General features: G+C 39.4%; 52 protein-coding genes (1 of these 52 running past the window's edge). 27 read left to right on the forward strand and 25 right to left on the reverse strand.

The features are described 5' to 3' along the window. Nucleotides 1–294 precede the first annotated feature (294 nt). Complete coding sequence (locus tag HMPREF3020_RS00280) at nucleotides 295–672, reverse strand: hypothetical protein (protein WP_070775142.1); 378 nt, start codon at nucleotides 670–672, stop codon at nucleotides 295–297. A 252-nt stretch (nucleotides 673–924) separates the two neighbouring features. Between HMPREF3020_RS00280 and HMPREF3020_RS00285 the strand changes: the two genes are divergently transcribed. Next, entirely contained in the window at nucleotides 925–1,230 is a 306-nt protein-coding gene (locus HMPREF3020_RS00285; RefSeq protein WP_070775143.1) for a hypothetical protein, read from the forward strand. Nucleotides 1,231–1,319: 89 nt separating this feature from the next. Here HMPREF3020_RS00285 and HMPREF3020_RS00290 read toward each other — a convergent pair whose 3' ends face one another. From HMPREF3020_RS00290 to rimO, 9 genes are all read right to left on the reverse strand, one after another. Further along, nucleotides 1,320–2,774, reverse strand: a complete 1,455-nt coding sequence (locus tag HMPREF3020_RS00290; RefSeq protein WP_070775144.1) for a DASS family sodium-coupled anion symporter — start codon at nucleotides 2,772–2,774, stop codon at nucleotides 1,320–1,322. A gap of 227 nt (nucleotides 2,775–3,001) precedes the next feature. Then, entirely contained in the window at nucleotides 3,002–4,486 is a 1,485-nt protein-coding gene (locus HMPREF3020_RS00295) for an aldehyde dehydrogenase family protein (protein WP_070775145.1), read from the reverse strand. Between the two features lie 275 nt (nucleotides 4,487–4,761). Further along, nucleotides 4,762–7,239 carry a trimethylamine-N-oxide reductase TorA gene (gene torA / locus HMPREF3020_RS00300; RefSeq protein WP_070775146.1) on the reverse strand — a complete coding sequence of 826 codons (2,478 nt, stop codon included), beginning with the start codon at nucleotides 7,237–7,239 and terminating at the stop codon, nucleotides 4,762–4,764. Nucleotides 7,240–7,266: 27 nt separating this feature from the next. Beyond that, the gene (locus HMPREF3020_RS00305; protein WP_070775147.1) at nucleotides 7,267–8,367 is read right to left on the reverse strand and encodes a NapC/NirT family cytochrome c; all 1,101 of its coding nucleotides are present in this window, start codon (nucleotides 8,365–8,367) and stop codon (nucleotides 7,267–7,269) included. 185 nt (nucleotides 8,368–8,552) lie between these two features. Continuing rightward, the gene (locus tag HMPREF3020_RS00310) at nucleotides 8,553–9,488 is read right to left on the reverse strand and encodes an alpha/beta fold hydrolase (protein WP_070775148.1); all 936 of its coding nucleotides are present in this window, start codon (nucleotides 9,486–9,488) and stop codon (nucleotides 8,553–8,555) included. Continuing rightward, a complete protein-coding gene (locus HMPREF3020_RS00315; RefSeq protein ID WP_257281267.1) occupies nucleotides 9,485–9,862 on the reverse strand; it encodes a hypothetical protein in 378 nt (125 codons plus the stop codon). Before HMPREF3020_RS00315 ends, HMPREF3020_RS00310 begins: the two co-directional genes overlap by 4 nt. 111 nt (nucleotides 9,863–9,973) lie before the next feature. Next, complete coding sequence (gene asd / locus HMPREF3020_RS00320; RefSeq protein WP_070775149.1) at nucleotides 9,974–11,089, reverse strand: aspartate-semialdehyde dehydrogenase; 1,116 nt, start codon at nucleotides 11,087–11,089, stop codon at nucleotides 9,974–9,976. Nucleotides 11,090–11,227: 138 nt separating this feature from the next. Continuing rightward, nucleotides 11,228–13,246: a UDP-glucose:protein N-beta-glucosyltransferase gene (locus HMPREF3020_RS00325; protein WP_070775150.1), complete on the reverse strand. Its 2,019-nt coding sequence runs from the start codon at nucleotides 13,244–13,246 to the stop codon at nucleotides 11,228–11,230. Nucleotides 13,247–13,285: 39 nt separating this feature from the next. Then, entirely contained in the window at nucleotides 13,286–14,623 is a 1,338-nt protein-coding gene (gene rimO / locus HMPREF3020_RS00330) for a 30S ribosomal protein S12 methylthiotransferase RimO (protein WP_070775257.1), read from the reverse strand. A gap of 165 nt (nucleotides 14,624–14,788) precedes the next feature. Here rimO and HMPREF3020_RS00335 point away from each other — a divergent pair, with 165 nt between their 5' ends. Both HMPREF3020_RS00335 and mutS read left to right on the forward strand, forming a co-directional pair. After that, the gene (locus HMPREF3020_RS00335; protein WP_014064479.1) at nucleotides 14,789–15,505 is read left to right on the forward strand and encodes an MgtC/SapB family protein; all 717 of its coding nucleotides are present in this window, start codon (nucleotides 14,789–14,791) and stop codon (nucleotides 15,503–15,505) included. A gap of 84 nt (nucleotides 15,506–15,589) precedes the next feature. Next, on the forward strand, nucleotides 15,590–18,172 hold the full coding sequence (mutS, locus tag HMPREF3020_RS00340) for a DNA mismatch repair protein MutS (protein WP_070775151.1): 2,583 nt from the start codon (nucleotides 15,590–15,592) through the stop codon (nucleotides 18,170–18,172). Between the two features lie 58 nt (nucleotides 18,173–18,230). Here the strand turns inward: mutS and glpX are convergent, their stop codons facing one another. Then, on the reverse strand, nucleotides 18,231–19,244 hold the full coding sequence (gene glpX / locus HMPREF3020_RS00345; protein ID WP_070775152.1) for a class II fructose-bisphosphatase: 1,014 nt from the start codon (nucleotides 19,242–19,244) through the stop codon (nucleotides 18,231–18,233). A 143-nt stretch (nucleotides 19,245–19,387) separates the two neighbouring features. On the opposite strand from glpX, the gene HMPREF3020_RS00350 reads away from it, so the two are divergent. The 13 genes from HMPREF3020_RS00350 (at nucleotide 19,388) to HMPREF3020_RS00410 (ending at nucleotide 30,202) form a co-directional block, all read left to right on the forward strand. Then, nucleotides 19,388–19,606, forward strand: a complete 219-nt coding sequence (locus tag HMPREF3020_RS00350) for a cell division protein ZapB (protein ID WP_014064476.1) — start codon at nucleotides 19,388–19,390, stop codon at nucleotides 19,604–19,606. A 51-nt stretch (nucleotides 19,607–19,657) separates the two neighbouring features. Next, the gene (mioC, locus tag HMPREF3020_RS00355) at nucleotides 19,658–20,095 is read left to right on the forward strand and encodes an FMN-binding protein MioC (RefSeq protein ID WP_049370029.1); all 438 of its coding nucleotides are present in this window, start codon (nucleotides 19,658–19,660) and stop codon (nucleotides 20,093–20,095) included. 429 nt (nucleotides 20,096–20,524) lie between these two features. After that, nucleotides 20,525–22,414 carry a tRNA uridine-5-carboxymethylaminomethyl(34) synthesis enzyme MnmG gene (gene mnmG, locus HMPREF3020_RS00360; protein WP_070775153.1) on the forward strand — a complete coding sequence of 630 codons (1,890 nt, stop codon included), beginning with the start codon at nucleotides 20,525–20,527 and terminating at the stop codon, nucleotides 22,412–22,414. A gap of 172 nt (nucleotides 22,415–22,586) precedes the next feature. Then, nucleotides 22,587–23,198 (forward strand): 16S rRNA (guanine(527)-N(7))-methyltransferase RsmG, encoded by a 612-nt coding sequence (gene rsmG, locus HMPREF3020_RS00365; protein WP_070775154.1) that lies wholly within the window; start codon nucleotides 22,587–22,589, stop codon nucleotides 23,196–23,198. 140 nt (nucleotides 23,199–23,338) lie between these two features. After that, a complete protein-coding gene (locus HMPREF3020_RS00370) occupies nucleotides 23,339–23,707 on the forward strand; it encodes an ATP synthase subunit I (protein ID WP_005699282.1) in 369 nt (122 codons plus the stop codon). A gap of 41 nt (nucleotides 23,708–23,748) precedes the next feature. Then, nucleotides 23,749–24,546: a F0F1 ATP synthase subunit A gene (gene atpB, locus HMPREF3020_RS00375; RefSeq protein WP_005699269.1), complete on the forward strand. Its 798-nt coding sequence runs from the start codon at nucleotides 23,749–23,751 to the stop codon at nucleotides 24,544–24,546. Between the two features lie 56 nt (nucleotides 24,547–24,602). Beyond that, nucleotides 24,603–24,857 carry a F0F1 ATP synthase subunit C gene (gene atpE, locus HMPREF3020_RS00380; RefSeq protein ID WP_005699353.1) on the forward strand — a complete coding sequence of 85 codons (255 nt, stop codon included), beginning with the start codon at nucleotides 24,603–24,605 and terminating at the stop codon, nucleotides 24,855–24,857. 37 nt (nucleotides 24,858–24,894) lie between these two features. Beyond that, on the forward strand, nucleotides 24,895–25,365 hold the full coding sequence (atpF, locus tag HMPREF3020_RS00385; protein WP_005699345.1) for a F0F1 ATP synthase subunit B: 471 nt from the start codon (nucleotides 24,895–24,897) through the stop codon (nucleotides 25,363–25,365). Nucleotides 25,366–25,377: 12 nt separating this feature from the next. Next, a complete protein-coding gene (gene atpH, locus HMPREF3020_RS00390) occupies nucleotides 25,378–25,911 on the forward strand; it encodes a F0F1 ATP synthase subunit delta (RefSeq protein ID WP_070775155.1) in 534 nt (177 codons plus the stop codon). A gap of 12 nt (nucleotides 25,912–25,923) precedes the next feature. Beyond that, nucleotides 25,924–27,465 carry a F0F1 ATP synthase subunit alpha gene (gene atpA, locus HMPREF3020_RS00395; protein ID WP_070713322.1) on the forward strand — a complete coding sequence of 514 codons (1,542 nt, stop codon included), beginning with the start codon at nucleotides 25,924–25,926 and terminating at the stop codon, nucleotides 27,463–27,465. Between the two features lie 18 nt (nucleotides 27,466–27,483). Beyond that, complete coding sequence (gene atpG / locus HMPREF3020_RS00400) at nucleotides 27,484–28,353, forward strand: F0F1 ATP synthase subunit gamma (protein WP_014064466.1); 870 nt, start codon at nucleotides 27,484–27,486, stop codon at nucleotides 28,351–28,353. 16 nt (nucleotides 28,354–28,369) lie between these two features. Then, nucleotides 28,370–29,743 carry a F0F1 ATP synthase subunit beta gene (gene atpD, locus HMPREF3020_RS00405; RefSeq protein ID WP_070775156.1) on the forward strand — a complete coding sequence of 458 codons (1,374 nt, stop codon included), beginning with the start codon at nucleotides 28,370–28,372 and terminating at the stop codon, nucleotides 29,741–29,743. Between the two features lie 30 nt (nucleotides 29,744–29,773). Further along, nucleotides 29,774–30,202 (forward strand): F0F1 ATP synthase subunit epsilon, encoded by a 429-nt coding sequence (locus tag HMPREF3020_RS00410; protein WP_065244476.1) that lies wholly within the window; start codon nucleotides 29,774–29,776, stop codon nucleotides 30,200–30,202. A gap of 50 nt (nucleotides 30,203–30,252) precedes the next feature. Here HMPREF3020_RS00410 and ilvA read toward each other — a convergent pair whose 3' ends face one another. The 6 genes from ilvA to HMPREF3020_RS00440 all read right to left on the reverse strand — a co-directional run bounded on the left by ilvA (nucleotide 30,253) and on the right by HMPREF3020_RS00440 (nucleotide 37,006). Beyond that, the gene (ilvA, locus tag HMPREF3020_RS00415; RefSeq protein ID WP_070775157.1) at nucleotides 30,253–31,794 is read right to left on the reverse strand and encodes a threonine ammonia-lyase, biosynthetic; all 1,542 of its coding nucleotides are present in this window, start codon (nucleotides 31,792–31,794) and stop codon (nucleotides 30,253–30,255) included. An 86-nt stretch (nucleotides 31,795–31,880) separates the two neighbouring features. Continuing rightward, on the reverse strand, nucleotides 31,881–33,719 hold the full coding sequence (gene ilvD / locus HMPREF3020_RS00420) for a dihydroxy-acid dehydratase (protein ID WP_070775158.1): 1,839 nt from the start codon (nucleotides 33,717–33,719) through the stop codon (nucleotides 31,881–31,883). A gap of 331 nt (nucleotides 33,720–34,050) precedes the next feature. Further along, nucleotides 34,051–34,293, reverse strand: coding sequence for a hypothetical protein (locus HMPREF3020_RS00425; protein ID WP_070775159.1), 243 nt, complete (start codon nucleotides 34,291–34,293; stop codon nucleotides 34,051–34,053). A 13-nt stretch (nucleotides 34,294–34,306) separates the two neighbouring features. Beyond that, a complete protein-coding gene (ilvM, locus tag HMPREF3020_RS00430; protein ID WP_070775160.1) occupies nucleotides 34,307–34,525 on the reverse strand; it encodes an acetolactate synthase 2 small subunit in 219 nt (72 codons plus the stop codon). 1 nt (nucleotide 34,526) lies between these two features. Continuing rightward, entirely contained in the window at nucleotides 34,527–36,182 is a 1,656-nt protein-coding gene (gene ilvG, locus HMPREF3020_RS00435; RefSeq protein ID WP_070775161.1) for an acetolactate synthase 2 catalytic subunit, read from the reverse strand. 185 nt (nucleotides 36,183–36,367) lie between these two features. Then, complete coding sequence (locus HMPREF3020_RS00440; protein ID WP_070775162.1) at nucleotides 36,368–37,006, reverse strand: tellurite resistance TerB family protein; 639 nt, start codon at nucleotides 37,004–37,006, stop codon at nucleotides 36,368–36,370. Between the two features lie 159 nt (nucleotides 37,007–37,165). On the opposite strand from HMPREF3020_RS00440, the gene HMPREF3020_RS00445 reads away from it, so the two are divergent. Together HMPREF3020_RS00445 and HMPREF3020_RS09395 are read left to right on the forward strand one after the other, a co-directional pair. Beyond that, entirely contained in the window at nucleotides 37,166–38,680 is a 1,515-nt protein-coding gene (locus HMPREF3020_RS00445) for a sodium-dependent transporter (protein WP_070775163.1), read from the forward strand. Between the two features lie 2 nt (nucleotides 38,681–38,682). Then, complete coding sequence (locus HMPREF3020_RS09395) at nucleotides 38,683–38,781, forward strand: methionine/alanine import family NSS transporter small subunit (RefSeq protein WP_111327440.1); 99 nt, start codon at nucleotides 38,683–38,685, stop codon at nucleotides 38,779–38,781. Between the two features lie 58 nt (nucleotides 38,782–38,839). On the opposite strand, the gene cpdB is transcribed toward HMPREF3020_RS09395, so the two are convergent. Then, the gene (gene cpdB / locus HMPREF3020_RS00450; protein ID WP_070775164.1) at nucleotides 38,840–40,813 is read right to left on the reverse strand and encodes a 2',3'-cyclic-nucleotide 2'-phosphodiesterase; all 1,974 of its coding nucleotides are present in this window, start codon (nucleotides 40,811–40,813) and stop codon (nucleotides 38,840–38,842) included. Nucleotides 40,814–41,042: 229 nt separating this feature from the next. Here cpdB and HMPREF3020_RS00455 point away from each other — a divergent pair, with 229 nt between their 5' ends. The 4 genes from HMPREF3020_RS00455 (at nucleotide 41,043) to potE (ending at nucleotide 46,296) form a co-directional block, all read left to right on the forward strand. After that, nucleotides 41,043–42,047 (forward strand): ornithine carbamoyltransferase, encoded by a 1,005-nt coding sequence (locus HMPREF3020_RS00455; RefSeq protein ID WP_070775165.1) that lies wholly within the window; start codon nucleotides 41,043–41,045, stop codon nucleotides 42,045–42,047. Nucleotides 42,048–42,263: 216 nt separating this feature from the next. Continuing rightward, complete coding sequence (gene speFL / locus HMPREF3020_RS09500; protein WP_197534114.1) at nucleotides 42,264–42,458, forward strand: leader peptide SpeFL; 195 nt, start codon at nucleotides 42,264–42,266, stop codon at nucleotides 42,456–42,458. A gap of 253 nt (nucleotides 42,459–42,711) precedes the next feature. Next, nucleotides 42,712–44,874: an ornithine decarboxylase SpeF gene (gene speF / locus HMPREF3020_RS00460; RefSeq protein WP_070775166.1), complete on the forward strand. Its 2,163-nt coding sequence runs from the start codon at nucleotides 42,712–42,714 to the stop codon at nucleotides 44,872–44,874. A gap of 105 nt (nucleotides 44,875–44,979) precedes the next feature. Then, nucleotides 44,980–46,296, forward strand: coding sequence for a putrescine-ornithine antiporter (gene potE / locus HMPREF3020_RS00465; RefSeq protein WP_070775167.1), 1,317 nt, complete (start codon nucleotides 44,980–44,982; stop codon nucleotides 46,294–46,296). Between the two features lie 107 nt (nucleotides 46,297–46,403). Here the strand turns inward: potE and HMPREF3020_RS00470 are convergent, their stop codons facing one another. The 6 genes from HMPREF3020_RS00470 to HMPREF3020_RS00495 form a co-directional block, all read right to left on the reverse strand. Then, nucleotides 46,404–46,844: a SoxR reducing system RseC family protein gene (locus HMPREF3020_RS00470; RefSeq protein WP_070775168.1), complete on the reverse strand. Its 441-nt coding sequence runs from the start codon at nucleotides 46,842–46,844 to the stop codon at nucleotides 46,404–46,406. After that, on the reverse strand, nucleotides 46,838–47,605 hold the full coding sequence (locus tag HMPREF3020_RS00475; RefSeq protein ID WP_070775169.1) for a class I SAM-dependent methyltransferase: 768 nt from the start codon (nucleotides 47,603–47,605) through the stop codon (nucleotides 46,838–46,840). Before HMPREF3020_RS00475 ends, HMPREF3020_RS00470 begins: the two co-directional genes overlap by 7 nt. Beyond that, the gene (gene trmA, locus HMPREF3020_RS00480; protein ID WP_070775170.1) at nucleotides 47,587–48,678 is read right to left on the reverse strand and encodes a tRNA (uridine(54)-C5)-methyltransferase TrmA; all 1,092 of its coding nucleotides are present in this window, start codon (nucleotides 48,676–48,678) and stop codon (nucleotides 47,587–47,589) included. The genes HMPREF3020_RS00475 and trmA overlap by 19 nt, the downstream gene beginning before the upstream one ends. Before the next feature lie 101 nt (nucleotides 48,679–48,779). After that, nucleotides 48,780–49,115 carry a MaoP family protein gene (locus HMPREF3020_RS00485; RefSeq protein ID WP_032804166.1) on the reverse strand — a complete coding sequence of 112 codons (336 nt, stop codon included), beginning with the start codon at nucleotides 49,113–49,115 and terminating at the stop codon, nucleotides 48,780–48,782. Nucleotides 49,116–49,168: 53 nt separating this feature from the next. Beyond that, a complete protein-coding gene (locus tag HMPREF3020_RS00490) occupies nucleotides 49,169–49,774 on the reverse strand; it encodes a thiol:disulfide interchange protein DsbA (RefSeq protein ID WP_049364231.1) in 606 nt (201 codons plus the stop codon). Nucleotides 49,775–49,783: 9 nt separating this feature from the next. Continuing rightward, nucleotides 49,784–50,050, reverse strand: a complete 267-nt coding sequence (locus tag HMPREF3020_RS00495; RefSeq protein ID WP_005694923.1) for a YihD family protein — start codon at nucleotides 50,048–50,050, stop codon at nucleotides 49,784–49,786. A gap of 66 nt (nucleotides 50,051–50,116) precedes the next feature. Here HMPREF3020_RS00495 and mobA point away from each other — a divergent pair, with 66 nt between their 5' ends. Continuing rightward, the gene (gene mobA, locus HMPREF3020_RS00500) at nucleotides 50,117–50,683 is read left to right on the forward strand and encodes a molybdenum cofactor guanylyltransferase MobA (protein ID WP_070775171.1); all 567 of its coding nucleotides are present in this window, start codon (nucleotides 50,117–50,119) and stop codon (nucleotides 50,681–50,683) included. A gap of 78 nt (nucleotides 50,684–50,761) precedes the next feature. Beyond that, entirely contained in the window at nucleotides 50,762–51,613 is an 852-nt protein-coding gene (htpX, locus tag HMPREF3020_RS00505; RefSeq protein WP_180363109.1) for a protease HtpX, read from the forward strand. A 52-nt stretch (nucleotides 51,614–51,665) separates the two neighbouring features. Here the strand turns inward: htpX and HMPREF3020_RS00510 are convergent, their stop codons facing one another. Further along, entirely contained in the window at nucleotides 51,666–53,114 is a 1,449-nt protein-coding gene (locus HMPREF3020_RS00510; RefSeq protein ID WP_070775173.1) for an aminoacyl-histidine dipeptidase, read from the reverse strand. 111 nt (nucleotides 53,115–53,225) lie between these two features. Between HMPREF3020_RS00510 and gpt the strand changes: the two genes are divergently transcribed. The 3 genes from gpt to dnaE all read left to right on the forward strand — a co-directional run. Then, nucleotides 53,226–53,684 (forward strand): xanthine phosphoribosyltransferase, encoded by a 459-nt coding sequence (gpt, locus tag HMPREF3020_RS00515; protein ID WP_049364228.1) that lies wholly within the window; start codon nucleotides 53,226–53,228, stop codon nucleotides 53,682–53,684. Between the two features lie 79 nt (nucleotides 53,685–53,763). Then, on the forward strand, nucleotides 53,764–54,993 hold the full coding sequence (locus tag HMPREF3020_RS00520; RefSeq protein ID WP_070775174.1) for a hypothetical protein: 1,230 nt from the start codon (nucleotides 53,764–53,766) through the stop codon (nucleotides 54,991–54,993). A 35-nt stretch (nucleotides 54,994–55,028) separates the two neighbouring features. Next, nucleotides 55,029–57,671 carry the 5' portion of a DNA polymerase III subunit alpha gene (dnaE, locus tag HMPREF3020_RS00525; protein ID WP_070775175.1) on the forward strand. It continues 837 nt past the right edge of the window, so 2,643 of the gene's 3,480 nt are visible here — the first part of the coding sequence; its start codon is at nucleotides 55,029–55,031; its stop codon lies off the right edge, out of view.

Here is a 57,671-nt window from a genome sequence, read left to right on the forward strand (position 1 = left end):
TTCATATTCTTCTAATAAATAAAACATTGTCACACCTTAATTATCTCATTTTTGCATCATCAGTAAGTCATTAATATTTATTATTACCCAAAGAATATATTAATAAAAATAAAACAAATAGAGAAAGCCATATCTTTAAACTAAAGAATAAATGCTCTTTACTTACAAAAAAATCAATCTGATCAACATTACCCGTAATAAACCATGCATTTATATAAAAAATAAGTTGCAGAATGATAGTCATCAAAAAAGATCTTTTTAAAATAAGTAATAAATATCTCATTCCTCACCTCGTTATTTTACTCTTACATCCTCATTAGTAAGCCATTCATACTTTTTAGGAAAATCTTTATATAAAGGCGTTCCATTTACTCTCATACAATGAACAAAAATATCACTCATATTAACTCTATAAGTATCACCATATTTATGTTTTTTCTCATAAAACAATGATTTATTTATTTTGTTGCAGTGTTGTTCATTTTTAACCCTCAATAACTTTGTTTCTTGAGGTTCGTTTTCATAAAATATTCGTCTTTCTTTATCAAACTCAGCGGCATTATTCCTTACAGAATAATCCCCATTCCAAAATCTTTCAATAGGGTCATCAAATAACACTCCACAGCTAGATAAAGTAAGAATATTTATAATGATTAATATGGCTTTTTTCATTTTAGTGCTCATTTCATTCATTAAAATTTAACTTCAATTAGTGAAAATAGATTTTACAACATCTGACTGAATCACCAATTAAACCTCTCAACAATCATACCAAAAATTGTTCATTCTTAAATCAATTGAACAAGCCATTTGAACTAACTAATTTTCCACATAGTCAAAGCAATCGTAAAAGGAATGCTTTTACATGCAGGGTTGCATAAGTGCTTTAGCAAGCAATCCCGACAAAAATAGAGGAGTAGATTTATGAAATCTAAATTAATGCAAGGGTTAGTGATTGTTGCATTAGCTGGAAGCTTAACCGCTTGTGAAATGGACAGACAACAACGTCATACTGCAACAGGTGCAGCAATCGGCGGTGTAGCCGGTGGTTTATTAGGTGGTGATATTGCCACCACACTCGGTGGCGCAGCATTAGGTGGCGTAATCGGTAGTCAAGTGAACAAGGGCGGAGACTACGATGACAGAGAATATCACCATCATAAAAAACATAAAAAACACCATCATCACCACAGAAAACACCGTGATTGGGATGATGACTGGGATGATTAAGCCAAAATACAGATAAAAATGACCGCACTTTTGAGATACAAATCAAAGTGCGGTCATTTTTTTAGGGATTATTTATGAATTAATAAGGATTACCACCAGCCAAGTAGTTTCATCCATAATCCACCCACACCGAACCAAATCACTAATGAAAGGATGGAAACAATAAAGCTCACGCCCCACCATTGACCGGTTGAGTTATAACCTGAACCGTATAGTGCTGGACCAGGACCACCTGCGTATTGCGTTAAACTCATGGATAATGTTGAGGTGTAACCTAAACCAATTGCAGCAACGATTGGTGGTGTACCCACAGCAATAGCCGCAGCCACGAAAGCGAGATACATTGCGGAAATATGCGCCATGGCTGAAGCAAAGAAATAGCGGGTATAGAAATACACCAACACTAAAATAATAAAGGCAACTGGCCAGCTGAAACCGCCCACAGATGAGGAAATGTGGGTGGAAATCCAAGTGATTGCACCATATTTATTAAGTGCATTTGCCATCATCACCAATACCGCAAACCAGAACATGGTATCCCATGCGGTGGTTTCTGCCACGATATTTTTCCAGCTCATAATGTTAGTTAATAATAAAATCACTAAACCGATAAACGCTGAAATTGTTGCAGGGATATGGAAGACTAAATCACCCACCGTCCAAAGGAATAAAAGAAGGATAAAGTCTAGGGCAAGAATCCATTCTGCTTTGCTCATTGGGCCCATGCTTTTTAATTCTTCACGTGCCATTTCTGCCATTTTAGGCGTATCTTTTAATTCTGGCGGATAAATTAAATACACGAAATAAGGCAAGACGATTAGGCTCATAATACCTGGTACGATCGCCCCTAAGAACCATGTCATCCAAGTGATTTCTACACCTTGGCTTTTCGCGAGTTCTGCAATTAACGGGTTACCCGCCATGGCGGTTAAGAACATGGTACAAATAATGGTATCGATTTGAGAGACAGCAATCGCTAAGAAAGCACCTGCACGACGAGCTGTTGGACCCGGTTTGGACTCATATGCATCAGCAATAGATTGCATAATAGGGTACATAATACCGCCCCCACGCGCAGAAGCCGAAGGAATACCCGGACCGATAACAACATCAGCCAACGCCATACCATAGGCCACTCCCATCATTTTTTTACCAAAACGACCAACGAAGTACAGCGCGATACGTTTACCTAAACCGGTTTTAATCACCGCGCGAGATAAAAACATAGCAATAGCAATCAACCAAATTGTGCCGTTCGCAAAGCCGGATAACATACCAACATCACCTTGTTTTGGCGAAATTGGCGTAAGCCCAGTCAAGCCACTAATCACTAAGGCAACGAGCGTTGCAGCTCCCATAGGCATTGCTTTAGCGATAATAGCCACAATGGTTGCCACAAACAGTGCTAGCATTCCCCATGCTTTTGCGGATAAGCCTTCTGGCGTTGGGATTAACCAAATCCCTAAACCAACGATGACGGCAATCAGCAGCCCTTGCCATTTAAAGCCTAGTTTGACTTCTACTGGTGGAATTTTACTTTCCATAGGATAACTCCTAGATAAATGAACAAAAAATAATTCATCACGTATAACGGCAGTGACACAATCGATTAAATAAGCGGGTATAAAGATACCACTTATTTAGTACGAGTAAAGATTTAAGCGCATTTTTTTAATAGAATTGAGTAAAAATTTGATATAAATAAAAAAATAACCGCACTTTGATAGATAAAATCAAAGTGCGGTCGTTTTTTAGGTTAGAAAGTGAATGATTAATACATGCCTTCGCGCTCTTCACGGGTGCTGATGAAAATATTTTTCACCTGTGTATAAGCGTCAAGCATCATTTTATGGGTTTCACGACCTATACCAGAGGTTTTATAACCACCGAAAGGAGCTCCAGCTGGTAAACGGTTATAACAGTTCACCCAAACACGACCAGTTTCAAGTGCGCGTGCAACTCGTAGCACACGGTTAATGTTATATGTCCACACCGCACCACCTAGGCCATAATCACTGTCATTTGCCATTTTAATTACATCTTCTTCATCCTTGAATTTGATTACCACAGCAACCGGACCAAAAATTTCTTCTTGTGCCACGCGTTTTTTGTTATCTGGCGCTAAAATTAAGGTTGGTTGGAAAAATTCGCCTCGAGCCAATGCCGGGTCGGTTGATTTACCTCCACCAACGATGATTTGACACCCTTCTTCTTTAGCAATATCAACATACTTGCTAATAACCTTAATTTGATTTCCGTTTACTTGCGCCCCCATTTGCGTATCATCTTCCCAAGGTAAGCCGACTTTAACTTTCTTAAATTCTTCTTTTAGTGCCGCGATAAATTTATCGTAAACGCTTTCTTGTACGAAGATGCGTGAACCGGCACTACACACTTGCCCTTGGTTGAAGAGAATTCCTTTTTGTGCGCCCTCCAATGCTTTATCAAATGGCATATCGTCAAAGAAAATATTGGCTGATTTACCACCCAATTCCAAGGTGGATGGAATCAACATTTCAGCAGCAGCTATACCAATTTTTCTACCAATTTCGGTAGAACCGGTGAATGCCAGTTTGTTAAATCCAGTATGGTGCAACATGTATTCGCCAGATTTAGAACCCTTACCAGTAATGACATTGAAGACACCTTTCGGTAATAAATGATTAATTTTTTGAGCTAAGGAAAGTAAGCTCAATGAAGTAGAGGAAGATGGGTGAATCACGACGGTACAACCTGCTGCCAATGCAGGTGCTATTTTCCATGCAGCCATTAAGAACGGAAAGTTCCATGGAATAATTTGACCAACAACGCCAATAGGCTCGCGTAAAATCAACGACAAATCTTCGCTATCCAGTTGGTTTGCGACACCTTCTTCGGCGCGAATAACACTGGCAAAATAACGGAAATGATCTGATGCCAACGGAATATCTGCTGCACGTGTTTCGCGAATCGGTTTACCGTTATCCAACGTTTCTTGTAAGGCAAATAATTCGGTATTTTCGTCAATAATATCTGCAATTTTATTCAAAATCGCAGCTCGTTCCGTTGCGCTGGTATTTTTCCAGGTTTTAAAGGCCTCTTTCGCAGCATTCACTGCAGCATCGACATCTGCATCCGTAGCGTCAATAAAGGTGGCTAATGCTTCACCATTTGCAGGGTTATATGCTGTTAAGGTATTACCCTCAGAGCCATTTGTCCATTCGCCGTTGATCAATAAACCATAGTGTTTATCAAAGACATTAAGATCTTTTGTCATCTGTTTTCTCCTTTTTTCTGCGTTGTGAATCAAAGTAATACCTGATCTTTTTACACCATCAGGTCTTTAATATTTTGTCCGTAAAAGAGGACTATGGGTTGATTTTAGTACAAAACAAGACTTAAAACTGGGAGACAGATCACATTTTGATGGTGAGAAGGAAAGGTAGAGAAAATTGATTTGATAGGTGAAAAAAAACAAAGTACAGAAAAACTTATTGAAAAAAGACCGCACATGAATGGATAAAATCAAAGTGCGGTCGTTTTTTATTGGTTTTACACTGCGTGTTTAGGTTGTTTAAACACCGTGACTTCTGGTGCATTACCAGTAAATTTTTCAACCTGAACAATACAGGTATTCGGTGAGTTACCTTGTGCAAGTTTTGATGTGCCTTCATCGCGTGTTAATACGTTCGGGCAACCATTTTTACACAATGGTTTTTCACTTTCACCTAAGTCCATTGGGTCATACCATGCGCCTTCATGTAGGGCGACAGTACCTTTGATGATATTTTCTGTCACAACGGCACCCGCAAGGACTTGACCGCGTTTGCTATAAATGCGAACAATATCACCGTCTTTAATACCGCGAGCAGCGGCATCTTCAGGGTGAATCATCACTGGCTCACGATCATTTACCGCATATTTTTGACGTAATGAAGTATGCGCCAATTGGCTGTGTAAACGATAGTAAGGATGTGGCGTCACTAAAGCTAACGGATATTCTTCTGTCACATTACCCGCAAATTCTTCTGGCTCCATCCAGCTTGGGTAACCTTTACAGTCGTTATAATGCATTTTCTCGATAACATCAGAGAAAATCTCAATTTTACCTGATGGCGTGCCGAGCGGATTGAGTAATGGATCTTCACGGAATTCACCATAACGTACCCATTTCTTCGCGGCTTCTCCCGCTTCAAAGCTTAACGGTTTATTTTCTGCCCAGAATTTATCAAAACGAGGCATTGCAACACGGTTTGCTCGAGCGGCAGTAAAGGCTGCATTGTAGAATTCTTCCAGCCATTCCATTTCCGTTTTACCTTCGGTGTATTGTTCTTCTACACCTGCTCGTTTAGCGAGCTCAACGAAAATATCATAGTCATTTTTCGCTTCAAATTGTGGTGGAACCACTTGTTTCATCGGGTAAACGCTCATCATGGAGTAGTCGCCTGCCATGGTTAAGTCATTACGTTCATAACTGGTGGTTGCTGGCAAGACAATATCTGCCATGCGCGCAGTTGGTGTCCAGTTCACTTCATTCACAATCACCACTTCCGGTTGCTGGAAGGCCTTCACTAAGGTATTGGTATCTTGATGGTGAACAAATGGGTTACCGCCTGCCCAATACACCGCTTTGATGTCAGGGTAAGTAATTTCAGTACCGTTATAGTGAATTTTTTTACCTGGATTGAGCAATACATCGGCAATACGCGCCAATGGGAAAGCGGATTTAGACGTATCATCCAACCAGGTTTTTGCACCAGCTTTGCCTGATGGACTTGCGGTAATGGAGCCGATAATACCCCCTGTCGCCGTTGGCACCCCACCATTTGAATAGTGATAACTTAAACCGAAACCACCACCTGGCAAGCCAATTTGTCCTAACATAGAAGCGAGCGTGACTAACATCCAATGAGTTTGTTCCCCATGGCGTTGACGCTGCATTCCCCAGCCGCCCATTAACATGGTGCGTTTGCCGGAGAAGTCGTTTGCCAGTTGTTTAATCGTGTCTGCCGGAATGCCGCAAATCTTGCTTGCCCATTCTGCAGTTTTTGGTTGGCCATCGGTTTTACCTAATAAATATTCCTCGAATTTAGCATAACCCGACGTGTATTTTTTCAAGAAATCTTTATCGTGCTTACCTTGTTCAACTAAAGTATGAGCAATACCAAGCATTAACGGCACATCCGTTGCGGTATTCACCGGAATCCATTCTGCGTTCAGCATTTGGCAAGTTTCACTTTTTTGTGGGTCGATACAAATAATGCGTTTTCCACTCGCTTGGAATTTTTTGAAATATTCAATCCCTTTTTGGTCGGTAGACATCCAAGCAATACGCATGGTTGTGAGTGGGTTTGCAGACCAAAGCACAATAATATCGCTGTTTTCTAACACAGATTCCCAGCTGGTTTGTTGTTCATAGACTTCAATAGTACCAAGCACATGCGGCATGATTACTTGCGCAGCACCCGTAGAGTAGTCCCCTTTGTGGCCCACAAAACCACCGGTAGCGTTCATGTAGCGCTGTAATAACGTACGAGAAGCATGTAATGAACCACAACTAAACCAACCATAAGAACCGGCAAAAATGCCTGTTGGACCATGTTCGTCACGAACACGTTTAAGCTGATTGTGTACTAAATCTAACGCTTCATCCCAAGAAACTCGCACCCATTCATCACGACCACGCATTGTGGTATCACTTTTTCCTGGGTTAGCTAAAAAGCCTTTACGCACCATTGGATATTTCACGCGAGTTTCGCTGTATAGCTGATCGGCAACAACTGTTTGTAATTCGTTTGGTACAGCAGGTTCAATGGCAGGGCCAGATTTCACAACTTTACCATCTTCCACAACCACACCAAGCGGTCCCCAGTGAGCTGCAGTAACTACTGTTTTTATTTCAGCTTCTTTTGCGACCGCACTTTTTGATACAACGCCCACCATACCACCAGAAAGGGCACTACCTGCCACGCCTAAAGATGTTTTTTTCAGAAAATCACGACGTTGTTCATTTACGTTATTCTTTTTCATTTCAGCCTCGTTTTAGATAGTTGGTTATTATTGTTTTGCCATATCTTTGGCATTGCGTTGCAGATAAATAGTTAATGCACGTACTTCATCTTTGTTCATTGATGTTCGGTCTTTCATAGAGTTCACCACACCAATCCATTGGTTAGCCGTGTAATGATCCGCACCAATTGCCGCGTGACAACCACTACATTGAGTTTGATTTAACTGATTGCCATATTGATTAAGTGCGGTCAGATCTGATGACATTTTTTCTTTTGCGACATTCACCACAACATTGATTTCTTTCCAGTCAGAATCCGTTACTGCATCATGTACTGTTTTTACGACTTGAACATGGTTACGTGCATCTTCATCCAGTAAAGCAAGCGTGATACGTTTGCCTAATTCTTGATAAACAACCGCTTCAGCTCCTACTTGTTGCCAACCATGTAAAGTACCTTGAATTTGATCACCATTTACTTTCCATTGCATTAATTCTGCATAAGGCATGAGGCGAACCTCATTTCCTTTATCATTGGTCGCTTTCACCATTTCAGTAGCGAAAATAGTAGAACCATCTGATATTGCACCACCTTTTGCTTCAGAGGATTTTTGCGCATTTTGATCGCCATGCACTTCAGGAAGGAAGTGAACAATGCCTTTATGGCAATCAATACAGGTTTGGCCGTTTGTTTGGGCATCTGTATGGGTTTGTTTTGCTAATTTAGTTTGTTGTGAAAGCTCCATTGCATCAAAACTGTGGCAGCTACGACAGGTTTCTGAATCGTTGGCTTTCATATCATTCCATACCATTTGAGCAAGCTCTGCACGGTGGGCTTCATATTTTTCTTTATTTTCAATCTTACCTTGTGCTTCATACCACAAGTCTTTTAAAGCAATAAATTTAGCTTTGATATAATGCCAACCTTCTTTTGGAATATGACAGTCTGAACATTGTGCTCGCACGCCTTTTGCATTAGCAAAGTGACTCGAACCTTCCCATTCCTCCTTTGGATAGCTCATTGAATGACAACTGACGCAAAACTCCGGTGAACTTGTTTTATGCATAACCCACTGTGTTCCCCATAATGCCACAGCGCCGACACCCGCCAAGCAAAGTGTGGTGACGATTTTCTTCATTTTTGACATAGGCACTCCAACTATACAAACGACAAAAAAACATAACTACAAATAAGTATTATGGATTGTAGGCATATAGTGAGGAAGAAACTATGATCTTGCTCAATAAAAGGTTAAACACTCATGAGATAAAAATAAAAAAACATTATATAAATCAATATATAATATTTTATATTTAATCTAATTAGTAAAATTTAAGAATGAAGAAATTGATTCACGCGTTCAAGCACGGCTTTTCTTATGTTATCCTTTTCAAAAAGAATTTCATGTTTTGCTTGAGGTACAAGCATGGATTCTGCATGCGGAAAAAGTGCAGTCAATTTTTCAAGATTTTTGTTATCTACAATTTTTTCCTTTTCCGCTTGTAAAATAAGTACAGGTGTTTCCACTCTTGGAATGATTTTAGGGAGCGCTTTGATTGCATTTAAACACAAATGTACCCAACGGAAAGTCGGGCCACCTAAGTGAATAGCAGCGCGTTTTCGATTAACTCGGTTCATCCATTTCATTCGCGTTTTAGAATGGCTAAGTTCATTAAGGTTTAAATCTGCCGGTTTGTAATGTCCTTTGCCAAAAACATAACGATGACCTTGACCAAATGCCATCATCGTTGCAATGATCACTTCATCTCGTAACGGATGTTTCATAGGAACGCCAAAGAAAGGCGAAGAAAGTACGGCCTTTTTAATATGATGATCGTAATTGGCCAGATAATAGGTGGAAATTAAAGCGCCGAGGGAATGTGCGAGAATATATTGTGCTTGATAAGCATAAAGTGCGGTCGTTTTTTCAATGATTTTTGCCATATCATCGGTATAAAAACGAAACTCATCTAAATGCCCTTTTTGAGGAATAATACGCTGTGAATAACCTTGTCCTCGGTGATCGAAAAGCAATACATCATAACCTTGTTGATAAAAATCATAAGCCAACTCAGTCCATTTCATCATATTTTCTGCTCGACCATTCACCAAAATCATCAATTTTCTGACCGCACTTTCAGGCTGAACCAAATGGCGATAAGCTAATTTGATATTTTGTTCACCAGAAAGATATTGCGTCGGAAATTGCTCAAAAAAAGGCAATAACTCTGCAAGAGCAAATTGATGAAAATGAGGTTCTCTGATCATAATTTTTTAACAAAAAATAGTGTAGGGATAGTAATAACAGATATGACGATATAAGGTATTTTTAATTCGATCCAAGCATAGTGAAATAAGCTTGAAAGCTCAAGTGTATTTCCTAAATCAGTACTATCAAAGGTGATAAAAACTGAACCCAACAGCCATAAAAGCCCAAGCCACAAACAACCGATAATAAAGTAAGATAATTTCTGAGAAATAATAAAAGGAAACAATGCTAAAAACGCAACAGTTATCGTTGTAAATAATATATTAAACGTATATTCACAACGTGCTTCATACAAAAATTCACCCGTGTAATTTTGGCATGTTGTTGCAAAGGTTTCAGGATAACCAAGGCGTGAGACAAACCAATATTGCAAAAGAAATGCCATTAAAGAAATTGTAATAAAAACAAAGATAGATCGTAGCATATTATCTTTTTTAGTAATGAAAAGGGCGTAGTAAATACGCCCTTTGTAGTGAAAGTAAACTTATGCCACCAATTGTTTTAAGATACGACGAACTGGCTCTGCAGCACCCCATAATAATTGGTCACCTACAGTGAATGCCGCTAAGTATTCCGGACCCATTGCCAATTTACGTAAACGACCAACTGGTACACTTAATGTACCTGTTACTTTAGCTGGAGTTAATTCACGTAATGTGGTTTCTTTGTCATTTGGAATCACTTTCACCCATTCGTTGTGAGACGCTAAAATTTGTTCAATTTCTTCTAATGGTAAGTCTTTTTTCAGTTTGATAGTGAATGCTTGGCTGTGGCAACGTAATGCACCGATACGTACGCATAAACCATCCACAGGAATTGGATTGTCGCTTAAACCTAAGATTTTGTTGGTTTCTGCATAGCCTTTCCATTCTTCTTTAGTTTGTCCTGTTTCTGGGAGAAGTTTATCAATCCAAGGGATTAAGCTACCACCTAATGCCGCACCGAAGTTATCCGTTGGGAAACTATCAGAACGCATTTCTGCAGTCACTTTACGTTCAATATCTAAAATTGACGAAGCAGGGTCTTTTAATTCACTTGAAACCGCTTGTTCTAATAAACCCATTTGTGAAAGTAATTCACGCATATTTTTTGCGCCTGCACCTGAAGCCGCTTGGTAAGTTGCGACAGATACCCATTCCACTAAATCTTTTTCAAATAAACCACCGATAGCCATAAGCATTAAGCTCACGGTACAGTTACCACCCACGAAAGTTTTAATGCCTTTTTTCAAGCCTTCAGAAATCACGTGTTGGTTTACTGGATCAAGCACGATAATTGCATCATCTTTCATACGTAGTGCAGATGCTGCATCAACCCAATAACCATCCCAACCTGTTGCTTTTAATTTTGGATAAACTTCATTGGTATAGTCGCCACCTTGGCAGGTCACGATAATGTCTAATTTTTTAAGTTCTTCAATGTCGAATGCACTTTTAAGTTCACCCGCCTCTTTTCCTGCGAATACAGGGGCTTTTTGACCTGCTTGAGAGGTGGTGAAGAAAACTGGATTAATATTGGCAAAATCTTGCTCTTGCACCATACGATCCATTAATACGGAACCGACCATTCCGCGCCAACCGATAAAACCGACGTTTTTCATGAGTTTTTCCTTATTTTATGTTGTGTTGAATGGGTCTATTAATTACAGGCTTTATGCTACAAAATCAAGTTTTTTTAAAAAAAATGAGACTTTGTTTAATTTTTCTCAATAAAAAATCCCCTTTCGGGGATTTATTGATTATTTATCTGCTTTTTTCGTGGTTTTCTTTACCGTTTTTTTCGACTCAGATTTACCTTCAGATTTGACCGCACTTTTCTTTGTCGTAGTAGACTTTGTAGTCTTCTCTTTTGTCGTTGCGGATTTAGTCACTTTTTTCTTTGGCTTTTCAGCTAAATTTGCCGCTTTCCATTCCTCAAATTTTTCAAGTAACACTTTACCCATTGGGCTTGGATCACCTGTAAATAAGGTTTGTAAGCCATTATTTTCAATGATATGACGGCGAAGTTCTAAACGTTCTTGATGGTTTTCTGCTAAACGAATTGCACGTTCAACATATTCATCTACTGTATTTGCAATTAACCATTCCGGTAAACCTAAACGTTTGAATAAACCTTCATCAATATGTTCATGAACTTCTGCACCGGTTTTACATACGCCCACTAAACCTAATGTCACCATATCAATAATGCCATTAGTATTACCGAATGGGAATGGGTTTACCATCATATCGCAGTTATGCAAAATACGAAGATATTGATCATAAGGTGCATGTGGATAAGCTGTCGCATCATTGCCTAAATAAGATTTAATAAAACGCTCAACATAAGGATGAGTCACACCACTAGATTGACCTAATGCAAAGTGGAAATGCACTTTCACATTCGCACGATCACGAATAGCCTTTAATGCTGCCAAGAAATAGGGATTAAGCTTCATTGTAGTAGAAGCAATACCAATATTCACCACTTCAGGATTTTCACGTAAGCGATATTCTACGTGTTGCGGTGCAAGCGCTGAAGGCACATAAGGTAAGGCATCTTTTGGTAAACGCAATAATTGCTCGCTGAAGCATTTTTCAGAACCAACATAATCATCTTCTACGATCACATATTCAATAAAATCAGAATATGTCGTCGCTGGATGGCCTAAAGCAATCACTTGAACCGGTGCAAGACGCGTATTACTTGCAAAAATAGTGGTTAAATCCATCCCAATACTTGGCATATAAAGAACGGCTGCACCATTTTTTTCACAAATCTCTTTTAATTCATTCAATTTACTAAAAATATTATCGCCTTTTAATAAATGGAATTCATCAAACACCGCTTGGCCTGCTGCATCTACAGCTTCATTACCCACACCAATTAAATGAAAACGCTCACGTGCAGCAATCATTGAAGTGGAATGTGTACGATAAATTGAATGGGATGAATGGAAATGCTCCAATAATACGACCATGACAGGTTTGCCATTACGTTCACCTAATTTAGTGACATCGCGATCCGTCCATCCACCTTGCAATAAATGACGACGAATAACTTGGTTTAATGCTTTTTTCACCCAGTGTTTATTTTCAGCAATATCGTAGCTGCAATGCATATACACATCATGTGAAATTGCACTCGGCACATTATTTAAGTTTTTAATCGTCGCTAATTTTTCAGGGAACCATTGTAAAAGCGTACCACGTTTAGAGAACGCTTGATCAGTACCGATAAAACGGGGTGATTGCAATGCAAAACAAAGGGATGCACATAATTCAGGGTCTAAATTCCATAAAGCATCAAGATTAACATTCACATTAGATTCTGGCAGATAGAAAATACAGAATTTAATTAATGATGATCTCGCATTATCTAAATGGAAATCAGATAAATTAGTTTTATCTGGATTGCGGTTATAAGTTTGCAACACATGATCAGCATTCACAAAAGGTGATGATGCAAAAATCATATTAATCCAACGTTGTAAGGTAAAGAAACGTTGTGCCCCGCCTTCAGAAATATCTAATTTAGGATCAGAAAATAGCTCGCTCATTGCTACCGCTACACGGGTACAAAAATGCTTAATTTTATCTTGTACTAATTCATCATTTAATTGGCTAGGATAATCAATTTCAATGCCTTCAACGCCACCAAAATTAGTATCAATTTTGCTTAAAATATCGAGCAATTCTACGCAAGCTGCTTCATAATTTTTTGCCGCAACTTCTTGTTCAAAACGGATAACACTTGGTTGTTTTTGTGTTTCTGCCATTTTTTAATTCCTTCGGTAAAAAATAAATAAGATTAATAATTAACAGGTTCCCCACAGATCGTATTCATCTGAATGAGTAATGGTTACTTTAATAAATTCGCCCACTTTCACAGGCGTGCCACTTAGATTTTCAATATAAACTAAGCCATCAACTTCGGGTGCATCGGCTTTTGTACGGCCGATAATACCTTCGTTATCAATTTCATCCACGATTACATCAAGCGTTTGGCCAATTTTTTGTTTTAATCGTTCAGCCGAAATTTCTTGTTGTAACTGCATAAAGCGGTGGAAACGTTCTTCTTTTACATCTTCAGGTACTTGGTCGGCCATTTCGGTTGCTGGTGCGCCTTCTACCGGGCTAAACTTGAAACAGCCCACGCGATCAAGTTGCGCTTCTTTTAAGAAATCCAATAACATTTGGAAATCTTCTTCTGTTTCACCAGGGAAACCTACAATGAAAGTTGAACGTAGGGTTAAATCTGGACAAATCTCACGCCATTGTTTGATACGCTCTAAAGTGCGGTCAATTTTTCCTGGTCTTTTCATCGCTTTTAAAATTTTTGGACTCGCATGTTGCAATGGAATATCCAAATAAGGCAATAATAAACCTTCCGCCATTAATGGAATTAAATCATCCACATGAGGATAAGGATAAACGTAGTGTAAACGTACCCAAATGCCTAATTTACCAATCTGTTTACACAAGGTCATTAAGTCATTTTTAATTGGCATACCATTCCAGAAAGCGGTTTTCACGCCACCTTCTTTGCGTTGTGTATCCATCGAATAAGCTGAAGTATCTTGTGAAACAACCAACAATTCCTTCACACCCGCATCAGCAAGGCGTTTTGCTTCATCCAATACTTGAGTGATAGAACGGCTTTCTAAATCCCCACGTAATGAAGGGATTATACAGAATGTACAACGATGATCACAGCCTTCTGAGATTTTCAAATAAGCATAGTGTTTTGGTGTTAATTTCACCCCTTGTTTTGGTACAAGGCTGGTGTATGGATTATGTTCTGGTTTTGGTACATATTTATGTACTTGTGCCATGACTGTTTCATAACTGTGCGGACCGCTCACTTCCAATACTTTCGGGTGAACTTGGCGAATTTGATCTTCTTTCGCCCCTAAACAGCCGGTTACAATAACACGTCCGTTTTCTTCCAACGCTTCTCCAATGGCTTCTAGGGATTCCTGCACGGCACTATCAATAAAGCCGCAAGTATTCACAATAACCAAGTCCACATTTTCATAACTTGGCACAATGTTATACCCGTCAGTACGTAATTCAGTCAGAATACGTTCAGAATCCACTAAATTTTTAGGACAACCTAAACTTACAAAGCCAATATTCGGCGTTGATTTTTGCATAAATTTATTCTCAGCTATCATCATCTTTCAAAACTTTAGATTTTACTCAATTTCAAGCCGAAAGGCGATAAATTAAAGGTAAATTGATTGTAAATTTGCCCATTAAAGTCCTTTTTTCAGGTAGAATAATGCCCGTTTTTTTATTTACTCATATTCATTATTAACATGGAAAATTCTTTTCTTTTTTCGACCGCTCTTGAACAGACGGCTTATTTACTTATCCTAGGGAAAATGCTACTCGCACTTGTACTTGGCGGGATTATTGGCTTAGAACGTGAACTTAAACACAAACCGGTTGGGGTCAAAACCTGTGCCATTATTGCGGTGACGACTTGTGTACTGACGATTGTCTCCATTCAAGCCGCAGAACATTATGCGCAAGTTTCAGATAATATCCGAACTGACCCTATGCGACTTGCCGCACAAGTAATCAGTGGCATCGGTTTCTTAGGTGCAGGGGTAATTTTGCACAAGAAAAATGATGCGATTTCAGGCTTAACCACAGCTGCCATTATTTGGGCAGCAGCGGCTATCGGTGTGGCAACAGGTGCAGGCTTTATTTTTGATGCGATTATTGCCACTTTAATGATTTTAATCGCTATCCGTATCAGCCCGATTGTGCAGCGTTATGTTCGTCGTAAAACCTATAAAAAACGTACTCGTTTAGCTATTCAACTGAGTTCTGCTAACGGCATCAGTAAAGTAACCGATTTATTGCTGAAACATGATTACCGCATTGAAAATATCTCAGTAAAAGACCAAGCTAGCGGCGAGGTTCGCTTGCAAGTCCGATGCTACAATATTGATAATGAAATGCTAAAAGATGTCTATACACTGTTAAAAACAGAAGATGAAGTACTGAGTGTGGATGTAGAAAATTAAAATCAGCTCAAAATAATACATTACTTCTATCGTAAAACCACTACTTGCTAGACAAAAAGTTAAATACCTAAACTGGATAACATCATGAATTTACAAGATAATTTCGAGCAGCATACGCCGATGATGCAGCAATATCTCAAGTTAAAAGCAGAAAATCCTGACATTTTGTTATTTTATCGAATGGGGGATTTTTATGAGCTTTTTTATGATGATGCAAAAAAAGCGGCAGCGTTATTAGATATTTCTTTAACGAAACGTGGACAATCAGCAGGTAATCCCATTCCTATGGCGGGCGTGCCTTATCATGCGGTAGAAGGTTATTTAGCAAAATTAGTGCAATTAGGTGAACCTGTAGCCATTTGTGAGCAAGTGGGTGATCCCGCCACATCAAAAGGGCCAGTTGAACGCAAAATTGTACGAATTGTGACACCTGGTACGGTAAGTGATGAAGCACTTTTACCAGAACGCCAAGATAACTTAATTGTGGCGGTTTATCAGGAAAAAGAAAAATTTGGTCTAGCCACATTAGACATGACATCTGGACGCTTCCAGCTTTGTGAACCTCATTCAAAAGAAGCCTTGCAAGCTGAATTACAGCGTATTAATCCCGTAGAATTACTTTATTGTGAAGATTTTGCTGAAATGGCCATTATCGAACCTTATAAAGGTCTACGTCGTCGTCCAATTTGGGAATTTGAACTCAGTACGGCTATTTCTGAACTTAATCGTCAATTTGGTACGAAAGATTTACGCGCATTTGGTGTAGAAAAGTCCCCCCTTGGCTTGGCAGCAGCAGGTTGTTTATTGCAATATGCAAAAGAAACACAACGTTCTTCGCTTCCACATATTCAAAGCATCAGTGTTATTCAAAATAACGATAATATTCAATTAGATGCTGCAACACGCCGCAATTTAGAACTCACTCAAAATCTTGCAGGTGGTACAGAAAACACGCTGGCTTCGGTATTAGATAAATGTGTGACACCAATGGGTAGTCGTTTGTTAAAACGTTGGATTCATCAACCTATCCGTCAAACAGACATTCTATTAAAACGCCAAAAAACCATTAGGGAAATTATTGAGCAAGATTTATATCACGAATTGCAGCCTTATTTGCAACAAGTGGGGGATATGGAACGTATTCTTGCTCGTATAGCACTGCGTTCCGCACGTCCTCGAGATCTCACGCGTTTACGTACTGCATTAGAACAAATTGAACCGATAAAATCGCTAATTCATACAAAAACATCGTCAAATTTGACCGCACTTTCTGCACAAATTAGTGATTTTTCCGCGCAAATCGAGCTACTTCAAAAAGCAATTATTGAAACCCCTCCGTTATTAATTCGCGATGGTGGCGTTATTGCTGAAGGCTATAATGCAGAATTAGATGAATGGCGAACCCTTTCCGCTGGCGCAACGCAATATTTAGAAAATTTAGAACAACGCGAACGAGAAAGCACGGGTATTGATACCTTAAAAATTGGCTTTAATGCGGTGCATGGTTATTACATTCAAATTAGCCAAGGACAATCCCATAAAGCACCTATTCATTATGTTCGCCGTCAAACATTAAAAAATGCCGAGCGCTATATTATTCCTGAATTAAAAGAATACGAAGATAAGGTTTTAAAATCAAAAGGGGCGGCGCTTGCTTTAGAAAAGCAACTTTATGATGAATTGTTTGATTTATTATTGCCACATTTAGGTCAATTACAATTAGCCAGCTTGGCATTGTCTGAATTGGATGTGTTAGTTAACTTAGCAGAGAGAGCAGAAACCTTAAATTATGTTGCACCACAATTTAGCGATGAAATTGGCGTAAAAATTGAAAATGGTCGCCATCCTGTGGTGGAACAAGTCTTAAAAGACCCCTTTATTGCCAACCCTGTTAATCTCAATCAACAGCGTCATTTGCTGATTATTACCGGCCCAAATATGGGCGGTAAAAGTACCTATATGCGTCAAACGGCTTTAATTACGTTAATGGCGTATATAGGCAGTTTTGTGCCGGCTGATAGCGCGGTTATCGGGCAAATTGATCGCATTTTCACTCGAATTGGCGCCTCTGATGATTTAGCCTCCGGTCGTTCTACATTTATGGTAGAAATGACCGAAATGGCCAATATTCTTCATCAAGCCACTTCGCAAAGTTTGGTTCTGATTGATGAAATTGGACGAGGCACTTCTACTTATGATGGGCTTTCTTTAGCTTGGGCTTGTGCTGAATGGTTGGCGAAGAAAACTCGTTCACTTACATTATTTGCGACCCATTATTTTGAACTCACTGCGCTGCCAGAACAAATTGAAGGCATTGCTAATATTCATTTAGATGCATTAGAACATAACAATACCATCGCCTTTATGCACGCTGTTCAAGACGGTTCGGCAAGTAAAAGTTATGGTCTTGCTGTTGCAGCACTGGCTGGTGTGCCTCAATCCGTCATTAAACTGGCGAAGCAAAAATTGCATCAATTAGAAAAATTATCGGCACAAAATGGTGATCAACAAATTCAACATTTAAGAGCATTAAATCAACATCAAGGTGAATTGGCTTTTGAAGCAGAACCTGATGCTTTACGCGAAGCCATTGAGCAACTTGATCCAGATGAGTTAAGTCCAAAACAAGCCTTAGCTTATCTGTATCAATTGAAGAAAATGCTGTAAGAAATAAAAAGAGCGGTCAAAAAATTCATTGTTTTTTATGACCGCTCTTTTATTTTCACTAATTTCTTAAAATCTCATAGATTTCAGAATCTTTTCTATCGAGATAATGGATGGATTGGATTTTACGAATGGTGCGTGATTTACCACGGATTAATAGGGTTTCTGTAGTTGCTAAGTTGCCACGACGAGAAATCCCTTTGAGCAATTCACCGTGCGTAATTCCCGTTGCAGCAAAAACAAGATTATCATCACGTACTAAATCTTCTAATTTTAAGATTTCATTGACCCTCACACCTAAGGCTTCACAACGTTGGACTTCTTCAGCGGCAATTTTACGGTTTTCTTCTGTATCGCCTTTCACTTCATTACGTGGAATAAGACGAGCTTGCATATCCCCACCTAATGCACGAATTGCAGCGGCAGCTGCCACACCTTCAGGTGCACCACCAATGCCATAAACCATATCCACTTCAGCATCCGGTAAACAACATAAAACCGAAGCGGCCACATCACCATCTGGAATAGCCATCACACGAATACCTAAATTATGCATTTGCTTAATCACTTCATCATGGCGTGGTTTAGCAAGTACCATCACGGTTAAATCCGATAATGATTTACCTAAACGAGAAGCTACACGGCGAAGATTTTGCTCAATCGGTAAACTTAAATCAATCATGCCTTTCACTTCAGGGCCGACAACCAATTTTTCCATATACATATCAGGCGCTTTTAAGAAGGTACGTTTACCACCAGCAGCCAATACTGAAATAGCATTTGATTGTCCCATTGCAGTCATTCTTGTGCCATCAATCGGATCAACCGCAATAGAAACAAGTTCACCATTACCTGACCCCACTTTTTCGCCAATATAAAGCATTGGTGCTTCATCAATTTCCCCTTCACCAATCACAATTTCACCGTCCATATGGATTAAATTCAGCATATAACGCATGGCTTTGACTGCCGCGTCATCTGCCGCATTTTTATTACCACGTCCAAGCCAAGTATAAGCCGCTAATGCAGCTGCTTCGGTTACTCTTGAAAATTCAATAGCTAATGCACGATTCATTTTTCTCTCCCAATGCAAAAAGTCTCGTTATTTTAGCACTAAGCAAACGTTTGCATAATAAATTTTGACAAGAGGCTTTTAAAAATAGGATTAAGTGGGTAGAATAAAGCCGTTTCGGACTTATTTTAAAAAAGGAAATCACTATGTCTTTAGAAATTTTAGATCAGCTTGAAGAAAAAATTAGACAAGCAGTAGAAACCATTCAATTACTTCAACTTGAAGTGGAAGAATTAAAAGAACAAAAAAATCAATCTCAACAAGCGGTAGAAGCGTTGCAGCATGAAAATGAGCAACTTAGAAATGAACACCGCAACTGGCAAGAACACATTCGTTCATTATTGGGTAAATTCGACAACGTATAATGACTATAAAGGCTTAGAAAATCTAAGCCTTTTTTCTTATTAGGAAACAATATGAATATTTGCGTGATTTCAGGCAGCACATTAGGCGGCGCTGAATATGTGGCAGAGCATTTAGAAGAGGTGTTAAAAACACAAAATTTTTCTACCGCACTTTTCCACGGACCAGAACTTGATGATGTGATTGATGAAAATATTTGGTTGATTGTCACTTCAACACATGGTGCAGGTGAATTGCCTGATAATTTGAAACCACTCTTTGAACAAATTGCGGCATCAGATAAAGATTTCTCTTCTCTCCGCTTTGCCGTTGTAGGCTTAGGCAATTCAGATTACGATACATTCTGTCATGCCGTGAATAAAGTTGAAACACAATTAAGTGAAAAAAGTGCGGTCAAAATTTGCAACAGTTTAAAAATCGATGTCTTGCATGTTGATGATCAAGAACAATTTGCTGAAGATTGGCTACCACAATTTATAAATGCACTTTAGTCATAATAAAGCGATAATTTGAGTTATCGCTTTTTCTTTATCCATTATCTAAAAAAATCACCTGTGGATAACTTTAATAAAACCTGTCAAAAACTTGTTTTTTTCCACTGAGTAAATATGATGATTGTTTTAACTGTGGATAAAATTAAAGGTTATCCACAAGAAAAAGCCTTCAAACTGACGACATTTCAACATAGTCTAAAACGATCTAACTTCTTCATTTAAAAAAGGAAAAGGATCTTATTCACAAGGTGAAAGGATCCTAATAGTAACAATAATAAGATCTTTATATATAAATAGATCTTATCTTTATAACCTCTCGATCTTATCTCATCACAGATTGAATTCTTACTTTCAAGCACACGTAATTTTCAGTAGAATAGCGCCTATTTTTAGATCGAAGATCAAATTGAAGACGAAGAGAGAGATATGTTTTACACCGAAAATTATGATGTGATCGTTGTGGGTGGCGGTCATGCCGGTACAGAAGCCGCGTTGGCTCCGGCACGCATGGGATTAAAAACCCTATTATTGACACATAATGTTGATACCCTTGGACAAATGTCATGTAACCCTGCTATTGGTGGTATTGGTAAAGGCCATTTAGTGAAAGAAGTGGATGCCATGGGCGGGTTAATGGCGCATGCTGCAGATAAGGCGGGGATTCAATTTCGTACTTTAAACAGCAGCAAAGGACCTGCTGTACGTGCAACTCGTGCTCAAGCTGACCGTGTTTTATATCGTCAAGCGGTACGCATCGCACTAGAAAATCAACCAAATTTAGATATTTTCCAACAAGAAGTAACGGATATTTTAATTGAGCAAAATCGCGTTTGTGGTGTGGAAACCAAAATGGGACTTAAATTTCGTGCTAAATCGGTCATTTTAACTGCCGGTACTTTCTTAGCGGGTAAGATCCATATTGGTTTAGAACATTATGAAGGCGGTCGCGCAGGTGATCCAGCATCTGTTACACTTTCTCATCGTTTACGTGATCTGAATTTACGTGTAGATCGTTTAAAAACCGGTACACCACCACGTATTGATGCACGCACGATCAATTTCGATATATTGGCTAAACAACATGGTGATGCCGTATTACCGGTATTCTCTTTTATGGGATCAGTGGATGATCACCCTCAACAAATTCCTTGTTATATAACACACACTAATGAACAAACTCATGAAGTGATCCGTAATAACTTAGATCGTAGTCCAATGTATACTGGTGTGATTGAAGGAATCGGTCCACGTTATTGTCCATCCATTGAAGATAAAGTGATGCGTTTTGCGGATCGTAATTCACATCAAATCTATTTGGAACCAGAAGGCTTAACCAGTAATGAAGTGTATCCAAACGGGATTTCTACCAGTTTACCGTTTGACGTGCAAATGGGCATTGTGAATTCGATGAAAGGTTTGGAAAAAGCGCGTATTATCAAACCAGGTTATGCCATTGAATATGATTATTTTGATCCGCGTGACTTAAAACCAACGTTAGAAACTAAATCGATTTCGGGTTTATTCTTTGCGGGTCAGATTAATGGTACAACCGGTTACGAAGAAGCAGCAGCACAAGGCTTATTGGCGGGGATTAATGCAGGTCTTTATGTACAAGAGAAAGAAGCATGGTATCCACGTCGCGATCAATCCTATACTGGTGTATTGGTTGATGACCTTTGTACGCTTGGTACCAAAGAACCATATCGCGTATTTACTTCTCGTGCAGAATACCGTTTGTTATTACGTGAAGACAATGCAGACATTCGTTTAACGCCAATTGCCCATGAATTAGGTTTGATTGATGAGGCTCGCTGGGCACGCTTTAATCAAAAAATGGAAAATATTGAGCAAGAACGTCAACGCTTACGCAGCATTTGGTTGCATCCGCGTTCTGAATATTTAGAAGAAGCGAATAAAGTACTTGGCAGTCCACTTGTGCGTGAAGCCAACGGTGAAGATTTATTACGCCGTCCAGAAATGACCTACGATATTTTAACTTCTTTAACGCCATACAAACCTGCAATGGAAGATAGAGAGGCCGTAGAACAAGTGGAAATTGCCATTAAGTATCAAGGCTATATTGAGCATCAACAAGAAGAAATTGAAAAACAAAAACGCCACGAAAATACAGCTATCCCGGCTAACTTTGATTACAGCAAAGTGTCTGGTTTATCTAATGAAGTACGTGCGAAGTTAGAACAACATCGTCCTGTTTCAATTGGCCAAGCGAGCCGAATTTCAGGCATTACTCCTGCGGCAATTTCAATTATTCTGGTGAATTTGAAAAAACAAGGTATGCTAAAACGTGGGGAGTAAACTTCTCAGGTATTGAAAGTAAAAGTGCGGTGAATTTTCATCGCACTTTTTTATATTACAAATTAAAAAATATGTAATGAGTAGGCTAAATTATTTGCTTAAATAAAAACACTAAGGATTTTAACCGCACTTTCAAGTAGAATGACGACAAACAGACAAGATAGATAGAAAAATGAAAGCAAAACTCGAAAATTTACTGACTCAAGCTGAAATTCAATTAACAGATCGACAAAAAGATCAACTTATCCAGTTAGTGCAATTACTCAATAAATGGAATAAAGCCTATAACTTAACCTCTGTGCGTGATCCACAGGAAATGTTAGTGAAACATATCTTGGATAGTATTGTTGTTAGTCCTTATTTACAAGGGGATCGTTTTATTGATGTAGGAACCGGTCCAGGCTTGCCAGGTCTGCCTTTAGCCATTATTAATCCTACCAAACAATTTGTCTTGTTAGATAGTTTAGGTAAGCGTATTAGCTTTATTCGAAATGCAGTACGTGAGTTAGGACTAACAAATGTAGAACCTGTTCTTAGCCGCGTTGAGGAATACCAACCTGAACAAAAATTCGACGGTGTACTAAGTCGTGCATTTGCTTCGTTAAAAGATATGACAGATTGGTGTCATCATTTGCCAAAACAAGATGGATATTTTTATGCTTTAAAAGGTATTTATCACGAAGATGAAGTTCAAGAATTAGACGAAAAATTCGAAGTGAAAGACGTAATAACTTTGCATGTACCAGAGCTTGTAGGTGAGCGACATTTAATCGTTTTACGATAAAATACACTTTTTTTACGGCTATTTTGTTAATTATTTTTTAAAAGTGTGATTTGTTTAACATTTTTTAGTGGTTAAAAAGTTGAAACTCTTTGTAGCACGGGTATAATTAGATAGTTTTTGTATTTTAAAAAAATAAGATAATGTCTAAGGTTTTAACACAGGCTAAAAATCGATATCAAAAGGCTATAATCATTGAGTCGGTTTGTCTTGTTGTTTTTGGGGTATTCCTTGCAATTTGGCAAGGTGAAAGTGCGGTAGATTTCAGTTTAGGATTTATCAGTGCTTTTGTACCATTTTGTGCTTTTGCTTATATTGTTTTTTTTCGCAAACAAGATTTTTCAACAAAATTAAAGGCATTTTATCTTGCTGAAGTAGTTAAGTTTCTATTCACTATTTTGTTGGTTATAACCTTTTTTAAATGGTTTGAAATTACTAATTTTTTACTGTTTTTTAGCGGTTTTATGGTGGCATTATTATTGAATAATTTGCTTCCTTTTTTGTTTAGATAAAACAGCATCCATTTTATTATTTTTTATACAGGGTATTTATTATGTCAGGACAAACCTCGATTGAGTATATCCAGCACCATTTGACTTACCTAACCACAGGGGAAGGATTTTGGACCTTTAATTTAGATACATTTTTCTTTTCTATCGTTTGCGGTTTAGTTTTTATTGGTATTTTTTATAAAGTAGCTAAAAAAACGACAACCGGTGTTCCAGGAAAATTGCAGTGTGCAGTTGAAATGGCTGTAGAATGGATAGATGGTGTCGTTCGTGAAAACTATCATGGAAAACGAGGGGTTATTGCGCCATTAGCATTAACTATCTTCGTTTGGGTGTTTATCATGAATGCAATTGACCTTGTACCTGTTGATTACATCCCTCAACTTTTTGCTTTAATTAGCGGAGATCATCATATTCCTGTACGTGCCGTGCCTACTACAGATATGAACATGACCTTCGCAATGTCTATTTCTGTATTTATTCTAATTCTGTTTTATACCGTGAAATCTAAAGGTATTACAGGATTGGTTAAAGAATATACGTTACATCCTTTTAATCATTGGGCTTTTATTCCCGTAAACTTACTATTAGAGTCTGTTACTTTAATTTCAAAACCAGTCTCTCTTGCTTTACGTTTGTTCGGTAATATGTATGCTGGTGAGTTGATTTTCATTCTTATCGCAGTGATGTATTCAGCTAATGCTTTCGTTGCTGCTATGGGAGTGCCATTGCATTTAGTTTGGGCTATATTCCATATTTTGGTTATAACGTTGCAAGCCTTTGTTTTCATGATGTTAACTGTTGTTTATCTCAGTATCGCTTATAACAAAGCCGAACATTAATTAACTTTTTTATTAACAAACCGGGCGAAAGCCTTAACTCAACTTGGAGAAATCTTATGGAAACTGTAATTAGTGCAACAATTATTGCATCTGCGATTATGCTTGCTTTTGCTGCTTTAGGTACTGCAATTGGCTTCGGTCTTTTAGGTGGTAAATACCTAGAATCTGCAGCTCGCCAACCTGAATTAGCTAACTCACTACTTACAAAAATGTTTATCGTTGCAGGTCTATTGGATGCGATTGCTATGATTGCAGTTGGTATCGGCTTGTACTTTGCATTTGCAAACCCATTTGCCTCATTATTAGGTTAATAAACAACAAACAGCCTATTAAAGAAGGGGGTATGTTGTGAATATTAATGCAACATTAATTGGCCAAACTATAGCATTTATCATCTTTGTATGGTTTTGTGTTAAATATGTATGGCCACCAATTATTAAAGCAATTGAGGAACGTCAGAGCCAAATTGCGAACGCGTTAGCGTCAGCTGAAGCAGCGAAAAAAGAGCAAGCAGATACTAAAAATCTTGTGGAACAAGAACTTTTATCTGCAAAAGTACAAGCTCAAGAGATTTTAGATGCTGCGAATAAACGTCGCAATGAAGTGTTAGACGAAGTGAAGGCAGAAGCCGAAGAACTGAAAGCAAAAATTATTGCTCAAGGTTATGCTGAAGTAGAAGCAGAACGTAAACGTGTTCAAGAAGAATTACGTGTTAAAGTGGCTTCATTAGCAGTGGCTGGTGCTGAGAAAATTGTGGGTCGTTCTATTGACGAAGCGGCAAACAATGACATTATTGATAAATTAGTTGCAGAGTTATAAGAGGCTTAGCTTATGTCAGAATTAACTACAATAGCTCGCCCTTATGCAAAAGCTGCATTCGACTTTGCCATTGAACAAAGTGCGGTCGAAAAATGGACTGAAATGTTAGGTTTCGCTGCTGCCGTAGCTGAAGATGAAGCGGTAAAAGCTTACTTAAGTAGTTCTCTTTCTGCACAGAAATTAGCTAATACAGTAATTTCTATTTGTGGCGAACAATTGGATCAATATGGGCAAAATCTTATTCGGTTAATGGCTGAAAATAAGCGTTTGAGTGCGATTCCTACCGTGTTTGAAGAATTTAAACATTATGTGGAAGAACATCAAGCTATTGCAGAAGTTGAAGTAACTTCTGCACAACCATTGAATGCAACACAAATCGAAAAAATTGCAGCTGCAATGGAAAAAAGATTAGCTCGCAAAGTGAAATTAAATTGCAATGTAGATAGCTCACTGATTGCCGGTGTAGTGATTCGTACAGAAGATTTTGTGATTGACGGAAGTAGTCGTGGACAACTTGCTCGTCTCGCAAATGAGTTGCAATTATAAGAGGAATACAAGATGCAACTAAATTCAACTGAAATTAGTGAATTGATTAAAAAACGCATCGCTCAATTTGACGTGGTGAGCGAAGCCCGTAACACAGGGACAATTGTTTCTGTAAGTGACGGGATTATTCGTATTCATGGCTTAAGCGATGTGATGCAAGGCGAAATGATCGCCTTACCAGGCAACCGTTACGCAATGGCACTTAACCTTGAACGTGATTCTGTTGGTGCGGTAGTAATGGGTCCTTACGCAGATTTAGCGGAAGGTATGGAAGTACAATGTACTGGCCGTATTCTTGAAGTACCAGTTGGCCGTGGTTTATTAGGTCGTGTGGTAAATACGCTTGGTCAACCAATCGATGGTAAAGGTGAAATTGAAAACGATGGTTTCTCTCCTGTTGAAGTCATTGCACCAGGTGTTATCGATCGTAAATCGGTTGATCAGCCTGTACAAACCGGTTATAAAGCGGTTGACTCCATGGTTCCAATCGGTCGTGGTCAACGTGAGTTAATCATCGGTGACCGTCAAACTGGTAAAACAGCATTAGCAATCGACGCAATCATTAACCAACGTGATTCAGGTATTAAATGTATCTATGTAGCGATCGGCCAAAAAGCGTCGACTATTGCAAACGTAGTACGTAAATTAGAAGAGCACGGTGCGCTTGAAAACACTATCGTTGTTGCGGCATCTGCATCTGAATCAGCTGCTTTACAATATTTAGCGCCTTATGCTGGTTGTGCAATGGGTGAATATTTCCGTGATCGCGGTGAAGATGCGTTAATCGTTTACGATGACTTATCAAAACAAGCCGTTGCTTATCGTCAAATTTCATTATTATTACGTCGTCCACCAGGTCGTGAAGCATATCCAGGTGACGTATTCTATCTACACTCACGTTTACTTGAACGTGCAGCACGTGTAAATGAAGAATATGTAGAAAAATTCACTCAAGGTGCAGTAAAAGGAAAAACTGGTTCTTTAACCGCTCTTCCTATTATTGAAACTCAAGCTGGTGATGTTTCAGCATTCGTTCCAACCAACGTAATTTCGATTACCGATGGTCAGATTTTCTTAGAATCTAACTTATTTAACTCTGGTATTCGTCCAGCGGTAAACCCTGGTATTTCGGTATCTCGTGTGGGTGGTTCTGCACAAACTAAAGTAGTGAAAAAATTAGCTGGTGGTATCCGTACTGCATTAGCTCAATATCGTGAATTAGCGGCGTTTGCTCAGTTCGCATCTGACCTTGATGATGCTACCCGCAAACAACTTTCTCACGGTGAAAAAGTCACTGAATTATTGAAACAAAAACAATATGTACCGCTTAGCGTAGCAGACCAATCTGTGTTGCTTTTCGCGGTTGAGTTTGGCTATTTAGAAGATGTGGAATTGCAAAAAATTGCAAGTTTTGAAGCCGCACTTTTAGATTATGCTCGCCGTAACCACAGCGAGTTTATGGCTGAATTGACCAAAACCGGTAACTACAATGATGAAGTTAAAGCATCATTGAAAGCGATTTTGGATAACTTTAAAGCCAACAGCGCGTGGTAAAAGTAACGGAGAAATAAGATGGCAGGTGCAAAAGAGATAAAAACCAAAATTGCCAGTGTACAAAGTACACAAAAAATTACTAAGGCAATGGAAATGGTGGCAACCTCGAAAATGCGTAAAACGCAAGATCGTATGGCTGCTTCTCGTCCGTATTCTGAAACAATACGAAATGTTATCAGCCACGTCTCTAAAGCAACTGTTGGTTATAAACACCCATTTTTAATTCAACGCGAAGTAAAAAGAGTCGGGATCTTAGTGGTCTCGACTGACCGCGGAATGTGTGGCGGTTTAAACATTAACTTGTTTAAAACTGTGATGACAGAAATCAAACAATGGAAAGATAAAGGCGTTACTGTTGAATTGGGCTTAATTGGCTCAAAAGGCATTAGCTTTTTCCGCTCATTAGGATTACCTGTTCGTGCACAACTTTCCGGTTTGGGTGATAATCCGGCAATGGAAGATTTAATCGGGGTCGCAAACGACATGTTTGATGTCTATAAAGACGGCGAAGTAGATGCAGTTTATATTGCCTACAATAAATTCGTTAATACAATGGCACAAAAACCCGTTTATCAACAATTAATACCATTACCGGCATTAGAAACCGATAATTTAGAGCAAAGACAAAGCACCTGGGATTACCTTTACGAGCCAGAGCCAAAAGTCTTATTAGACAGTTTGCTTACTCGTTATTTGGAATCACAAGTGTATCAATCTGTGGTAGATAACCTTGCTTCCGAGCAAGCTGCTAGAATGGTAGCAATGAAAGCGGCAACTGATAATGCAGGTAATTTAATCAATGACTTGCGATTAGTTTACAATAAAGCCCGTCAAGCAAGTATTACAAATGAATTAAACGAAATCGTCGCCGGCGCGGCAGCGATTTAATAAAAGAGGAACGGTAATGTCAGCAGGAAAAATTGTACAAATCATCGGTGCGGTGATTGACGTTGAATTCCCACAAGATGCAGTACCAAAAGTTTACGATGCATTAAAAGTTGAATCAGGTTTAACCCTTGAAGTTCAACAACAATTAGGTGGCGGCACAGTTCGCTGTATCGCATTAGGTACATCTGATGGCTTAAAACGTGGCTTAAAAGTAGAAAGCACTGGTAACCCAATTCAAGTTCCAGTAGGTACAAAAACTTTAGGTCGTATCATGAACGTATTGGGTGAACCAATCGATGAGCAAGGTGATATTGGCGCAGAAGAAAATTGGGCTATCCATCGTCCAGCACCAAGCTATGAAGAACAATCTAACAGTACGGAATTACTAGAAACTGGTATCAAAGTTATCGACTTAATTTGTCCATTCGCAAAAGGTGGTAAAGTTGGTCTATTCGGTGGTGCGGGTGTAGGTAAAACCGTTAATATGATGGAATTAATCCGTAACATCGCGATCGAGCACTCAGGTTACTCCGTATTTGCGGGTGTAGGTGAACGTACTCGTGAAGGTAACGACTTCTATCATGAAATGAAAGATTCTAACGTATTAGATAAAGTATCATTAGTTTACGGACAAATGAATGAACCACCAGGTAACCGTTTACGTGTTGCGTTAACCGGTTTAACCATGGCTGAAAAATTCCGTGATGAAGGTCGTGATGTATTATTCTTCGTAGATAATATCTATCGTTATACCCTTGCTGGTACTGAAGTATCTGCGTTATTAGGTCGTATGCCATCTGCGGTAGGTTATCAACCGACATTAGCAGAAGAAATGGGTGTACTACAAGAACGTATCACTTCAACCAAAACAGGTTCTATCACCTCTGTACAAGCGGTATACGTACCTGCGGATGACTTAACTGACCCATCTCCGGCAACAACCTTTGCGCACTTAGACTCAACAGTTGTATTAAGTCGTCAAATTGCGTCTTTAGGTATTTACCCTGCGGTTGACCCATTAGATTCAACTTCACGTCAATTAGACCCACTCGTTGTTGGTCAAGAGCACTATGATGTAGCGCGTGGTGTACAAGGTATCTTACAACGTTATAAAGAATTAAAAGATATTATCGCAATTCTTGGAATGGACGAGTTATCTGAAGATGACAAACTTGTGGTAGCACGTGCACGTAAAATTGAACGTTTCTTATCACAACCGTTCTTCGTTGCTGAGGTATTTAACGGTACTCCAGGTAAATACGTTTCTTTAAAAGAAACTATCCGCGGCTTTAAAGGTATTTTAAACGGCGAATACGACCATATTCCAGAACAAGCGTTCTACATGGTCGGTACAATCGACGAAGCGCTAGAAAAAGCCAAAAATATGTAATCACTTCAAGTCATTTGAAGGAGAACAAAAATGGCGACATTTAACCTAATAATAGTCAGCGCAGAGCGAAAAATCTTTGAAGGTGCTGTGAAACAAATCCAAGCAACAGGTGTGGAAGGTGAACTTGGTATTTTACCAAACCACACCCCTTTGATGACGGCGATTAAGCCAGGGATTGTTAAATTCACTCTTGAAGATGGCAATGAAGAAGTTATCTATGTTTCAGGTGGCTTCTTAGAAGTTCAACCTAAAGTAGTAACAGTGCTTGCCGATGTTGCAATTCGCGGTAGCGAATTAGATGCAGATCGTATTCGTGAAGCAAAACGTAAAGCAGAAGAAAATATTGTGAATCATGCAGTTGATGTTGATCAAGATTTACTTGTGGCTAAACTTTCTAGAGAGTTAGCAAAACTTCGTGCTTACGAACTTACTGAAAGACTTGTTAAATCAAAACGATAAGTTTTTAATAATAAAAAAGAGCGGTTATTTTGACCGCTCTTTTTGTTTTTCTATCGTAAGAAATATCGATACGCTTTACTTTCAGTTACATCTTCATAAACATAACCGAGTTCTGCTAAAGCCTGTTCAAATTCTGCGTTATCTTTTTCGCCTAATTGGAAAGCGGCAAGAATATTACCGTAATCGGCTCCATGTGCACGATAATGGAATAATGAAATATTCCAACGTTTACCCAAAATTTCTAAGAATTTAAGTAACGCGCCTTTTTGTTCTGGAAATTCAAAGCTATAAAGTCGTTCATGATGATTAGAAACTCGTCCACCCATTAAATAACGCACGTGAGTTTTCGCAATATCATCATCAGACATATCTTCTACATCAAAGCCATTTTTCGTTAAATCAGCAATAATTTCCGATTTTTCAGCTTCATTAGCCGTGCGCACACCAACGAAAATACAGGCTTTTTGATTATCTGCATAACGATAACTAAATTCTGTTACTGCACGGTTTCCGATGACATGAGCAAATTTTAAGAAACTACCCGGTTTTTCAGGCATGGTTACCGCCAATAAAGCCTCACGGTTTTCACCAATTTCACAACGTTCTGAAACATAACGCAATGTATGGAAGTTAAGGTTGGCGCCAGATAGAATTGCCGCCATATTTTTGCCTTCCAAATTGTTTTGTTTCACGTATTTCTTCAAACCGGCTAATCCTAAGGCACCAGATGGTTCTGCGACAGCACGCACGTTTTCAAATAAATCTTTCATTGCCGCACAAACTTCATCGCTGTCTACCAATACCATCCCATCTAAATATTTTTGACATAAACGGAATGTTTCATCACCAATACGTTTTACTGCTACGCCATCGGCAAATAGCCCAACATGTGCTAGATCTGTAGGTTCACCTTTTTCTAAGGCGGCATTCAAACAAGCTGAATCTTTGGACTCGACACCAATGATTTTGATTTCCGGCATAAATTGCTTGAGCAAAATGGCTACGCCAGCGGCGAGACCACCACCTCCGACTTGCACAAAGACATAATCCAAATCAGCCACTTGTTGCAGCATTTCCATTGCCAATGTACCTTGACCTGCTATAACCAATGGATGATCAAAAGGCGGGATAAATGTCATATGTTTAGATTTTGAAAGTTCAATGGCTTTAGCTTTGGCTTCATCAAAATTAGCTCCATGTAACAACACTTCACCACCAAAACCACGAACGGCATCCACTTTAATGCTCGGTGTATTTTGTGGCATAACAATTAATGCTTTTAAGCCAAGTTGTTTAGCGGATAGAGCAACACCTTGTGCATGGTTACCCGCGGAAGCAGCAATGACACCAGCCTGTTTTTGTTCATCAGAAAGGCTGGAAATCATTGCATAAGCACCACGAAGCTTAAAGCTATTTACTGGCTGGCGGTCTTCACGCTTAATCCAAATATTATTATGTAGGCGATCAGACAATTTGCCCATTTTTTGTAGTGGCGTTACGGTAGCGGCTTCATATACTCTGGAGCCAAGTTTGACAATCGCGTTAATGTAATCCGATTGAGAGGGTTGAGGATTGGTGAGTAGGTTTTTCATGATATTTGTTATTTATGATGAAGTGCGGTTAATTTTTTCTTTATTTTTATCCTCCCCTCATAAAAGAGAGGAGGAATGATTAGAGATTATTTTAATAGACTTTTATCACGCACAGCACCTTTATCCGCAGAAGTTGCGAAGTGACCGAATACTTTTAATGCAAAAGACACTTCACGTTCACGGTTAGCTGGTTGCCAGCCTTTGGCATCTTGCTCGGTACGGCGTTTTGCTAATTCTTCATCGCTGATTTTGAGATTAATCGCGCGATTTGGAATATCGATTTCGATAATATCATCATCATGTACTAAGCCGATCGCACCGCCAGAAGCTGCTTCAGGAGAAGCGTGACCAATAGATAAACCAGATGTACCGCCAGAGAAACGACCATCTGTTAATAAAGCACATTTTTTACCTAAGCCCATCGATTTTAAATAGCTGGTTGGGTATAACATTTCTTGCATACCTGGGCCGCCTTTTGGACCTTCGTAGCGGATGACTACCACATGGCCTTCTTTCACTTTACCGCCTAAAATGCCGGCTACCGCATCTTCTTGGCTTTCAAATACGATTGCACGGCCAGTGAATTTCCAGATAGATTCATCCACACCTGCCGTTTTTACGATACAGCCATCTTTAGCGATGTTACCAAATAATACGGCTAGGCCACCTTCTTGAGAAATCGCATTTTCTTTATTACGAATACAACCACCTACACGGTCATCATCTACGCTATCCCAACGGCAATCTTGTGAAAAGGCTTGCGTGGTGCGAATACCTGCAGGACCTGCACGGAAGAATTTGTGTAATTCTTCATCTTTATTACGAATGATATCGTATTGATTTAATTGTTCTTCTAGTGTTGTTCCTAACACGGTTTTGGTGTTGCGATGGATTAATCCTGCGCGATCTAATTCACCTAATAAACCCATAATGCCACCTGCACGGTGTACATCTTCCATGTGGTATTTATTGGTGTTTGGTGCGATTTTGCTTAAGCAAGGCACAACGCGTGATAATCGGTCAATATCTGCCATTTTGAAATCTACACCCGCTTCTTGAGCAGCCGCTAATAAGTGTAAAACGGTATTACTTGAACCACCCATCGCAATATCTAAACTCATTGCATTTTCAAAGGCTTCAAAGGTGCCAATTGAACGTGGTAATACGCTTTCATCGTCTTGCTCGTAATAGCGTTTGCAAAGCTCAACAATTTGACGACCTGCTTGTAAGAATAATTCTTTACGGTCAGCATGGGTCGCCAACATCGAGCCATTGCCTGGTAAAGATAAACCTAAGGCTTCGGTTAAGCAGTTCATTGAGTTAGCAGTAAACATCCCTGAGCAAGAACCACAGGTTGGGCAAGCGCTACGCTCAATGGCATCAACATCTTTATCGCTGACATTCACATCGGCGCTTTGGATCATGGCATCAATTAAGTCTAATTTGATGAGCTGGTCGGAAAGTTTGGTTTTACCCGCTTCCATCGGACCGCCTGAAACGAATATGGTTGGAATGTTTAAACGCATTGCTGCCATCAACATTCCCGGGGTGATTTTGTCACAGTTGGAAATACACACCATCGCATCAGCACAGTGAGCATTAACCATATATTCTACGCTGTCTGCGATTAAATCACGGCTTGGTAAGGAATAAAGCATCCCACCGTGACCCATCGCGATACCATCATCTACTGCGATAGTATTGAATTCTTTTGCCACGCCGCCAGCTTTTTCAATTTCAGCTGCGACTAGTTGACCCATATCTTTTAAATGAACATGCCCTGGTACAAATTGAGTGAATGAGTTCACCACCGCAATAATCGGTTTACCAAAGTCATTTTCTTTCATCCCTGTTGCACGCCATAAGGCACGTGCACCCGCCATATTACGACCCTGAGTACTGGTCGCTGAACGTAGTTTTGGCATAAATAATCTCTCCAAGTAAATTTCTGTTAAAGTTCGTTATTTATTCAATTTCTTCGTTAATGAATACTGCCAAATCTCCCCTACCCCTCTTTGCTAAAGAGGGGGAAATCTTTAGTTAATGAGCAACAATTTTCTCACTTTCATTTTAGCGACACTAAATTATTAACGCTAATATCAAATTTTATCCCATTTGAATCCCCTCTTTAGCAAAGAGGGGTAGGGGAGATTTGGCAGAAGATAATACGAAGAAATTATTCGATAAAATTAAGTTTATAAATGCAATTATTTAGATAAATAGCCTACCGATTAAAAATTTTTAACCATATTTAAATTAAATTGCTCCATTAGCTATATCTACGCACTTATAAACCATTTGTTTGGTATCGTATTGTCCTTCAAATTCTTTTTGAAAATTTTCTTTGGCCTTTTCACACTGCTCTTTTGTATTATGAATTGAGAGTGTTGTCATATAGCCTGTATAGTTTTGCAAATAAGTGAGAGCATAAGCAGCTTGTGATGAAGTTGCGAATATTAATCCTGATACGGTTAAAAATGATTTAAAAAATTTAGTCATAATGTCTTCCTTTTTAAATAATATTTAAAACATCCGGCAATTTTGTTAACTGATTCACCAACAAATCAAAAGTGCGGTCAGATTTTACAGTGATTTTTAACTGCACTTGGGTGTCTACCAATGTCATTTCCATATTGGTCACAGTAAAACCACGTAAACGAATAACGCGTAATACTCGTTCTAAAACCTCTGGGCGATGTTGAGCACTCAATTCAAAAGTATATTGGTTCATCTTAAATTTCCTCCAACATATCGGCATTACACGCACCTGGTGGGACTAACGGCCATACGCACTCCTCCGGTGGAATGCATACTTGCAATAAATAGGCCGTTTCACTATTTAATAAACGATTAAGTGCCGCATCTACATCATCAGCGCGCTCAATGCGTTCAGCTGGAATATCAAAGGCTTTCGCTAACATCACGAAATCAGGGTTATCTTCTAGAATGGTTTCTGAACGGCGTTTATTCCAGAAAAGGTCTTGCCATTGACGCACCATACCAAGACGTTGGTTATCTAACAGCAAAATTTTTACTGGCAATTTACCGCGTTTGATTGAACCTAATTCTTGGATATTCATCATCAATGAACCATCGCCTGTTACCAAAATCACTTCATCATGAGGACGTGCTTTTTTCGCACCTACCGCTGCAGGTAAACCAAATCCCATGGTGCCGAAGCCCGCAGAGGTAATATAGTTTTCTGGTGCGAAATGGCGCATATGTTGCGCAGACCACATTTGGTGTTGGCCCACATCAGTACAAATCACGGCATTTTGAGGTTTACGCTGTGAAAGTGTGTTGAGCAATGACCAAGGGTCAATAGGTCGGTTGCCTGCATTGTCGATATAAGTGAAGTCGAGTTTGGCTTTCAGCGCTTGAATATGCGCACGCCAATCATCAATCGCAAGCGGGATACTTAAAGCCTCTAAAGCTTGAATTAAATCACCTTGAAGGGCAACATTTGCCACACGGAGTTTGTTGATTTCTGCCGCATCAATATCACAATGAATGACTTTAGCTTGTGGCGCAAAACTGTCTAATTTACCTGTCACGCGGTCGTCAAAACGTGCACCGCACACTAACAATAAATCACATTCGTGCACGGCAATGTTTGCTGGTCTTGTGCCGTGCATACCAATCATGCCCATATAAACGGGATCTGTCGGGTCAATTGAGCCTAAACCTTTTAATGTCGAAACAGACGGCATTTTGGTAATTTGTAGGAATTTTCTGACCGCTTGCGTTGCGTTTGCCATACCTACGCCACCACCAACATAAAGCACGGGTTTTTTCGCTTGAGACAATAACGCTTTTGCTTCCGCTAATTTTAATTCTGAAAGTACGGTCGGTTTTACGACAGGTTTTACAATGGGTTTGATATGTTCTGGTACATCGCCAACTTGGATGTTACGAGGCACATCAATTAACACAGGGCCAGGTCTGCCAGTTTGTGCAATTTGGAAAGCAGAGGCAATAATTTCGGGGAGTTCTTCAATGGATTGCACAATGTAGCTGTGTTTGGTGCAAGCAAGAGATAAACCTAAAACATCGGCTTCTTGGAAAGCATCGGTACCGATAAGAGGGGCAGCCACTTGACCAGTAAATGCCACGATTGGCACAGAATCAGCAAAGGCATCGCCTAAACCGGTAATTAAATTGGTTGCACCCGGACCAGAGGTTGCCACACAAACGCCGACTTTGCCTGTAGAGCGCGCATAACCAATCGCGGCTATTGCAGCACCTTGTTCATTACGACAAAGGAGATGGTCAAGACCTGAGTCATAGATGGCATCATAGGTTGGCATGATTGCCCCGCCTGGGTAGCCGAAAAGATCGGTTACGCCATGCGCTTTTAAACATTGGATAATGAGTTGTGCGCCTGTCATGTTGCTTCCCGTTTTTATGATTATTGAATAATTTTATAAACACTGAAGTTCAGCATTGTAGCGGAATTTTTCGCCTTTGGTTAGGTTTTCGCGAAAAAACCAATGAAAAAAACACGATAACAAACATTATCGTGTTTTTGAATGAAAAGTGCGGTCAGAAAACATGATGTTTTCTTTGCATAAAATTAGAAGCCTGCTTGTTTTTCTAATTGTTCCACAAGTGCATCGTCTAAGCCTAACGCTTTTGCTAAGTCTGCTAAGAAAATGATTTCTTTGCGAGATAAATCTTTGCTTACTAAACGAGCCGCTAAGTACACATTGCTTGCAAGTGCAGTATCGTTACCTACAAGACGTGCAATTTCATTGATAGAAATTGGATTTTGGATTTCTTGTGCAAGCCATTGTGCTAATTCAGGGTTGTTACCTGCTTCGTTTGCAATAGTTTGTTTTTCATCTTCAGTAATTTCACCATCTGCTGCCGCTGCGGCGATCATGGTGCGTAAAATTAATTCACCCGCATCAACATGGCTTGATGAATTTAATACATCAAACGCATTTTCTGAGATGTTTGGTTGGCTGCTTTGTTGGGATTTTTGATAGTTTTGGTAAGCTTGATAAGCAAGGTTACCTAAAACGGCAAGTGAGCCTAATTTTGCTAAGCTTGCACCACCGCTACGGCCTAAAATCATCGATAAGATACCGCCTAACGCTGCACCACCACCTACTTTTGTAATAGAGTCGATAGTTTGGTTGCCGGTTTCAAGTTTGCTTGCAGAGTTTTTAGCGACATTTAAAACTTGATTTAAAATGCTGTTGATATCCATAAATGTTTCCTTTTGGTTGTTAATAGAGATTAAATTTGACCTTTAGACAGTAAATTTTAAAAAAAATTCACTATTTTTAACCGCTCTTTTAACCAAGTCCTTGACTCGGTTTTAGAATTCATTATATTGAAATCTTTCTTCATTAAAAAGGAACTTAATATGACGCAGTCAAACGCAAAGCGTGAGACCTTCTCTGGTCGGAAAGCATTTATTATGGCGGCAATTGGATCCGCTGTTGGTTTAGGAAACATTTGGCGTTTCCCTTACACCACTTATGAAAACGGGGGCGGTGCATTTATTATCCCTTATCTTATTGCACTTTTAACCGCTGGTATTCCATTGCTTTTCTTAGATTACGCAATCGGTCATCGCCATCGTGGTGGTGCACCACTTTCTTATCGTCGTTTTAACCCGCACTTTGAAGTGTTTGGTTGGTGGCAGGTGATGGTGAACGTTATCATCGGTCTTTACTACGCAGTAGTATTAGGTTGGGCGGCAAGCTACACCTACTTCTCACTTAATTCTGCCTGGGGAGATAAACCAATTGATTTCTTCCTACACGAATTCTTAAAAATGGGCGATATCGCTAATGGTGTGAGCTTTGAGTTTGTTGGCATGGTGACAGGCCCGTTAATCGCAGTATGGTTAGTCGCATTAGGCGTACTTTCTTTAGGTATTAAAAAAGGGATTTCTAAATCTTCAGACATCTTAATGCCTGTTTTAGTGGTGATGTTTGTGGCGTTGGTTGTTTATTCTTTATTCCTACCGGGTGCAGAAAAAGGCTTGAATGCGTTATTTACCCCAGACTGGTCTAAATTGTCTAACCCAAGTGTGTGGATTGCGGCTTACGGTCAAATCTTCTTCTCTCTTTCTATTTGTTTCGGGATTATGATCACTTATGCGTCTTACCTGAAAAAAGATTCTGATTTAACAGGAAGTGGTTTAGTTGTTGGCTTTGCGAACTCAAGCTTTGAAGTGCTTGCAGGTATCGGTGTATTTGCAGCATTAGGCTTTATCGCAGCAGCACAAGGCGTTGAAGTGAGTGAGGTGGCAAAAGGCGGTATTGGTTTAGCCTTCTTTGCATTCCCAACCATCATTAATAAAGCACCATTTGGTGAAGTGTTAGGGGTATTGTTCTTCGGTTCATTAACCTTTGCGGCATTAACTTCATTTATCTCTGTTATTGAAGTAATCATTTCAGCTATTCAAGATAAGCTCCGTTTACGCCGAGCAAAAGCGACCTTTATTGTGGGTTTACCAATGATGGTGGTGTCAGTAATTTTATTCGGTACCACAACAGGCCTACCAATGCTTGATGTGTTGGATAAATTCGTAAACTACTTTGGTATTGTAGCGGTAGCATTTGTTTCATTAATTGTGATTGTAGCAAATGAAAAACTTGGCTTATTAGGTAAGCACTTAAATGAAAGCTCTTCATTCAAAGTCGGTTTCCTATGGCGTTTATGCATTGTAATCACCACGGGTATTCTTGCCTTTATGTTATTGAGTGAAGGTGCGAAGGTATTTACAGAAGGTTATGAAGGTTATCCAAGTTGGTTCGTAAATACCTTTGGTTGGGGTATGGCAATTTTGCTTGTAGTCGTTTCGTTCATTCTTTCTCGTTTAAAATGGAAAAATGAAGAGAACCTCAATCTTGAAGAAAAAGGAGAATAAAGATGACAGGTATTGCACTTACAATGATGATTGTGTCGCTTTTGATTATTTGGGGCGGCTTGATCTTTGCTTTAATCAGACTTCCAAAAGAAGAAAAATAAGGTCAAAATTGACCGCACTTTGAAATAAGTAGGGCGTGCTGAGCACGCCCTTTTTTTGTTATTTCGATAAATCGATTTGATATACCGCAAAGCCAACTTCATCGGTGCCGACTTTTTTCATTGGATATTGTGCATTGTCTTGAATGAATTTCGCTGCTTGTTCGCTTGGCGAGGTTTCAAAACGCACGTCTAATTTATCGTTACCTTTAATCGGTGCAAAACGCCAGTTTTTATCCGCACTTGGGTTTACATGGCCATGTTTTTCGCTTTCTGCTTTGATGTAATCCGCAAGGATTTGGCGGTTTTCATCAGGAGAAGCGTAAACAATGTGTGCATCGCCTGTGCCTGGGAATTTATTACCGTAAGCACGATAGTTATTAGTCGCAATTAAAAATTCTGCTTTTGGATCAACCGGTTTACCTTGGTAAGTTAAATTCACCACACGGTGTGAATTCGGGTTAATCAATTTGCATTCACCGTCATAACGCGCTGGTTGAGTAAGGTCGAATTCATAATTTACGCCGTCAATCACATCGTAGTTATAAGTACGGAAACCTTCCCAATCAAGTAAAGATTGTGGTTTGTCGCTTGTAGGGTCGATTTGTTTAAACATACCTGCACTACATTCTAACCATTCTTTCAATTCTTCACCGGTTGCTTTCACCACAACTAACGTATTTGGATAGAGGTATAAGTCTGCTGCGTTACGGAAGGTTAATTCACCTTTGTTCACTTCTGTATAGCCAGTAGGGTCATTTTTACGGCCACCTGCTTTAAATGGTGCGCCTGCACTTAAAATTGGTAAACCCGCCATTGCAGCAACACTTGGAGCCACTTTTTCAACGTAAGCTTTTTGTGCTTGGTTCACAATTTGAATAGTTGGGTCATCTTGCACTAAGGCTAAGTAGCTGTACATGTTATCGGTCGCTTTACCGATTGGCTGTGCCACAAATTCACGGGTGGCTTCATGCACAGGTTTTAAAAGTGCGGTTAATTCTGCATCACTTTCTGTGGTCGCTTTTTTATTTTCTGCATCGTAAATTGGGCGAAGTGCCGCTTTACCATCAGCTACTAACCATTTGCCGTTGTGTTGAGCAAGGGTTAAGTCGATTACGCTGATGTTGTTTGCCCAGTAGCCTGCCATACTTTCAGGAACGCCTTTCACAGTACCTTTAGCAATATCCGCATTTGGTGATTTAGCGAACTCTTTATTCGGGAATAAACGGTGAGAGTGACCGAAAACAATCGCATCAATGTGTGGTACATCAGCAAGGTAGAATGCTGAGTTTTCTGCACCTTCTTGATATGGCTCGTCAGATGGGCCTGTGTGCGCAAGTGCCACAATAATATCTGCACCTTTTTGTTTCATTTCTGGCACATATTTTTGTGCAGTTTTTACGATATCGCGCGTTTCAACTTTGCCTTGTAAATTTGCTTTATCCCACACCATAATTTGTGGTGGCACAAAACCGATATAACCGATGTTTAGTTTATGCGTTTTACCTTGGCTATCCACAACTTCTTTGGTTTGAATCACATAAGGTGTGAAATAGGGCTCTTCAGTACCGACTTTCACTACGTTAGCATTGATGATTGGGAATTTCGCTTGTTTGATCGCATCGGCTAAATAATCTAAGCCATAGTTAAACTCGTGGTTACCTAATGTCCCTACTTCATAGTGCATCGCATTTAAGCAATCTACAGCTGGGTTTGGTTTACCTTCTTTGTAACCTTTAGCTGCTTGATAGTCAGCAATTGGGTTACCTTGAATTAAGTCACCGTTATCAACTAAAACGCTGTTTTTCACCTCTTGACGTGCTTGACGAATCAAGCTTGCTGCACGGGTAAAACCGAATTTCTCAGTCGGTGCATCTTTGTAGTAATCGAAGTCAGTTAAAAAACTGTGAATATCGGTTGTTGCCACAATACGTAAATCGACTTGTGTGTCGCTTTTCGCAAAAGCAAAACGGCTCGCACTTAACGCTAAAATGCTGCTTGCGCCAAGTTGGATGAAATTTCTTCTGTTGATCATATGAGCTCCTGTTGTATAAGAATCGGCAAGATTTTAAAGCTCTTTTATATATAAAGAAAGCGCAATATAAAGTTATGAAATGAAGTGTGATATGCATCACAAAATAAGGGATTGAATTTGGTTGCAAAACTTCACGTTTGGGACAAAAATAGGGTATCCAATCCGCTAAAAATCACTTCATTCACAGTAAGGTAGCCATTTATTGATGGCATCCGATAAGGAGATCGCTATGGCTTTTAATCTTAAAAATAGACATCTATTGAGTCTTGTTCATCATTCAGAACGCGAAATTAATTATTTGTTAGATTTATCCCGTGATTTGAAACGAGCTAAATATGCAGGGACAGAGCAGCAACAACTTAAAGGTAAAAATATTGCACTCATTTTTGAAAAAACCTCAACTCGTACTCGTTGTGCTTTTGAAGTAGCTGCTTATGATCAAGGTGCTAGAGTGACTTACATTGATCCAAATTCATCTCAGATTGGACATAAAGAAAGCATGAAGGATACAGCTCGAGTTCTTGGGAGAATGTATGATGCGATTGAATATCGGGGCTTTAAACAAAGTACCGTGCAAGAACTTGCGGATTATGCAGGTGTGCCGGTGTTTAATGGTTTAACGGATGAGTTTCATCCTACACAAATGCTCGCGGATGTTCTCACGATGATTGAACATTGTGACAAGCCACTTCGTCAAATTAGTTATGTGTATATTGGTGATGCACGCAATAACATGGGGAATTCTCTTTTACTGATTGGAGCAAAACTGGGGATGGGTGTGCGTATTTGCGGCCCAAAAGCTTTATTACCTGAAGCAAGTTTTGTTGAGATGTGTGAAAGTTTTGCTAAAGAAAGCGGTGCGCGGATTACTGTAACGGAAGATATCGATAAAGCTGTAAGCGGTGTTGATTTTGTGCATACGGATGTTTGGGTTTCAATGGGGGAGCCATTAGAAGCTTGGGGAGAACGCATTAAGCTATTGCTTCCTTATCAAGTAACGCCTGAACTCATGATGCGTACAGGTAATCCAAAAGTAAAATTCATGCACTGTTTGCCTGCATTCCACAATAGTGAAACTAAAGTGGGTCGCCAAATTGCTGAAAAGTATCCTGAATTAGCAAACGGTATTGAAGTGACTGAAGAGGTGTTTGAATCACCGATGAATATTGCCTTTGAGCAAGCAGAAAACCGTATGCATACGATTAAAGCGGTAATAGTTTCAAGTTTAGCTTAGTATTGAACATTAGATAAAATGTGTACCGTTTTTTTAATTCTAAATTTTGAATGAATTCTTAAGTTGTTCGTTGTGATTTTTTATTATTTATGTGAAATTTTATGTTATTTTTTGATTATGATCACATTTTTTGAAAAATATTATTGACATGATATTTACACAAGCAGAGAATATACCCACCAAAGGTTAGTTTAGATAGAAAGAGGAAATTTTTCTATGCTACTTCGTACATATATACACAGATACGTCCATACGAAAGTATTGAGACTTTTACGGTTTAATCCGATAAAAGGTCGTTCTTTGATGGCGCATATCCGTCGTACACGCCATATTATGATGCCATCGCATCGCTCTTGCTTCTCATATTCAGTATTTGCTTCTCAAAACAAACCATCCAACACGGCTCTCTAAACAGAGTTGTTCTCTCTGTTTAGAGAGTCTCCACAGATTAATTTCTGAATATTTTTGTATTGTCTAGAACAGGCAAGAAATATTTTGTGAAATTAACTTAATCTTATTTAATTTAAAATAAAAAATTCTTACTTTAGTTTTTTCATATAAAAAACTAGAGCGGGTTGTTTTATTCTAAATAAATCTATTGCGTTATTAATTTTAATAACGCAGGGTAACTTTACGTCAAAAAAATAAATAAAAGGAGTTTATTATGCCAAACTTAAAAATTGCATATAGTCCAAAAGTTGAACAATATTTCTCTACAAATAGAGAATTAGTTGAAATTACCAAAACAGACTTTACTGATGTTGCCGCTATTGTGTTGACATCAGGGGATGTAGGTGAATACCTTGAACGTATTCAAGCAACAAATTTTGGTATCCCAGTATTTGTTGTTCAAACAGAAGAAGAACAAGTTGATCCGAAATTCTATGATGCTATTTATCATATTCAAGATTTAAATGGTTATGACATTAAGCTTTATAGCCGTCAAATCGAAACTGCTGCAAGATTTTATGAAGAAAAAATGTTACCTCCATTCTTCAAAATGTTAAGTGAATATGTAGAAATGGGTAATATTGCTTTTGACTGTCCGGGACATCAAGGTGGTCAATACTACCGTAAACACCCAGCAGGTCGTTTCCTTTATGACTTCTATGGTGAAAACATTTTCCGTTCAGATATTTGTAATGCTGACGTGAAATTAGGTGACTTGTTAATTCACGAAGGTGCAGCTTGTGATGCACAAAAATATGCTGCTCAAGTATTCAATGCAGATAAAACTTACTTCGTATTAAATGGTACATCTTCTTCAAATAAAGTTGCATTAAACGCAGTACTTGCTCCGGGCGATTTAGTGTTATTTGACCGTAATAACCATAAATCAAACCACCATGGTGCATTAATTCAAGCGGGTGCAACCCCAATTTACTTAGAAACTGCTCGTAACCCATTTGGTTTTATTGGTGGTATCGATAGTCACTGCTTCGAAGAAGATTATTTGAAATCATTAATTAAAGAAGTTGCACCTGAAAAATTAAACCAAAAACGTCCATTCCGTTTAGCCGTTATTCAATTAGGTACTTATGACGGTACAATTTATAACGCACGTCAAGTGGTAGATAAAATTGGTCATCTTTGTGACTACATCTTATTCGACTCTGCATGGGTAGGTTATGAACAATTCATTCCAATGATGAAAGACTGCTCTCCATTATTGCTTGAATTAAATGAAAATGACCCTGGTATTTTAGTGACTCAATCTGTTCATAAACAACAAGCAGGTTTCTCACAAACTTCACAAATTCACAAAAAAGATAAACACATTAAAGGTCAAGATCGTTATGTAAACCACAAACGTTTCAATAATGCCTTTATGTTACATGCGTCAACCAGTCCGTTCTATCCATTATTTGCGGCATTAGATGTGAATGCGAAAATTCAAGGTAGTGAAGCAGGTCGTCGTTTATGGCATGAATGTGTGAAAGTCGGTATCGAAGCACGTAAATTAGTATTAAATCACTGTGAATTAATTCGTCCATTTATTCCAACCACAATTAAAGGTAAAAAATGGCAAGATTATGACACAGAAGAAATCGCAACTAATCTCGAATTCTTCAAATTCCACCCAACAGATACATGGCATAAATTTGAAGGCTATGCTGACGAACAATATTTCGTTGACCCATGTAAATTCTTGCTTACCACTCCAGGTATTAGCTTAGAAACAGGCGAATATGAAAAATTTGGTGTACCAGCAACTATTCTTGCTAACTACTTACGTGAAAACGGTATTATTCCGGAAAAATGTGACTTGAACTCAATCTTATTCTTGCTCACTCCGGCAGAAACCCTCACCAAAATGCAAACTTTGGTTGCTCAAATCGCCTTGTTTGAAAAACACATTAAACAAGACTCTTTATTAAAAGATGTATTGCCAACTGTGTATAAAAACAATGAAGACCGTTACAAAGGCTATACCATCCGTCAATTATGCCAAGAAATGCATGACCTTTATGTAAGCCGTAATGTAAAACAACTTCAAAAAGACCTATTCCGCAAAGCAACATTACCGGAATATGCGTTAAATCCACACGATGCGAATATTGAATTCGTTCGTAACAAAGTTGAACTTGTTCCATTAACAGATATTGTTGGTCGTGTGGCTGCGGAAGGTGCGTTACCTTATCCTCCAGGTGTGTTATGTGTGGTTCCAGGAGAAAGATGGAGTTCAACTGCACAAAAATACTTCCTTGCATTAGAAGAAGGTATCAACACATTACCTGGCTTTGCACCAGAAATCCAAGGGGTTTACTTACAAAAAGACCCTGATGGACGTACTCGTGCATATGGCTATGTTTTAACTGACTATTAATAAAGTGTGGTTATGAGGTTTTCCCTCATAACCCTCTCAGCACAAACAAAAAAAGTGCGGTTAAAAACATCTGATTTTTTGACCGCACTTGTAGGAGTATAAATTATGAGTGCTAAAAGTAATAAAATTGGTGTGGTTCAACTCACCATTCTGACCATGGTTAATATGATGGGTTCAGGTATCATTATGTTACCGACCAAATTAGCCGAAATTGGGACTATTTCTATCGTTTCTTGGCTTGTAACCGCAGTTGGTTCAACAGCCTTAGCTTATGCATTCGCACAATGCGGTATGTTTAGTAGAAAATCCGGTGGTATGGGTGGCTATGCCGAATACTCTTTCGGTAAAGCTGGTAACTTCATGGCGAACTATACTTATGGTGTGTCGTTAGTTATTGCGAATACTGCGATTGCGATTTCTGCTGTAGGTTATGGTTCAGAGTTCCTCGGTGCAACCCTTTCTCCACTTTCTATCGCATTATGGACGATCTTCACTCTTTGGCTTGCGACTGTTCTTAACTTCGGTGGCGCAAGAATTACGGGTAACATCAGTTCATTCACCATTTGGGGTGTAATTATTCCTGTGGTGGGTATTTCAATCATCGGTTGGAAATGGTTTGATGGTTCAATGTATGTAAATTCTTGGAACCCACACAACGTGCCTACTTTTGAAGCGATCGGTGTATCTATTTCAATGACATTATGGGCATTCTTAGGGTTAGAGTCTGCTTGTGCGAACTCTGATGCGGTTGAAAATCCAGAGAAAAACGTACCAATCGCGGTACTTGGTGGTACTTTAGGTGCAGCGGTAATTTATATCGTTTCAACTAACGTGATCGCAGGTATTGTTCCTAACCTTGAACTTGCTAACTCAACTGCACCGTTCGGTTTAGCCTTTGCTCATATGTTTGATGAAACAATCGGTAAAGTGATCATGGGCTTAATGGTGATGTCTTGTTTCGGTTCATTATTAGGTTGGCAGTTCACTATTGCTCAAGTATTCAAATCTTCAGCGGAAGAAGGTTATTTCCCAGCATTCTTCAAAAAAGTTACTAGCAAAGATGCACCTATCGTTGGTATGGTAACCATCACTGCGTTACAAACATTACTATCATTAATGACAATCAGCCCATCATTAAATAAACAATTCAATGTGTTGGTGGACCTAGCGGTAGTAACAAACGTTATTCCATACTTGCTCTCAATGGCAGCACTTCCCGTATTGTTGAAAACTGAAAATGTTCCTTACCAAAAATACAAAAAAACTGTTCTTGTTGCCTTTATTGGTTCAGTCTATAGTATCTATGCGCTTTATGCTGCGGGTGAACAAGCGATGTTATACGGTTCAATTGTGACCTTTATCGGTTGGACATTGTATGGTTTTGTTTCTTACAAATTTGACCTTAAAAAATCTCAAGCTTAATTAAAAAAGAAAAGCCTACATCTTCATGTAGGCTCTTTCGAGTAGTAATAAGCTTAAAGTATAAAAGAGCGGTTGAAAATTTAATTGTTTTCAACCGCTCTTTTTATTTAGGACAACACTCTCAACAAAACAGGCTGAAATTCCGTTTGTTGGCCGAGTTTGTGGGTATATCGTTTAACCATCACAAAGGAAAGAGCGGTCAACATAAAGATTAAAATCGCACGGATAAGTTCATTTTCACTGATATAGCTAGAAAGTAATGTTGCAACTAATAGCGTGAAAAGTGGCGCGATATACATTAATAGTGCGGAGAGAAGCATGGATTTTTCTTCTAGACCGATTTCTACCATTTGACCTGTACGTAGTGGCGTAATGGTTTCGAGTGTGAAGATATGCTCGCCTCGCTTGCCATTGAGTTCAGAAAGAGACGCTGTTCCACAGGCTTCTCTAGCCGAACAAGCCCCACAGGCGCTTTGTGATTGACATTTCACTTTAGCAAGGCCTGTTTCCGCATCATAGCTCATCACAACGGCACTTTCTTTTAGCATTTTGCTTCTCCCATATAAATATCAAAGCGGTGATTTTTGGTTTCACGACTAACATGGGGCGATTTTTGCGCTAAAAATTCGGCATAATCAGGACGTTTTACCACCACACGTTTACGGGCTAATTGTAACGCAGGTGTCAAGAGCTCATCGGCATCCAAATCGGCACCAACCAAATGTTGGAATACACGCATTTCTTTTTTTACTAATGCGGATTTTTGCTTATGTGGATACATTGGATCCAAATACACCACATCGGCACTCTCGGTTTGCGGATTGAGTTCGGCAATATGATGAACATCTAGTAATTGCATATTTTTTTGCATTATTTCGCCTATTTCTACATCCTGATAGGCGCGGTTGAGCCCATCCTGTAACAGTAAATATACCACTGGATGACGTTCTACTAAGCGCACTTGGCAACCGATAGAAGCTAAAACAAAGGCATCTCGACCAAGTCCTGCGGTGGCATCAATCACGGAAGGTAATACAGTTCCCTTAATGCCTACAGCTTTGGCAATAGCTTCGCCACGTCCACCGCCAAATTTACGACGATGCGCCATCGCACCAGCTACGAAATCTACAAACACATCGCCCAGCTTAGGCTCGTCTAGTTTACGCAGGGCAAGATGGGTTTCTGTTCGCACCAATGCAAGTGGACTTTCAGTACAATGCTCGATACCAAGAGGGGAACAAAGTGCGGTCAATTCTGACAATGTTCCCGCTTCGGCAAGCAGTTGAATTTTTATTTTCTCACCAGCCATACGCCGCTTTCCATATGATCTGTGTAAGGGAATTGATCAAACAGCGCCGCTTTTTCAATGCGGTGAGTTTGGCTTAGGGTTTGCAAATTCTCACAAAGGGTATGAGGATTGCAGGAAATATACAAAATACGATCGTAATTCTGCACCAGTTTTACCGTGTCAGGGTCAAGCCCTGCTCGTGGTGGATCCACAAAAATTGTATTGCATTGATAGGCTTTTAAATCAATGCCTTTTAAGCGATTAAATTCACGGATGCCATTCATTGCTTGAGTAAACTCTTCTGCTGACATACGGATAATTTGTAGATTATCTATACCATTTTCCGCAATATTAAATTGTGCGGCAGCCACTGATGGCTTGGCAATTTCGGTAGCAAGGACTTTTCGGAAGTTTTGTGCAAGGGCGATGGAGAAATTACCGTTACCACAATACAGTTCCAATAAATCCCCTTGAGAACCTTGGGTGCAATCAATCGCCCATTCCAACATCTTGCAATTCACCGCGGCATTTGGCTGAGTGAAGCTGTTTTCCACTTGGCGATAAACATAATTACGCCCTTTCACTGGTAACACTTCATCGACAAAATCCTGCTCTAAACAGATTTTTTGTTTACTCGCACGACCAATCAGCTGCACATCAAAACCAAGTTGTTGTAATTCACCTTTTAGGTTTGCTGCAGCGCTTTGCCATTCTTCCGTGAGTTGTTTGTGGTAAAGCAGACTCACAATGATCTTATTGCTGAGCGTGCTCAAATAATCAATTTGAAACAGTTTTTTATGTAATACTTCCTGCGTTTTTAACAATGGCAGTAAGGTTTTCATCATGCGATTGATCAGTTCGCTGGCAATTGGGAATTCATCCACTCGATAACGTTGCAAGGTGCTTTGATCAAACATGATGTGATAAAAATCGCCTTTATCATGCCAAATACGAAATTCTGCACGCATCCGATAATGGCTAGTCGGCGAATCAAACACAGCTATTTCTGGGGCGTTAAAGGGCTGCAAAAGTGCGGTCAGCTTTTCAGTCTTTTTTTGCAGGAGTTCGGTATATTGGGAAATGGGTAGTTGCATTGATGTTCACGTTTGAATGATAAATATCCCACAGCCCTTGGCAAGCATGGGGATTGAGTAAAAAAGCAAAAGGCAAGCTTCAGCCTGCCTTTTAAAATGTATTATTCGCCAGAATAATCTTCGCCGCCAGAAGCCGCTTCGCTCACATCACCTGATAAGGTGTAAACACGTTTTGTTGTGTTAATGCGAGTACGATATTTATTCCAGGTTTTTTCGAAGAAAGTTTCTGGTGCACGTTCACCACGGCAAAATGCAACAAATTCTTTTTCTTCTTTTGTCGCTGGCTTGCGCTCGCCTGAATCTAATGCTTTAAACGCTTGACCATATTGCTCTAATACTTGGGATTCTTTGATTGTATAATCACCGTGACGGGAAAATCCGCGTGGGTAGTTTTTGTCGTCAAAAAAACGACGAGTAACACTGAAACTAGCAGCCATAATCATCTCTCTTCTTTATATTTAAAAACGGCAGGCATTAAACCAATTTTTTTTTATTTTTGCAATAAACCTTTCACGGTTTCTACATAATCTTTGACGAAATCGTCGTAATTTAAGCCTTCAGGGTTTACACGATATTTGCCATTGACATAGAAATCAGGTACGCCACGTACTTGAAACTGTTCCGCTGCATTTACTTGTTTATTCACTAAACCGTTTACAGCAAAGCTGTTGATGTTGTTATCAAATTGTTCAGCTGTAACACCGTTGTCAATGAAGATTTTGCGAATATCGTCCATTGAGCTTAATTTATCTTGTTGTGCCGCTTCAAATAAAGGCGCTTTTACTTTGCTTTCTGCACCAAGTGCCATCGCTAATGCCCATGCACGAGTGAGGTTTTCAGATTGACGACCTAAGAAGTTGACGTGATATTGTTTAAATTCAGTGCCTTGTGGCAAGCCTTCTGCAACTTGTTTTGGAATGTGGTATTCCATTTCAAAGGCATAGCAATGTGGGCAGTAGAATGAGAAAAATTCAATCACTTCCGGTTGTGCGGAAGCTGTTTGACTCACTTGAACGTATTGTTTGCCTTCTTCTAGGTTGGCTGCGAATGCATTAAATGAAAATAAAGCACCGAGTAAAAATAAAACTTTTTTCATTTGTTTTCCTTATTTAATAATTCCACGCGCTTTTAACAAGGCGGTTTTAAAGTCTTCTTCATAATCTTTTTTGATGCCAGGGATTGGCTCAAGTTTATCTGTGCCGTGCATTTTTAAATGATAAATAATCACTTCATCAGATAATTCTGCTACGGGTTTATCAAAACCTGCTTCATCAGCAATTTTTTGCAAAATTTGTAACAAGCTCAGATCTGGGTCTTTAGACCAATAAGGTTGTAAAAGTTCCAATACTTCATTTAAACGCTTACATTTCATTGCTATTTCCTTTTAAATGGAGAAAAATAAGGCTAGATCATACTTCAAATAAGGCAATAAGAAAATATGGAATACACAATAAGTGCGGTTATTTTGGCGGGAGGAAAAGCGCGGAGGATGAATGGTGCAGATAAAGGCTTACAGCTTTTACAAAATAAACCATTAATTAGCCATGTGATTGAACGCTTACAACCTCAAGTGGTTGATATTTCTATCAATGCTAATCGTCACCATACAGAATATGCACAATGGGGTTTTCCCGTATTTTCAGATGAATTGCCTGATTTTCAGGGACCGTTGAGTGGTATGTTGACGGCACTCGAAAAAGTTAAAACAGATTTTGTACTTTTTGTGCCTTGCGATAGTCCATATTTCCCTTCAAATTTATTAGAAAAACTAAAAAGTGCGGTTAAAAATGACCGCACTTTAATGGCTTATGCAAAAGATAAAGAGCGTGAACACCCGACATTTTGTTTGATGTCCGTTCAGCTTAAAGAGACGTTACGCGCTTATTTAAACGAAGGCGAACGTCGTTTATTACAATTTATGAACAAAAATGGCGCGGTTGCTGTCCAATTTGACGAACAAGAAGGACGATTTGTAAATTTTAATACCTTAGAAGATTTACAATAAATTATTTGTTAAACCTTGAATTTTGCAAAAAATTCTCCATTATTGCAGTGTTTACTTTCTATTTTATTGAGGAACTTTATTATGATGCGAATCCTTTTATTTTTAGCCACTAACTTTGCTGTGATGCTTGTGTTAGGGATTATTTTAAATGTGACCGGTATTGCAGGAAATAGTACAGGTGGCATTTTAATTATGGCGATGCTTTTCGGTTTTGCCGGATCATTGATTTCGTTATTTTTATCAAAAACCATGGCATTGCGTTCTGTGGGTGCAGAGGTGATCACCGAACCACGTAATCAAGCTGAACGTTGGTTAGTGGAAACGGTACGCCGTCAAGCACAACAAGCAGGCATCCCAATGCCAGATGTGGCGATTTATCATTCTAATGATGCGAATGCTTTTGCTACGGGTGCAACAAAAAATAATTCTTTAGTGGCGATTAGTACAGGCTTATTAAACTCTATGACGGAAGAAGAAGCAGAAGCGGTACTGGCTCATGAGATATCACACATCGCGAACGGCGATATGGTGACGATGACTTTATTACAAGGCGTATTGAATACCTTTGTAATTTTCTTATCTCGCGTGATTGCTAATGTGGTGGCAAGTTCTCGTAATGGTGATGAAGAAAGCCGCAGCTCAGGCATTTACTTCTTAGTCTCAATGGTGTTAGAAATCTTGTTTGGTATTTTAGCGAGCATTATCGCAATGTGGTTCTCACGCTATCGCGAATACCGCGCAGATGCAGGTTCTGCACAACTTGTTGGTAAAGAAAAAATGATTGCGGCATTGCAACGTTTACAACAAATTCATGAGCCACAAGAGATGGAAGGTTCACTTAATGCCTTTATGATTAACGGTAAACGTAGTGAACTCTTTATGAGCCATCCTCCGCTTGAAAAACGTATCGAAGCATTACGTAGTTTATAAAAGATAAAAAATAAAGGGCTAAATGTAATATTTAGCCCTTTTTATTTATGGATTATTTAATATCTGCTAAGACTTTGGTGAGTAATTCCCAGTAAGTTTGTACTGCTGAAATTTGGACTTTTTCATCAGGCGAATGCGCATTGCGAATAGTTGGCCCTACAGAAATCATCTCAATGTTCGGATAATGTTCTTTCAATAAGCCACATTCAAGCCCCGCATGAATCACTTTAATCTCAGGCTCTTTGCCAAGCACTTCTGCATAATGTTTTTTCATTAAGGCTAAAATTGCCGTGTCGTTTACCGGTTTCCAACCAGGGTAAGAACCTGAGAATTCAACCGTTGCGCCAGTGAGTTCAGCGAGTGAAGTTAAGGTTTCTCCTACATACTCTTTACCACTTTCAATAAGCGAGCGAATAAGAATCGTACCTTTGATTTTATCTTCAAGGTTTTTTAATATACCAATGCTCAATGAGCTCTCCACGACATTTTTGATGACATCACTGTTGCGGATTACGCCATTTGGTAAGATGTTCAGCAAATTAATCACTTTTTTAGTGGTTTCAAGCGTGAAAGTTTGTTGTGGATTTTCAACTAGCTCAGCGGTTAAGGTTAAGTTTGGTTCAGCGATAGCAAGCTCATCTTTCAATAAAACTTCAAAATTTTTGACCGCACTTTTTACGCTTTTTACATCATGATTGAAGCAAATAGTTGCGGCGGCTTCACGTGGAATCGCATTACGAATTGAGCCTCCGCGAATTTCTGCAAGGGCAAAGTGCGGTTGATTTTGTGAAAGTTTTGTTAATAAACGCGCCAATACTTTAATTGCATTCGCACGTGTGGTGTGAATATCACAACCAGAGTGACCGCCACGTAAACCTTTTAAGTTAATTTGCAAAGTATGGTTGAATGAATTGGTTTCACGGTGAATAGGTAGTTCAATATTCGCATTTACCCCACCAGCACAACCAATATAGATTTCACCAATTTCTTCAGTGTCGGTATTAATTAAGATTTCCGATTTTAACCAGTTACGACGGAGGTGTACGGCACCATCCATGCCGGTTTCTTCAGTCATGGTGAGTAACACTTCAAGTGGTGGATGTGCAATATCGGTACTTTCTAATACCGCTAAGGTCGAGGCTAAACCGATACCGTTATCCGCGCCAAGTGTGGTGCCTTGTGCTTTTACCCAATCGCCATCAATATAAGGGCGAATTGGGTCTTGAGCGAAGTTATGTGGATTGCCTTCATTCGCTTGTGGAACCATATCTAAATGTGCTTGTAACACAACAGGTTGACTGTTTTCCATACCTGCTGTGGCAGGTTTACGAATTAATACATTACCGGCTTCATCACGCTCGGCAAAAAATTGTTTTTCTTTCGCCCAGTTGACAATAAAGGTCGCGAGCGCATCTTCGTGATGAGAAGGATGTGGAATCGCACAAATTTGATCAAACCATTTCCAAAGTAATTGCGGTTGTAATGTGGTAATTTCTGACATAATGAACTCCTTTTTTCATTAAAATTTTTGCGGAAATCATAGCATAAAACGCCATTTCAGGTTAAAATTCCGCAATTTTTTTATTTAGCGACAAAGTTTAAGGTATTTGTTATGAGCGAAAAATATGTTGTGACTTGGGATATGTTCCAAATGCATGCCCGCAAATTAGCGGAACGTTTACTTCCTGCCACTCAGTGGAAAGGTATCATCGCAGTAAGCCGTGGTGGTTTATTCCCAGCAGCGGTACTTGCTCGCGAATTAAATATTCGTTTCGTAGAAACCGTGTGTATTGCCAGCTATGATCACGATGAACAAGGTGCATTAAAAGTATTACACCGCGCAGATGGTGATGGTGAAGGAATGATCGTGGTAGACGATTTGGTAGATACCGGCAATACCGCTCGTGCAATTCGTGAAATGTATCCAAAAGCAAAATTCGTCACGGTATTCGCAAAACCTGCAGGTGCTGAGTTAGTGGATGATTACGTGATTGATATTCCACAAAATACTTGGATTGAACAACCTTGGGATTTAGGTTTAACTTTCGTGCCACCATTGGCAAGAAAATAATAAAACTTGAATATAAAATTTCGTTACGCCGGTGCTTTTATAGTTCCGGCGTAATAATTATGACCAATTTATTTTGATTATGAATAGTATCGACGCACAAAAAGCGCTAGAGCGATCTTACGTTTCCTCAATTGAAAATACAGAATATGATGAAGCATTAAAGCTGGCTGAAATGCTTTATTTACTTGATCCCAGTAATCCTGAATATTCCCATAAAATTGCTTATGTTTATTTGAAAGAATTAAAATGGGAAGAAGCCATTGAGGCGGAATTAAAAACATTAGAATTAGATGCTCAATATATTCCGGCTTTAGATTTGTTAGCACATGCTTATGGCGGAATAGGTAATTGGGAACGTTCAGGCTTTTATGGCAGTTTAGCTCTTGAGTTGAAAGATAAAGCTATTCCCGTTCCGACACAGGAAATGCTCCCTGCTCCTGCACCTAAAAATGGCAAACGAATTATTGCATTTTCTTTATTTGGTAATAACTCTAAATATATTGAGCCGGCTGTATTAAATACACAGGTTTCTCCGATGTTATTCCCTGGTTGGGTATGCCGTTTTTATGTAGATGATTCAGTTTCTACTGAAGCAATTCAGCGATTAAAAAATAATGGTGCAGAAGTGGTTTATGTTACTTCACCAGTGAATAAATGGCCTGGTGCAATGTGGCGTTTTCTTGCAATTAATGATCCTGAAGCTGAGTATGTGATCTTCCGTGATGCTGATTCGGTAGTCTCTCACCGAGAGGGTGAAGCCGTGGCTGAATGGATTGAAAGTGGCCGTTCATTCCATACGATGCGTGATTCAGGTTCCCACACTGCACTTATTTTAGCGGGGATGTGGGGGGCAAAAGCTGGCGCTGTTCCTGATATGGAAGCGAGAATTAAACGTTTTATTGATAAGGGTTACGACTCTCGTCATTTTGCTGATCAGGATTTTCTTGCTGAAGACTTGTGGGGCTATATTCGCCAAGATGTATTCGCACATGATAGAGTATTTAATTTCTGTGATGCAAAACCTTTCCCTGGGGCGTTTTATTCTAATTACCAAATTGCGCATTGCGAGGGAGCGAGCAGTTTTGATGCAAAAACCTCTTTTGAAGAAGGGAGCAAAGTAAGATGGACGTTATATTCAAAAATATCCCCTATGGTCAATGTTGATTATTCCTTTATTCGTGTGCCTGAATTTAAAGTTTGCAGCTATGAAACTACAGTAGAGAATGGTAGATTTGAAGCGTCAATACCAAGACGTTATGGATTAGCTTTTAAAGAAGGCTTAGCTAAAATAGATATTAAAAAAGCTTAATTTATTCGTTTTAACTATCAACATAGGGATTGTTAATGTCAACTCAATCGCGTTTTGTACATCTTCGTACGCACACTGATTTTTCAATGATTGATGGAATTGCGAAAGTGAAACCATTGGTCAAAGCGTGTGCAGCAAATAATATGGTCGCGTTGGCATTAACGGATTTCACCAATTTTTGTGGTGTGGTACGTTTTTATGGTGAAACCCTTTCTTCGGGGATTAAACCGATCATTGGCGCAGATGTTCATGTTAAAAGCGAGTTGTGCGGTGAGGAGTTATTTACGCTCACTTTACTTGCTAAGAACAATGAAGGCTATAAAAACATCACATTACTGCTTTCAAAAGCCTATCAACGCGGCTATGTGGACTTGCCTTATATTGACCAGGAGTGGTTGATTGAACACCGTGAAGGTGTAATTGTTTTATCGGGTGGTACACAAGGTGATATCGCGAAAAAACTCCTTAAAGAAAATAGCTCTGAAGCTGAAAGTGCGGTCAGTTTTTATCAAGAATTTTTTCCTGACCATTTTTACCTTTCTCTTTCCCGAACGGGTCGTCCGGATGAAGAACGTTATATTCAAGCTGCATTAAAGCTTGCTGAAACTCATGATTTACCGCTTGTGGCGACCAATGATGTGGTCTTTCTTAAGCCTGATGATTTTGAGGCGCACGAAATTCGAGTCGCTATTCATGATGGCTATACCCTCGACGACCCAAAACGTCCAAAATGTTATACCGAACAACAATATTTCCGCTCAGAAGAAGAGATGTGCCAATTATTTGCTGATATTCCTTCTGCGCTTGAAAATACGGTATTAATTGCTCAACGCTGTAATGTTACTTTGCGTTTGGGTGAATATTTCCTTCCAAAATTCCCAACAGGCGATCTGAGCACGGAAGACTATTTGGTGATGAAATCCAAAGAAGGTTTGGAAGAGCGGTTGGCGTTTTTATTCCCCGATGAAAAAGTGCGGGCAGAAAGACGACTGGAATATGATGAGCGTCTTCAAGTCGAACTCGATGTGATCAACCAAATGGGCTTCCCGGGTTACTTCTTAATCGTTATGGAGTTTATCCAGTGGTCAAAAGACAATGATATTCCGGTAGGGCCTGGACGTGGTTCTGGTGCAGGTTCATTGGTGGCTTATGCACTAAAAATTACCGATTTGGATCCCCTTGAATTCGATCTTCTTTTTGAGCGTTTCCTCAATCCAGAGCGTGTATCCATGCCCGATTTCGACGTGGATTTCTGTATGGATGGACGGGATCGCGTTATCGATCATGTGGCAGAAACCTATGGTCGCGGTGCGGTATCACAAATTATTACTTTTGGTACCATGGCGGCAAAAGCGGTAATTCGAGATGTAGGTCGCGTATTAGGCCACCCTTATGGCTTTGTGGATCGTATTTCGAAAATGATTCCACCTGATCCCGGCATGACCTTAGCCAAGGCTTTTGAGGCTGAACCGCAACTACAAACAGCATATGATTCAGATGAAGAAGTCAAAGCCTTGATTGATATGGCGCGTAAGCTGGAAGGGGTAACGCGAAATGCGGGTAAACACGCAGGTGGTGTGGTAATTTCGCCTTCTTTGATTACTGACTTTTCACCACTTTATTGCGATAGTGAGGGTCTTCATCCGGTCACCCACTTCGATAAAAATGATGTGGAATATGCCGGTTTAGTGAAGTTTGACTTCTTAGGTTTGCGTACACTCACTATTATCAAATGGGCACTGGATATGATCAATGCCCGCCTTGCTCGTGAAGGCAAACCGCCAGTCGATATTGCCGCTATTCCATTAGATGATCCCGAATCTTTTGAGTTGCTGAAGCGATCTGAAACGACTGCCGTATTCCAGTTGGAATCGCGCGGGATGAAAGATTTGATTAAACGCCTTCAGCCAGACTGTTTTGAAGATATTATCGCGTTGGTAGCATTATTCCGCCCTGGTCCATTACAATCGGGCATGGTGGATAACTTTATTGACCGTAAACATGGTCGAGAAGAAGTCTCTTATCCTGACGCAAACTATCAACATGAAAGCCTTAAACCGATTTTAGAGCCAACTTACGGTATTATTTTGTACCAAGAGCAAGTTATGCAAATTGCTCAGGTGTTAGCGGGTTATACTCTTGGCGGTGCGGATTTATTACGTCGTGCGATGGGTAAGAAAAAGCCAGAAGAAATGGCGAAACAGCGATCTGTGTTTAAAGAAGGTGCGGAAAAAAACGGCGTTGATGGCGAGCTTTCCATGAAGATTTTCGACTTGGTGGAAAAATTTGCCGGCTATGGTTTCAATAAATCGCACTCAGCGGCTTATGCGTTAGTATCTTATCAAACCCTTTGGCTGAAAACCCATTTCCCTGCTGAGTTTATGGCTGCGGTAATGACCTCGGAAATGGATAATACGGATAAAATTGTTGGCTTGTACGATGAATGTTTACGTATGGGCTTAAAAGTCACCCCACCGGATATCAATGTAGGGAAACATCATTTCAGCGTGAATGAAAATGGTGAAATTGTTTACGGTATTGGCGCCATTAAAGGTGTGGGTGAAGGTCCGATTGATGCACTGATTACCGCTCGTAATGAAGGTGGGATTTTCAGAGATTTATTTGATTTATGTGCTCGCGTTGATTTGAAGAAAATTAACCGTCGTACCTTTGAAAGT

The organism is Haemophilus sp. HMSC068C11, assembly GCF_001815355.1.
Classification (GTDB): domain Bacteria; phylum Pseudomonadota; class Gammaproteobacteria; order Enterobacterales; family Pasteurellaceae; genus Haemophilus_D.

Bases quoted from the DNA above. Each gene is read 5' to 3' on its own strand.
- HMPREF3020_RS00310 (WP_070775148.1), bottom strand. From the start codon at position 9,488: ATGATCAGAGAACCTCATTTTCATCAATTTGCTCTTGCAGAGTTATTG.
- ilvG (WP_070775161.1), bottom strand. From the start codon at position 36,182: ATGACAGGCGCACAACTCATTATCCAATGTTTAAAAGCGCATGGCGTA.
- ilvM (WP_070775160.1), bottom strand. From the start codon at position 34,525: ATGAACCAATATACTTTTGAATTGAGTGCTCAACATCGCCCAGAGGTT.
- HMPREF3020_RS09395 (WP_111327440.1), top strand. From the start codon at position 38,683: ATGACAGGTATTGCACTTACAATGATGATTGTGTCGCTTTTGATTATT.
- atpB (WP_005699269.1), top strand. From the start codon at position 23,749: ATGTCAGGACAAACCTCGATTGAGTATATCCAGCACCATTTGACTTAC.
- HMPREF3020_RS00470 (WP_070775168.1), bottom strand. From the start codon at position 46,844: ATGCTAAAAGAAAGTGCCGTTGTGATGAGCTATGATGCGGAAACAGGC.
- HMPREF3020_RS00425 (WP_070775159.1), bottom strand. From the start codon at position 34,293: ATGACTAAATTTTTTAAATCATTTTTAACCGTATCAGGATTAATATTC.
- rsmG (WP_070775154.1), top strand. From the start codon at position 22,587: ATGAAAGCAAAACTCGAAAATTTACTGACTCAAGCTGAAATTCAATTA.
- HMPREF3020_RS00520 (WP_070775174.1), top strand. From the start codon at position 53,764: ATGAATAGTATCGACGCACAAAAAGCGCTAGAGCGATCTTACGTTTCC.
- HMPREF3020_RS00410 (WP_065244476.1), top strand. From the start codon at position 29,774: ATGGCGACATTTAACCTAATAATAGTCAGCGCAGAGCGAAAAATCTTT.
- trmA (WP_070775170.1), bottom strand. From the start codon at position 48,678: ATGCAACTACCCATTTCCCAATATACCGAACTCCTGCAAAAAAAGACT.
- HMPREF3020_RS00485 (WP_032804166.1), bottom strand. From the start codon at position 49,115: ATGGCTGCTAGTTTCAGTGTTACTCGTCGTTTTTTTGACGACAAAAAC.
- glpX (WP_070775152.1), bottom strand. From the start codon at position 19,244: ATGAATCGTGCATTAGCTATTGAATTTTCAAGAGTAACCGAAGCAGCT.
- HMPREF3020_RS00475 (WP_070775169.1), bottom strand. From the start codon at position 47,605: ATGGCTGGTGAGAAAATAAAAATTCAACTGCTTGCCGAAGCGGGAACA.
- mnmG (WP_070775153.1), top strand. From the start codon at position 20,525: ATGTTTTACACCGAAAATTATGATGTGATCGTTGTGGGTGGCGGTCAT.
- HMPREF3020_RS00305 (WP_070775147.1), bottom strand. From the start codon at position 8,367: ATGTCAAAAATGAAGAAAATCGTCACCACACTTTGCTTGGCGGGTGTC.
- HMPREF3020_RS00350 (WP_014064476.1), top strand. From the start codon at position 19,388: ATGTCTTTAGAAATTTTAGATCAGCTTGAAGAAAAAATTAGACAAGCA.
- mutS (WP_070775151.1), top strand. From the start codon at position 15,590: ATGAATTTACAAGATAATTTCGAGCAGCATACGCCGATGATGCAGCAA.
- ilvD (WP_070775158.1), bottom strand. From the start codon at position 33,719: ATGCCAAAACTACGTTCAGCGACCAGTACTCAGGGTCGTAATATGGCG.
- asd (WP_070775149.1), bottom strand. From the start codon at position 11,089: ATGAAAAACGTCGGTTTTATCGGTTGGCGCGGAATGGTCGGTTCCGTA.
- rimO (WP_070775257.1), bottom strand. From the start codon at position 14,623: ATGCAAAAATCAACGCCGAATATTGGCTTTGTAAGTTTAGGTTGTCCT.
- atpG (WP_014064466.1), top strand. From the start codon at position 27,484: ATGGCAGGTGCAAAAGAGATAAAAACCAAAATTGCCAGTGTACAAAGT.
- HMPREF3020_RS00510 (WP_070775173.1), bottom strand. From the start codon at position 53,114: ATGTCAGAAATTACCACATTACAACCGCAATTACTTTGGAAATGGTTT.
- HMPREF3020_RS00335 (WP_014064479.1), top strand. From the start codon at position 14,789: ATGGAAAATTCTTTTCTTTTTTCGACCGCTCTTGAACAGACGGCTTAT.
- HMPREF3020_RS00490 (WP_049364231.1), bottom strand. From the start codon at position 49,774: ATGAAAAAAGTTTTATTTTTACTCGGTGCTTTATTTTCATTTAATGCA.
- HMPREF3020_RS00445 (WP_070775163.1), top strand. From the start codon at position 37,166: ATGACGCAGTCAAACGCAAAGCGTGAGACCTTCTCTGGTCGGAAAGCA.
- atpA (WP_070713322.1), top strand. From the start codon at position 25,924: ATGCAACTAAATTCAACTGAAATTAGTGAATTGATTAAAAAACGCATC.
- HMPREF3020_RS00455 (WP_070775165.1), top strand. From the start codon at position 41,043: ATGGCTTTTAATCTTAAAAATAGACATCTATTGAGTCTTGTTCATCAT.
- torA (WP_070775146.1), bottom strand. From the start codon at position 7,239: ATGAAAAAGAATAACGTAAATGAACAACGTCGTGATTTTCTGAAAAAA.
- potE (WP_070775167.1), top strand. From the start codon at position 44,980: ATGAGTGCTAAAAGTAATAAAATTGGTGTGGTTCAACTCACCATTCTG.
- mioC (WP_049370029.1), top strand. From the start codon at position 19,658: ATGAATATTTGCGTGATTTCAGGCAGCACATTAGGCGGCGCTGAATAT.
- HMPREF3020_RS00325 (WP_070775150.1), bottom strand. From the start codon at position 13,246: ATGGCAGAAACACAAAAACAACCAAGTGTTATCCGTTTTGAACAAGAA.
- atpD (WP_070775156.1), top strand. From the start codon at position 28,370: ATGTCAGCAGGAAAAATTGTACAAATCATCGGTGCGGTGATTGACGTT.
- speF (WP_070775166.1), top strand. From the start codon at position 42,712: ATGCCAAACTTAAAAATTGCATATAGTCCAAAAGTTGAACAATATTTC.
- HMPREF3020_RS00285 (WP_070775143.1), top strand. From the start codon at position 925: ATGAAATCTAAATTAATGCAAGGGTTAGTGATTGTTGCATTAGCTGGA.
- HMPREF3020_RS00370 (WP_005699282.1), top strand. From the start codon at position 23,339: ATGTCTAAGGTTTTAACACAGGCTAAAAATCGATATCAAAAGGCTATA.
- atpE (WP_005699353.1), top strand. From the start codon at position 24,603: ATGGAAACTGTAATTAGTGCAACAATTATTGCATCTGCGATTATGCTT.
- mobA (WP_070775171.1), top strand. From the start codon at position 50,117: ATGGAATACACAATAAGTGCGGTTATTTTGGCGGGAGGAAAAGCGCGG.
- HMPREF3020_RS00295 (WP_070775145.1), bottom strand. From the start codon at position 4,486: ATGACAAAAGATCTTAATGTCTTTGATAAACACTATGGTTTATTGATC.
- cpdB (WP_070775164.1), bottom strand. From the start codon at position 40,813: ATGATCAACAGAAGAAATTTCATCCAACTTGGCGCAAGCAGCATTTTA.
- speFL (WP_197534114.1), top strand. From the start codon at position 42,264: ATGCTACTTCGTACATATATACACAGATACGTCCATACGAAAGTATTG.
- ilvA (WP_070775157.1), bottom strand. From the start codon at position 31,794: ATGAAAAACCTACTCACCAATCCTCAACCCTCTCAATCGGATTACATT.
- gpt (WP_049364228.1), top strand. From the start codon at position 53,226: ATGAGCGAAAAATATGTTGTGACTTGGGATATGTTCCAAATGCATGCC.
- HMPREF3020_RS00280 (WP_070775142.1), bottom strand. From the start codon at position 672: ATGAAAAAAGCCATATTAATCATTATAAATATTCTTACTTTATCTAGC.
- atpH (WP_070775155.1), top strand. From the start codon at position 25,378: ATGTCAGAATTAACTACAATAGCTCGCCCTTATGCAAAAGCTGCATTC.
- HMPREF3020_RS00440 (WP_070775162.1), bottom strand. From the start codon at position 37,006: ATGGATATCAACAGCATTTTAAATCAAGTTTTAAATGTCGCTAAAAAC.
- HMPREF3020_RS00495 (WP_005694923.1), bottom strand. From the start codon at position 50,050: ATGAAATGTAAGCGTTTAAATGAAGTATTGGAACTTTTACAACCTTAT.
- HMPREF3020_RS00290 (WP_070775144.1), bottom strand. From the start codon at position 2,774: ATGGAAAGTAAAATTCCACCAGTAGAAGTCAAACTAGGCTTTAAATGG.